This is a genomic window from Paenibacillus sp. FSL E2-0178, assembly GCF_038593005.1.
GTDB classification, from domain to species: Bacteria; Bacillota; Bacilli; order Paenibacillales; family Paenibacillaceae; genus Paenibacillus_AQ; species Paenibacillus_AQ phytohabitans.
This window is the reverse complement of sequence record NZ_CP151953.1, coordinates 6,854,531-6,912,201: the sequence shown is the minus strand read 5'-3', so window position 1 is coordinate 6,912,201 and position 57,671 is coordinate 6,854,531. Positions and strand designations below refer to the sequence as shown.

The following is a 57,671-nucleotide window of genomic DNA, read 5'->3' as shown; positions in this document are numbered from 1 at the left end:
ACAACGTAACCCGCCCCCACTGCAAGCAACGCAGTCGGAATAAATACGATGAATGCGTATAAAATGATGACCTTTTTTCTAATATTCATCGATTGGGTTATTCTGATAACGAAATTTTCAACTCGACGCGGTAGACTCAACAGGACCCCCCATTTCCGACTCCCCGGGCCTTAGCAACAAGAAGGGGAGCACCCCTTGTTCAAGAATGCTCCTTCATTATACTAAAACTCTCCATTCACTTGAATTTCAGCCTGATAGGTTTCATGCCATTCGGCTTTCATTTCGTTCCACTGCCCTCGCTTTTCAAGCGCCCCTCGGAACTCATTCCAAACCTTCTCGAAAGCTCCATCGTCCTGTGCCATCAATAACTTTGCCCGGTACTCTTTACGGAGGTTCTCGACAGTCGGCGCACTTTTCTCCCAAACTCCGCCTGTCTTCATCTTCACCATATCATAAGAGTGCACGGAGCGCACCGCACCCATTTTGCCGACAGCTTCCGTAAACTCAGTTGTCTTCTTATAACCCGCATGCGGATGATTGCCGACATTCCACCACGGGTACCATTCATTACTAAAGGAAGATGTCATGTACAATTCAGGCGTAACTTTGGATTTTAGAGCCACATCCCCCGAGTTACGAGCCTTGTCATATTCCGGATCGGTGAAATTCCATTTGCCGAGTGGTTGGTCAACCCAGTCCCAATACAGTCCGGCTGGTCCTTCATTAACAACATGCTGCTGCTCGGGATTCGGTTGCAAGGTGTAATCGAAGAATTTTAAGATGGCAGCCAGATTCTTAGTATCTTTATTGACAAAGACATCATAACCCGGATAAGGATTCACGACTTGATTGATGCCGACCTGATCCACATCTGGAACCTTAGGGATCGGAATAACCTGATAATACCACCCGGGAGCCGTAGGTCCATCTAGAGCCTCCCAAGCTGAAGACGGAATATTAAAGAACGATCCGACATTCATTGCTACGCGTCCGGATTGGTTTCTTTCCTGGTATTGTTCTTTCTTGCTGGTGACGACTTCGGGATCGATTAACTTTTCCCGGTACATCTTATTCATCCATTGGTATGCTTTCTTAAAATTCGGGTTGTCATAGGCGAATATAAATTCTTCGCCCTTTTTCTCAATACCCGCTCCGCCTGTAGACACGCCAAAGGCATTAAGTACGGCATTCTCATCGCTATAACCTAAATTATCATTCTGATCCATCAGGAACGAAAGCGGGAGTAAGGGTTTGCCAGAATCATCCTTGATCTTGGCAGCTTCACGAAGAAACTCCTCCACACCTTCGATTGTGCTTAAATCGTCCAGGGTCATTCCTGCCTTTTCAACAACATCCGTCCGAACCACCCATGAGTTTGAAGACCAGCCTGGCCATGGGTTATCGGGATTTTGGTCGAACCATGTAGGAATGGACCAAATATGACCATCCTTATCTTTCAAACGGTCAATATACACTTTGGGGATGGATGCCAATCCCGGATATTTGTCAGGCATATCGAAATATTGTTCAAGAGGCATAACCATTCCAGACCGGGTCATTGCGGTTACTACCGTATCATTGTGACTGAACATGGCTGCATCTTTAAAACCGCCGGCATTCAGTTTCAAATTGAGCGCTGTCATCGCATCCCCTTGAGTTGCTTCCAACTTCACCGCGACCCCTGGTTCTTTATCTCTCCAATATTGTTGAACCAGACTGTCGTTATTGATCGTTGCCGCCCAACCTAGCCAAAGATCGAACGCGGACGATCCACTATCAGACGTCGACGTCCCGGAATTGGCTGCGTTTTCAGAAATTCCGGAACTGTTATTCCCCTTTCCCGTGCTTGAACAGCCGACGAGAGTGACGAGCAGTACTGCCAACACTAAAGCAATTGAACGCCGGTTCCTTTTGTTAATACCCATGAGATGACCCTCCCTATAATTATCAAATATTGTAATTCAATTATTTCCCAACACTTAGGTTCATGGATTATCCTTTGACAGAACCAATGAGTACGCCCTTCACGAAATACTTCTGCAGAAAAGGATAGACACATAGAATCGGAAGTGCACTGACCATAACGACAGTCATCTTGATGGACATAAGCGTCGTGCTCTGCGTCATGGAGTTTCTTGCTATTGCTTCCTGATTGATGTTCGAGCCAAAGATGGCAGACAAATCAGAAGCGGATAGTAACTGCTGCAAGAAGGTCTGCACCGGGATGAGCGATTGGTCGGTTACGTAAAAAGCGCCAGAGAACCAATCATTCCAGTGACCTACAGCCGTAAACAAACCAAGGGCAGCAAGCATCGGCTTTGAGAGAGGAATGATGATTTGCAATAGGGTCCGTAGCGGACCGGCTCCGTCCAGCTCTGCCGATTCAATGAGTGCTTCGGGTATACCCTGTATAAATTTGAGCATAACGAACATATTCCAGACCGAGAACATACCCGGTAAAATATAGACCCAAAATGTGTTCACCAGCCCCAAATTGTTCAATTGGATATAGAAGGGGACCAGCCCCCCGCTAAACAACATCGTAATTAAAATGTAAGTCATAATGATACGCCTCATCGGAAGTCCCTTATAGGACAAACCGAAGGCAACTAACAACGTTACAATGAGACCGGTTATCGTACCAATGACTGTTCGAGCGATGGTAATCAAATACGAATGGCGGATGACCTCGTTGCCAAGTACGATTTCGTAATTAATTAGTGTAAAAGAGCGCGGGAATAAATATACGCCCCCTTTGGCCGCATCCGATCCTTCGTTAAGCGATATAGCCATCATATAGAGAAACGGATAAATAACGGAGACACATAACAAGACAAGCATAACAACAATGATGATTTGGCCGATTTTTTCGGACTTGGATAATCTCATCTTCACCACAACCCTTCGCCGTTAATTTTCCGCGAAAATTGATTCGATGAGATAACCAGTAACAAACTAATCACCGAAGATAGCAGGCCGACGGCAGTCGCCATTCCAAAGTACCCTTGTTGCAGGCCGCTTCGCAATACATAAGTATCCAACACATCCGCGACTCCCATATTTGCGGAATTCATCAATGGATAAATCTGATCCATTCCAATTGTGATTAATCCGGGTATGCTCAAAATCAAAATAATTGTTATGGTCGGAATCATGCCCGGCAGCGTGATGTGCCGAATTTGGGCCAGTCTGCCTGCCCCCTCTACCTTCGCCGCCTCGTAAAGCTGAGGATCGATCGTGGTAATCGCGGCTAAAAAGAGAATTGTGTTCCACCCCGTCTCTTTCCATAGACCGCTTACGATAACCATAGGTCTAAACCAATCATCCGACCCAAGAAAGAAGATCGGCTCCCCTCCGGTCCACGTAATGAACTGGTTGATGAGTCCATCATCCAGCGATAAGAACGAATGAAGAATGTAAGCGACTACAATCCAAGAGAAGAAATGGGGTAAATAACTGACGGATTGCACAAATCGTTTGAACCTAGAACTTCTAATTTCATTAATGAGAAGAGCGAGTATGATCGGAGCCGGAAAACCAAATATAAATTTCAGAACAGAAATAAAGAGTGTATTTTCTACAATGGTTAAAAACTGCGGATCCTGCAAGAACTCAAAATTACTAAATCCAACCCATGGGCTATTCCATATTGAGCCGCCAATCCGGAAGTCACGAAAAGCAACCTGGATACCAGCCATAGGAATGTAATTAAAAACAAATAATAACACTACGCCCGGCAAAATCATGAGATACTGCCAACGATACTTATGAAATTTTGAGTACATAACCATCCTCCTCGTAAAGTTATTATAGAACGGCTTGTAAGCAAAGACGAGATAACAACGATTGGATTTCTATCACTTTAATTGGATGTATATTATTTACATATTTACATTTATAGGTTTTATTGCATTTTCCTTATATCAATATATATCTAAACCTTTTTAAATTATTTTATGTTCGACGACAAAATAAGCCTTACTTAGACACCGCGTTCAGACTAATATTAGCCTTAGAAACAAAGGAGGATTTCCATACTGTAAAGTATTTATCAGATGAGGAGGGATACTACGCGTGAACTAGTAGAGTATAGAGAAATAAAACTGCATCTGCCCAGCAGAATGTAAGCGGTTAATTAAATGGCAACCAAAAGGAGATTTGATCAATATGCAGCTGATCTACAAAATGAGGAGCCATAAAATTGTTATTCTGACTATTGTATTTGCTTTATTGACAGTGATCGTAGGTAGCGGTAGTATTTTCGGGGCAGCAGGTTCATCCACTACCTCTAACACCACAAGAGTATCTGTGCATGACCCTTCGATTTCCTATGATGCTTCTACGAATAAGTATTATATATTTGGCTCACACCTGGCGCAGGCCTCAAGCACAGATCTGAGGAACTGGTCCTACATGGGGACACAGGGCTACACGAACACCAGCCTGTATGCCCCTTCAACTTTTGAAGGCTATTATTATATCAAGAACAAGAACAGCGGATTATATCTGGATGTAGTCAACGGCTCGGCGACTGACGGCACCAATATTCAGCAATGGTCGTATAATGGCTCGGATGCGCAAAAGTTCAGAATTATGTATTACGGAAACGGGGATTATTACATCCTTACAGGCAATACCGCTTATGCAAGCGGTATTGACGTCTTCGAAGGATCTTCCGCCGACGGTGCCAACATTGATCAATGGACGTACTGGGGCGGCACTATGCAGCTATTTAGAATCCAGCAAAATGCCGACGGAACGGTCGCGTTCTTAACCAAGGCATCCAACTATACTGCCGCAATGGATGTGGCGGACGGCAGCACAGCGAATGGTGCGAACATCCAGCAATGGAATTACTGGGGCGGCGATATGCAGAAATGGGAGCTGGTCAAGGCAGGGGGAACCGGCAACTCCGCCAGAAGCGCCGGAGCAGCATTAAATTCTGCGCTCGCGGTGCCTTTTGCCTGGGCCGGGTATAATGATCAGGACAGTTCAGGCGGACAATCCGTATGGGCGCCGGGACCGGTATATAATTCTTCATACGTGTGGGCAGACGGATCGACGGGAGCTTATATGCTCTACTATTGCACCTCCTCGACTTATATCCGTTCAGCTATCGCCTACAGTGTATCCAAGTCGGTCTCCGGACCTTATGAATATGTCGATACCATTATCTATTCCGGCTTCACTAGTGGAAGCAACCCAATTACAACAACCTCGTCGTTAGGGACCAAAACGGTGGATATATGGTACAAGAACACCAATATCCCCGAGCTGATCGACAACGGCACCTTATCTGGAACCAGAAGCGGCTGGTTTAACAACAGTGGCGGATTCAACAACAGCAATTTCCCGAATGCGATAGATCCGGCGCTGGTGTATGACAACAGCGGCAAGCTGTGGATGAGTTACGGCTCCTGGTCTGGAGGGATTTATATTCTGCAGATTAACCCAGCCACCGGCAAGCCGTACTACCCAGGCTCCGACAATGGCAATGTCGACCGTTATTTTGGCAAGCGGATTGCCGGAGGGTACGGTAAGACGGGCGAAGCTCCGTACATCGTGTATGATTCCTCATCAGGCTATTACTACCTTTACGTCACTTATGGCGGTTTGGCCAATGCGGGAGGGTATCATATCCGTCTGTACCGCTCGACCACCATCGACGGAACCTACACCGATGCCGCCGGCAATTCGGCTGTCTATTCCTCCGCTTCCGTAGACCAGTCGGGTTACGGCATCAAGCTATTTGGGAATTATAACTTATCGGGAGCTAGTCAGGGGTATAAATCGGGTGGCCACAATTCTGCACTGATCGATACGGACGGCAGGAGATATCTGGTGTACCACACCCGGTTCAATAACGGCACCGAGGCGCACGAGGTTCGCGTGCATCAGCAATTTATGAATCAGGACAAGTGGCCGGTAACTGCGGTTTATGAATTTCTGGGCAGCAGTATCGCCTCCACCGGGTATAGTTCCAGTGAAATGGCTGGGACCTATCAATTCATCAACATGGGATTGGATGCTTCTACGGCTAATGTTGGCATGCTGACCACCCAGAGTGTGACCCTGAACAGCAATGGAACCATTTCCGGTTCTGCGACAGGTACATGGTCCAATACGTCAGGAACCTACTACTGTACGATGGTCATTGACAGTATAACTTATAAAGGAGTGTTCTTTAAACAGCGCAATGAACTGTCCAGCCACAATGAAGTGATGACCTTCTCCTTGATCGGTACCAACAACAAGTCGATTTGGGGTTCGAAGTAAAATGTAACCAGAATTTTGAAGGAACACAGAAAGCAGGGCCTGAAATCTCATGATTTCAAGCCCTGCTTGTTAATTATCTGTCCCCTTTTGATTTTGCCACCTGTCTTTAACGCGAGGAGTAAACCCCCGTCCTGAATTTCTATAGTATGTCAGATGAAGATCGTATATATGCTACGACTTCTGGTAGGTGCGGCGGAAGGCGCCGGGTGTATGCCGTTCCAGCTTCTTGAAGATTGCGCCATAATAGCTGGCAGATTCAAAGCCGACTTGATGAGCAATATGCTGCATCCCGCACTGCACATTGTCGAGCAGCAGTTCCTTGCTCTTATTGATCCTTACCTGATTGACATAGCTGATTGGACGAATGCCTGTCGTCTTCTTGAACATATGGCAGAAATGTTCCGGTGTGACGCCCATCAGTCCGGCAAGCGTCTGCAAAGTAATCTCTTCGGCATAATACTGGTCAATATAATCCAGGACCGGCTTTAACCGTTCATACTGCCGCCCGACGGTATCGCTGCCCTCGACAGAGACACGCTGAATAATCTCCGTCAATAAGGTATAGAGGATGGCGGAGCAGGCGTAATTGTTTAACGTTTGTGCTTGCGGCGTAAGTGCCGCTTGCAGCAGCTCCCTTATTCGGGATAGAAGGTATTCGGGCGATGCGAGCGTAAATACGCTTGTGTCTACAATGCCGACGGTTTCAAACAACCCCGCTGATCCACTGCCGTCGAAGATGATCCAGTCAACTTTCCAGCTCCCCGATAAAGCATAGTATTCGTGCTGCTGGCCGGGGAACAGCAGCATGCCCATGCCTTGCTTGACGACATGCTCCGTTCCACTCAGCTTGAGTTTGCCCTCGCCACTGCGGCATTGAATCCACTGATAATCCTGAATGCCCCTGTCTCGGCGTATATGCTCCTGTTCATGATGCAGACCAATGCCAAGCAAATAAAAAGGGAGCAGCTTGTCCCGGGCGGATAGTACCGGAAAAGTGCGATTGGGATGAGGCATGCGACCCACTCTCCTGATATCTTAATATTGTTATATCGTATTAATTATTTAAGATATTAACTCCAATTAATATAGCATATAATCGCAATATATTGATGAACAAAGGAGATTACAGGATGACGATTAAGATTGGAATTGATTATTATCCAGAGCAATGGACTCCTGAGCTATGGGAGAAGGATGCAGCGCTTATGCAAGAGACGGGTGTTGCTATTGTACGAATGGCGGAATTCGCCTGGAGCCGCATGGAACCGACCGAAGGTGATTATCGCTTTGAATGGTTGGATTCGGCTATAGAAGTATTCGCCGCGCGCGGCATGAAGATTGTGTTATGCACCCCTACCAATACCCCGCCGAATTGGATGACAACCCGTTATCCGGATGTGCTGCCAATGGATGAGCAACGTCAAATCATCCGGCCGGGTGTGCGTGGACATCGTTGCAACAACAGCTATTCCTTGAGAATGCTGGGCTCCAAATTTGTGGAAGCGATGTCACAGCGCTACGCGAAGCATCCCGCGGTCATTGGCTGGCAAATCGATAACGAGATGCACTACCAGGAATGCCATTGCGATACGTGCAATCGTGCATTTGTCGCCTGGCTGCAGAAGCGTTATTCCAGTCTGGAAGAGTTGAACCGGGAGTGGGGCACAGTCGTCTGGAGCGGGGAGTACAGCAGCTGGGCCGAGGTAACGACGCCGCTCGGCGGCAGCAAGCCGATGAATCCTTCCTATCTTCTCGAATACAAGCGGTTCTGCTCGGATAGCGTAGGCTATCTGCTGGGATGGCAGCTTGAAATTCTGCGCAGCAACTGTCCGGGCCATTTCGTGACGCATAACATGTGGCAATACCCGAATAGTCTGGACTATTATGATCTCTACAAAGAGCTGGACTTCGCTTCTGTGGATTATTATCCGAATGAGCTGTACCGCGATTATGGCGACCGGTTTCCGAGGAACGGAGCGCTGTCACTGGACTTGGTTCGCGGCATCAAGCGCCGCAATTTCTGGGTCATGGAGCAGCTGAGCGGAGCGCAGGGCGCCTGGATGCCAATTCAGCGCACCCCTTATCCCGGACTGATCCGAGCCCGATCCTGGCAGACAATCGCCCGCGGTGCCGACATGGTCGTTCATTTCCGCTGGCGGAGTGCTGCTGCCGGGGCCGAACAGTTCTGGCATGGGCTTATCGACCATAGCAATGTTCCTGGACGGAGGTTCAGGGAGTTCGCAGAGCTTACTCGCGAGGTGAACCAGCTGGGAGAACTGCTGGCCGGTTCAACAATCGTTACCCAGGTTGCGATTCTGCATTCGCATGATCAACATACGGCGCTTTCCCTCCAGCCGCAAGCAGAGGGGGGAATGCATTATATGGACAACTTGTCCTCTATGCACAATGCATTTTTGAAAATGGGCGTCGGTACGGACGTTATCAACTGGACCGAGGAGCTCGATGGCTACAAGCTGGTCATTGTCCCTTCACTCTTTCTGTTAAATGAAACAATAGTGCAGCGGCTCGAGCGATTCGCAGCCGGGGGCGGCACGGTTGTCCTCACCAATCGGACAGGTGTGAAGAACATGAGGAATGTATGTGAGATGCTGCCTCTGCCGGGGCTGCTGGCGGAAGCAGCGGGGGTTGTCGTTAGTGAGTATGATGCGATTGGCAGCAGCGAGCATCGGATTCGGAACGCGGCGGGCCAGACATTCGCTGCGAAGCAATGGTGCGATCTGCTGGAACTGCGAGGAGCAGAACCGATTGCCTGGTATGACAACGACTTTTACGAGGGGGTGCCGGCGGTTACTGTCAATAAGCTTGGTGAAGGTGAAGTGTATTATGTCGGCACTTGGCCGGAGCCATCATATTTCTATCAGCTGTTCGAAGGCATATTGAAGGAAAAGGACCTGGCGCCCAAGCTCCAGCTGCCGGAAGGTGTCGAGCTGTCGATTCGATCGAAGGGTAAGGAAAGCTTCCTGTTCCTGATCAATTTGACGAATGAGCAACGAGAGGTTACGCTTGACGTTCCCTATCGCAGCTTGTTGACGAGCAAGAGATCGGAGCAGAAGGTGATGCTGCCAGCTATGGGAGTAGATATTCTAACTTTATAGGAACAGCAGCTTACTTCATTGCAAAGAGCCGTCTCACAAGGCGGAATACCTTGAGGGACAGCTCTTTATTGCTGTTCAACAGAAGTGTCGATGGATGTATGTTAAAACGAGCGAATTTTGTATTTTAGAATCTCATCAAGCCTTCCAACGGCCATTACTGGAATATCCAGAGTGATTCATACTTAGATTCTTTTCATTCGGCGGATTTCTCCGCCAGTCCGGCCACGATCTGATCTATCGGATTCGTGAACAGGGCATACAGAATGGCAGCATTCTCCTGTTTGCTCAGGGCTTCTCTGGACTTGAAGTCAACAGCCCCCTTGGCATCCGCCTGGATGTCCGGTCCGTATAAACCAAGAGCCACGGCCATCTTCACAGCCGGAATAGCCCATTTATCCGTATTACCGGCCAGCTTCACATCCTGGAACAGCTTATCCGGGTATTGTGCACTGAGCAGTCTCCATACCATGACCGCTGCCTCCTGGCGGGAGATGACCCGGTCAGGCTGGAATTCTCCGCCTGCTGTTCCCTCTACCATTCCGAGTTCTACAGCCATTTGTATATAGCCAGCATCCGGATGTCCCTGCAGATCAGGGAACGCCAGCTTCGTGGTCTTGCTCTCTTTGACACTGCTGCTCTCCAGCATCAGCCGCACATACTCGGCACGCGTAATTCCCGCCTCAGGCTCGAAGCGGAGCGCCGCATCATTCGGCAGATAGCCCAGCGACTGCAGCATCATAACCGGAACCGCATAAGGATGGCTCGCAGAGACATCGGCATAACCGGCGCCATCCGGCCCTTTCTGCGCATAGCTGTAAGGATTGAGATAAGGCTCTTTCAGATAAGCTCCTTGTCCGCCCGGCGTCAATTCAAAACCGGTAAATTTCTTGGTAAGCTCATCAATGAACAGATTATCGTCTACCTGGCGCAGCTGGCGGGTGCCCAGCAAGGCATCGCTAATGGTAAGCGCACCCTCATGCACAGCAACTGTGGAGACCAGGCTCTTGAGACGGAGATCCGCATAGTATCCGGTGAACGCATCCAGAGCTTCTGCACTCAACGGCTGGAAGGTGTCCAGCTTCGCCGGTGCGGCGTATTGCGGGAAGAACGCCTGGATGAACGCCGGATAGAACATTTCCCGCAGTGCGCTCTGCTGATTATAGGCAATGAATACCCCGGTGTTCTGCTCCGGGATCAGGAACATATAAGTGCTGAAGCCGATTAAATCGCCTGCTTTGGTGATAATCTTGGGGCTGCTGCCGGCACCGGGAAGCTGAATCGGCGCTTCGAAGCCGTAGGTGGTATTCGGCAGCAACGGGTGGATGGAGGAACGGTATTCCTCCATGGCATCTACGGTACTTGCAGCCAGAATACGGCTATTCCCGGAAGCGCCCCCATTCAGAAAAGCCGTCATGAACTTGCCGATATCATCTGCAGTAGACAGCATACCTCCGTGTGGCATAACAGTGGGAGTTACTGTATACAGATCAAGCGCCTTGCCGGTGGCATCATAGGCGGTAGCCAGCTCTTCTTTCAGCTTGCCTTCCAGCAGGTAGCCGCTTGAATCCATATTCAGCGGGGAGAACACATACTTCTCCATATAATCCTCATAAGGCATGCCGCTGGCCTTCTCTACCACCAGACCCAGCAGCAGTGAAGCGAAGTTGTCATACATATAGGAAGTCCCCGGCTCACGGACAACCGGCGGCATATTCCGCAGCACATAATCCTCAATCGATACCTTGGTTTCGAAGTTATCGTTGATATCTTCCGGCTGCGGGTCCTGAATCCGGAACCCGGTGGTGTGGGTCAGCAGATCCTCCACCGTTACCGGAACGCCGAAGGGATTGTCGAAGACAATCGGTCCGGTATAGACTTGAAAATCCGCTTTCAAATCGATTTTGCCTTGCTCTACCAGCTGCATGGCGGCAGCGGCAGTGAAGGTTTTGGATACCGAGGCCATGCGGAAGACCGTTTCATCCGGGTCTACCGCTGTTTTGGCAGCCTTATCCGCGTAGCCAAAGCCCTCTTCTATCACCGTCTTGCCATCCTTGACCACAATAACAACCGCACCGGCAAGCTGCGCTTTCACCTCATCCGCACTGAAGAATTGCTTGAGGAATGCTGCCGCATTCTCCGTTGTTAACGGTTTGGCCTGTCCGGTTACAGACGCCGGAGGTGCAGATGCCGCAGGAGCGGCAGATGCTTGTACCGCCGGGGCAGCCAGAGTCAGAATCAGGGCAGCAGCAAGCACTGTCCTCGTCCAAATGGCAGAACGGTTACACAATAATGACAACTTCATTCACTTCACTCCATTCCATGAAATAGTAGATATAGTTGTTTCTACGGCATTTCATGGAAATGGGTTCAGATAAATATCAATCCGGAAGCAAAATATCAATATGCGCAAACTGTGAGAGATCCTCTACGAAGCCTGGATACGAAATATTGATACAGCTGCAGTTACGGATGATCGAAGGCTCCTCCAGGCTGCTGGCCAATACAGCGGCGGTCATGGCGATCCGGTGATCGCCACAGCTGTCTACAATGGCAGGCGATAGACGCTGGCCGCCATGAATGACCATTTCATCCTCACTGCAGGTAGTTTCCACGCCAAAGGCTCTTAGCACCCCTGCAGTGGTCTGAATCCGGTTCGTATCCTTGTCTTTCAATTCCCGGCAGTTCCTGATCACAGAATCCCCTTCTGCGAATACCGATACCGCAGCGAGCAGAGGAACCTCGTCTATCAAGCTCTGTATTCGCCCGTTGCCTTCAGCACAGACAGGGGACAACCGGGTTCCCGGTGTGCAATAGATATCTGCGATTGGCTCCCCGGATATCAGCTCCTCTTCCGCTTGCAGCGTCAAAGGAAGCCCCATCTCTGTGAGCAGACGGATGAATCCGCTCCGGGTTGGATTAACACCTACCCGCTTAATCAACAAGCTGCCCTTGCGCTCCATTCCCCGGATAGCATATGCAGCCAGCAGAAAAGCCGCTGAGGACAGATCCCCCGGAACCATTACATCCCTGGCGGAAAAGGCACTTCCTCCTTTCAGGAAAGTAACATCATGATCAGAATGAATATCTATGCCGAAATACTGCATCAGGCGTTCGGTATGATCCCGGCTTTGACAGTTTTGCCGATAACATGTGATTCCGTCCGCATATAATCCCGCGAACAGCAGGGCGGACTTTTCCTGTGCACTGAATACGGTGGCTTCCATTTCTATGGGGGACAATGGTGATGCCCCCTGAATCCGCAGAGGCAGACAGTCCTTCACCCCAAGATATTCAATCACAGCCCCCATGTCTGTAAGCGGCTGAACAACCCAGTCCATCGGTCTTGCCGAGAGCAGTGGGTTCCCTCCGAGTTCCGAAGCAAAGGACTGTCCTGCCAGGACAGACAACATCAACCGGGCTGAGGTGGCCGTATTCCCGACCTCAAGTCTGCCCGCCGGTGCCTGTAAGCCCCGCAGCCCTCTTCCATTCACAGACAGGTCATCCCCATTCCATGCAAACGTTACACCTAATTGGCGGAGAATGGCGATACAGCTCTCAGTGTCACGGGAACGCAGCACATTGTACACCGTGCCTTGGCCTTCGGCGATAGCGTTCAGGACAATGGCCCGCTGGGAAATTGATTTGTCTCCGGGAACCGAATCGAATTTGAAGGAACACAACTCCCGCTTCGCCTTAATCCGCAAATCACATTTGGCCGGTAGCCCGGCCCTGCTTCGTACCAATTCCAATTCTGATCACCTCGTCATCGGAGAGTATTTGCGAGTAATCCATATCTCTTCCGGGAGCCAGCGGAATCCTCCGGTCGCCCATTGCTGCATAGCTGCGGTACCGCTGCCGTTTCCGCTCCAGTCCGAGGTTATTCTCAAAGGTGTAATCGAACAGCTTAACCGCGTTCCGGCGCACCGCAAGCTCAAGCAGGTTAGCTCCTGTCTTCGTTCGCACCATTACCGTGGATGAGGCTTTGGCAGATATCCCTTCCCTGCTGGAATCAAAAATATTGGGATCTCCATCCGAAATCGAAATATCAGCAATGCCTGACCACCAATCCGGACAAGCAAGACAGCGAAAGGTTTTAAACTTTTTGAATTCCTCCACCAGCCGGTAAAAGGGCAGATAATGCTCCTGCCCCTGCCGGGTCCTGACCATGAACTGCCCCGGATATTCCCCTTCCCGGTACTTCATCAAAACTACGTCAGCCAAGTCGATCCCCAAGATTTCCGTAATCAGATGCTCGGTACCTCCCAATGAAGTGTTGGACGCGCATCCCAGCTCAATCGTGAACGCCACTTTGTCTGCCAGTACAGTGGACGGCGAGTGTTCCGGCAGATTTAGCAGCTTATGGATACCTTGAATCTGGCAAGGTACGCCTATAATGCCGATCTTGTCATATCTGCGATCCTGCAGCAGATCCAGATTGGGAGTGATACAGTAGCTGGTCTGAGCACACTCGATAATCTTGTCCACTGAATCGGCAAGGTAGGCCTTCGGCACCCAGGGACGCTCCTTATCTCTTCCCACAACAATCACCGCGTCAGCAAGCTTCTCTTCCAGCGCGGTAACCGCCAGGATCGTCCCCGCCCCGCCAGCTGCCGCCCGGCCGAGAATCTCCGGGTCTGCCGCCGACAATTGACAGGTAGACAAGTAGATGCCGGTCCAGCGTTCAAGCTCTGAACGGTTGCGGCCGAAGATGCGCCGCTCAGATTCCATAACGCCTGTATCATAGCCCGGGCACACCTCCGAGCAGAGATTGCAGCTTCCGCAGGTGTCGGCCGCCTGGCTCTCCAGACCCTGAAAGACCGGGAGCGAGATGGAATCTCCGTTCATCGCAAGCAGACCTTGGGGACACACTGCAGCGCACAATCCGCAAGAGGCACATAGCGATAGATCTAGAATCTCTTCCTTGAGCGTTATAAAAGATGTCATACCGGCATCTTCCCTTCCTCATAATCTCACGCCGCTCAGCGCGGAATAGACTTCCCTGGTTCTGTCAGCAATGGGGTTCCAGTCATACTTCAGCAGCACCTCCCGCCGGGCTGCTTCTGCAAGCAGGCTCCCTTCATCAGGCTCACGGAGCAACTGTAGAATCCGGCCCGCAAGCATGTCAGAATCTCCGGATATGCTGGTGAGTCCAGTCCGCCCATGCTCGACAATCTCGGCCAGTCCCCCTTCTTCAGACACAATTACCGGTGTACCGCTCCCCATCGCTTCCAGTGCCACAATGCCGAAGGGCTCATATAAGCTGGGAAATACACAGACATCGGCAATCTGGAACAGATAGCTTTTCTCCAGGCTGTCCACGAAGCCGGTGAAGTGTATGCTTGTACCCAGCTCAGCCGCACTGGCTTCAAGCTCGGCGAACATCGGTCCCCGGCCTGCGATAATACAGGTGCAGTGCGGGAATTCCCGCACTACCTCATGCATGCTTTGCAGCAGCACCTGTACCCCTTTTTCCTTCACTAGTCTTCCAATGAACAAAATAATCTCTCCGCCATTGCGCGCATAATGCTCTCTTCTGAAGGGATGTGCGGGAATCAGCTCCAGTGAACGGAGATCAATGCCGTTCGGAATAATCTCCGTCCTTGACTCCTCAAGACCATGCACAGTGCAGAGCTCCCGCTGCATATGCAGGCTGCATACAATAACCTTGTCCGATGTAGAGACCAGTTCATTCTCAATGGCATGAATCGTATGCTGTTGAGGCGTGAATACTCCCTGGTTCCTCCCGAACTCTGTAGCATGGATTGTTGTAACAAGCGGTAACGACAGCCGTTGACGGAGAAGAAGGGCTGCGTAGCCGACCAGCCAATCATGCGCGTGAATAAGATCGAGTCTTACGTTCCCGATTAGCCGGGATACAACGTAATCTACAATCGCCAGATTGAACTGAAGCACCCAATCCTCGAAATCGGTCAAGTTCTCATAAGAATTCACACGGTGCACGTATACGCCGTTCTCCACTTCCAGAACGGGCCGCCCGGGAGCGCTGTTGGTGATTACATGAACCTCGGTCTGCCCGCTTGCCAAATGCCTGGACAATTCATAGACATGCGGGGCCATCCCTCCGATCACCACAGGCGGATACTCCCAGGACAGGATTAAGACAGATGCGCTGGACTTCATAGGTTGTCCCCTCCTAATCTCTCAATGTGCAGAAAGTGAATATCCTGTGAAGAATTCCCACCATGTATTTTGCTCCAGCAGCGGAGGTGAAGAATGGTCTCTTTGGAAGGAAAGCCAGTCAGAATACTCGAGGCTGCCGTCATCACAAACAAATAACACATTAGATCTTAAAATTGGTACAAACGTTTGCACTTTTTTAATAATCCCTAAATCTGCATAATAGTAACGTTCTTGCGGCCTGGGAATCCGCATCTCCAGCGTTTGCCCGAGCGGCTTGTACACAGGGAAAAGGAACTGGGCAAATTTGTTATCAGAAGAGAGGGTGGTTAGCCGGACAGCCTGCTGCAGCTCAAGCCAGCCACTTTTGAAATGCCAGGCAATCAGCCGCCTTGTCTCTTCGTCCAGCACCGTTCGAAAGATCAGGCGCGTCCCGTCAAACTGCAATCTCTCATCCATACGCAGCATCTCCTCCGGACAGCTGATTAGACTCCTGGTGACATCCCTGCCACTCCACGATCATTTCCGATACACCCTCCGCAGGCGTATGGATGTAATGAACCTCCCCTTGCTCCATGCGCACAATACCAGAGTCACCCCTTAGCAGAAAATTGAACTCGATCCGGCAGTCTGCGGGCAGACTGATATCGCAATACCAGGTTGGATACCGGTAGACGATATGATTGTAAAACGGCCCTGCGGCCCTCTCTGCATTCCATTCTCCCAGCTCATACACGTTCCCCGTCACATATACCCTAGTATCATATTCGGTATACAGATTCTTGACTACCAGCCTTACCGTGACCAGCTTTCCTGTCCACACCGTCAGTTCTTCCGCCAGCTGGAACTCGCTCTCCCCGCCTGTCAGACCTTGTACAGAATGTGTTCCCGCCGGGACCGCCGGAATCCTGGCTACGATCTTCTCCGATTGCCATGAGATTACATCAGCCTCATAACCGCCAACCATCAGACGGCCGTTGTCACCTAAATGTCTGCCCCGGATAATAAGCTCACTTCCCGGCGCCGCTGCTTTGGGATAGAAGTGTAAGGCAGCCAGCTCCTCCAGATCTGCCTCATGAACATAGATATAAGCAGACTGAGGTGCCAGTATTACATTTTGTATGTCCCCTTCGGCTCCGGCAACTGCCTGACGGTCTGGATAAATGTCCTTAAGCAGGCTGGAGTAAGCGCCTTGCGGCAGGGAAGTTAGCAGAGGAGGCAGTGTATGTCCGCTTTCACCCTGATTAATTAGAATAAGTGCAACATCCTTCTTGCAGCTGCGCTCGAATACGAGCACCCCCGAATTCACATACAGCAGCTTCGTATTACCGTAACCAATCGCAAGATTACATGCTCTTAAACGATTAAGCTGAGCCACTAACCGGTAGGCCGTTGTCTCCCTGCTGAAGGAGCTCATCATGGCACGATTGCCGGGATCCTCCCCGCCGCTCATGTACTGCTCGGTTCCATAGTACACCACAGGCAGGCCTGCGGAAGTCAACAGCAGCACAAGCGCCAAATCCGTGAGCCAAGGGTCAGAATCCCGGGTGAACCGGCTCATATCATGATTATCCAGAAAAATAAGCTGGTCATACAAATGCTTATAGCTGCCGGAGGATTCACATAGCATTTCGGCAAAAGCACCGAAGCCCTGCCGCCCATGAAAGGCCCCGCGGATCGCATGGGTGAACATAAAATGCAGCAGACTCATTCCGGTCCCATTGGCAAAAGCAGCATTGTCCTGTGTGCAGCCATGTGCTTCAAGAAACCACTCCCCGAACACATAAGCCGGTTTCCTGGCATGGATGAAGCCGCTCAAGGCGGTTAACCAGCCTGGGGGAATATGTTTGGCCGCATCGATCCTCACACCGTCCACCCCCAGATCTAGCCAGAAGGCAATCCCTTCCCGCAAAAGCTCATCCACTTCCGGGTTCATCTGATCCAATCCGGCCAGGTCATACAAATTCCGGTACTGCGAATCTTCAGCATCCCGAAAAGCAGTGCCGCCATTATGCAGAAACACACGCTCCAGGTCTCCCGAGTAAGTAGCTACCAGCTGGCCCGCACGGTATATTGCGCCATTCTCCATATAATCCGGCCGCAGTTCCAGTGCCGGGGACGTATGATTCGGCGTAAAATCAATGATTACCTTAAGTCCGTGCTCATGCGCTGTGCTCAGCAGAGCTCTGAATGTATCCATAGAACCGAAATAAGGATTGGGCCTCAGGAAGTCTCTGGGCCAATAGCCATGATAGGAAGCCGTGCCTTCTTCATCGTCCGCGCACACATGAATGTTCTCTGCCGGCTGGGAAATCAGGATCGCGCTGACCCCCATACCGGTAAGATATCCGTCCTGAATCCTGGCAATAATTCCTGTCCAGTCGCCGCCGAGATATTTTCGCAGATTGCCTGTGCCAGAGCTGAAGAGCTCCGCTCGCGGCCGGCTGGCAGGGTTGCCTTCGCAGAACCGGTCGGTGACAATCTGATAGATGCATTCGCCCGGATTCAGCATGTTTACTTACCAGAAGCGGCCGGAATAGCATTCGCTTCCTCCAAGAGAAGATTCACCGCTGCTTCTGCCTGTTCGGTAAAGAGGACCTGAATATGAAATTTCTGTTCCAGTTCAAGCTTGCGGGCCAATCGTTGTTCAAGGGGATAGATCTCATAATGCCCATAAGAGGTTTCAAGCTTATCCGGCAGCAGCAGGGCAAGCGGCCGCCTGGAGTAGATTCTTAAGATTTCAATCGCATCAAGTATAGCGCTGTCATCATCATAACCGGCAATCAGCAGTATATACTCCGGATCAAATGTCCGCAGCATCGCGTATCGCAGAGAATTGAAAGCAATATTCATTGTGGGAAGAATGGAGCTTTGCCCCGCCATAACGATCCACTCGCTGCCACTCTGCTGGGCTTGATGAATAACAGTATCGATATAATACGGGTACTGCTCCAACGGACGGTGCGCCAGGAATTTGAAGATATCCCCTTCAGGCTGCCCGAACAGAAATCCGGTTGGCTCTGTGATAAAGGCTGTAGCCGGAATGCCCAGCGCTCCGAACTGCCGATAGAGATTCATCTGCACGGTAAATTTGCCAATGCACCCCCGCGTAGCAAAAACACCAACTCTCTTAATCGTTCTGGGGCGGGCAAACATCATGGCTTCCTTCTCGAACTGTCCCAGATAGCACTCAATATCTGTTCCGCCCGTGCTGTAACGCTCATCCATCTTCTGAAAAAGCTGCTCCTGAGGACTGTGAACCACATCGATTTTTAATTGCTGCTCTGCCATCCAGTTCAGGGTATCCCTGTCATAAATTTCATGAACACTGACTACCCTTAAGCCCCGGGCTGAAGCATACAAGATCAATTTTCGCCATAATTCCGCCAGATCGTGTTCAGCGAATACACCTTTGTTACCCCCAAAAGTAGTGCCGGGATCATTGAGAATCAGAGTGTCCGCATCCTTCAGACCAGCTTCCATAGACGAATGAATAAGAATTCCAGAATGCTTCCCGTCCACCTGCTCTCCGGCATCTTGTCCGTCTTCCTGCACGAAGTCGATTACCGACACAATCTCCACACTCAACAGGTCACGAAAGCGAAGCAGACCCTGCGTGATTTTATTGAAGGGATACAGGACAACCCTTTCCATATTCACCGCCTCCGCCCGGATCATAATTTGACAGTCCGCTTATAGCCAGCCAGCTTGGCAGCCAATCTGCCAATGTCCAGCACCGATTCAACATTCTCGGCTGCAAACCGGCTGCGGATCTCTTCCTTGCGCTGTTCTATTTCTTCCGGGGTCTTCGAGATGTATTCTCCGAAATCAACTTCGTATTTATCCGGAATCAGAATGGCAAACGGCCGGCTGCCGTTGCCGTAAACGCGAAGAATATCGAGGCTGTCTCTAATCTGCTCATCATCATCGTAGCCTGCGATCAGGATCGTCAAATCGGGCTGTAAAGCGCGCAAATAGGAGACCTTGGTCGCTGCAATCACGAAATTCTCATTCGGAAGCAAGGAGCCTTGACCTGACAGCAGGACATAATCACAGCCTTCGCTCTCTGCTTCCCGGACTGCCGCGTGAATGTAATACGGATATTGGCTCAGCGGCTTATTGGCAATAAATTTCATTATATCGCCGCCCGGTTGATTGAAGAGTGCGGCTGTGGGCTCGGTTATAATCGCCTGGACCTTCTCTCCTGCCTGCTTAAGCGCCCGGAATAATGACATTTGGGCAGTGAATTTCCCGAGGCATCCTCTTGTTGCGAATATCCCTACCTTGCATATATTGCGGTTATAAGCGGTTATTTGTGCGTCCATATCAAAATAAGATAAGTAAGTGGCTATTTCATCTCCAGGGGATGGAAAAACATATTCTGTATGAAGCCGGCGCTGCAGACTTGCGGGGATTTGCGGTAGAATTTCAATCGTGATTCCATTCTCGAGCAGCCATTCCAAGGTCGGAAGGTCAATAATTTCGTGCACACTGATGATCCGCAGCTTGTGCTCATGGGCAGAGACAACCAGCATTCTCCACAGCTGGCTGAGCTTATGCTCGCCATACACACCCTCGTTATTTCCGAAGGAGGTTCCTGGATCATTCAGAATAAGAGTATCCGCTAAGCCAAATACCTCTTCAAAATTGTCCGTGACCGGAATGCCCGCCGCACGCCCTTCCACCAGCTCTGCTGCATCTTTGCCCTTATGCAGGACAAAATCAACAACCGCCCTTACTGTAAAATCCGTTAGATCCCTGAACCTGATGATCCCTTGCGTAATCTTATTGAAGGGATACAACACTACATTGTCCATGCATAACCGCCTCCCATAATAGAGTAAAGAATAGACAACAATCGATAGACTTAACCGATTAAGCTGATACTACAATATTTTACATATTATATCAACAACAAGAAATAAAAGGTTTATTATGACACATCACTTCCAGGATTGACGACTGATCCAGCTAATGTTAATCTTTAGGAAATCAACAGACAGGAGATTGGTGCGTTGAAAAAAACGACTATGAAGGACATCGCCATCCGTGCTAACGTATCCGTTGCCACCGTAAGCTATGTGCTGAATCGTGTGGATAATCAGACTATTCCTGAGAAGACGCGCCGCCAGATTATGGAACTGGCTAAAGAGCTCCGCTATATTCCAAACTTAGCAGCCCGCTCACTGGCAAACCAAAAAACCGGTCTGATAGGTGTATTGGTCCACAAATCCAAGTCATTGCCCTACTGGAAGCTGCATGCCCAGCTCGCCTTCATTCATGCTTTGGAGCAGCGGCTTACAGCGGCCGGTTATCATACGCTCCTCTATTCTCTGGATACCGACACCCCTTCGCTGGATATTATCGTTGAACGCAAGCTGGAAGCCGTGTTTCTCATTGATGCACAAGACCATTCCTTCTACTCGATCTCCAGACACTTTGTCGAGGGCATCCCCCTGATTCTGATCGACAGCATGATAGAGGATAAGCTGTTCAAGCAGGTGGTGTTTAATTACCGATCAGCGCTTGAAAAAGCACTTCCCGAAGATCTGTCGCAGGTCTGCTTGATTATGGAGGGCTTCAATAATTCGCTCCTCACCCGCTATATCCGCAGCAGTGTTCCTCTGGCTGATGATGCTGTCTTTGAGATCCGTGAACTTCAGGATTTGCTTCCGGCAATGGAGCATCACCGCTTCAAGCAGGCAATTGTGATCAATGAATTCATTGGCAGCTACGTGGAGAAGTCTGGAAAGTTCGAGCATCTTACGGTAATCTGCACATGTAATTCCCCGGAAATGCTGGGTGAGCATGTGAAGAAGATTCTTTTTCAAGGAGATAAAGCGGAGGTTGCTTATGAACTCATGCAAGAGCTGTTGCACCATTCGGACTACTCCGAGCAGGTGAATAACTGTTATTATGTCGACTAATTTTTTTTGAGGGTTAACTTAAGCGTTTAAGTTGAAAGGAGAGTAACTATGCCAGAACCCGTTATAGCCAGCCAGGCTGCCCCTGCGGTTCACTCCTATCCAAAACTATGGGCCAACAAAAAATTCATGCTGCTGCTCTGCTCCTTTTCCATTTCCCTGTTCGGCAACACCTTTCACAATATCGCTCTCAGTCTCTGGGTGCTTCAGACCACCGGCAGTGCCAAACTGGTGGCTGTACTGACGATCATTAATCTGTTGCTCAGCTCGCTGCTCGGATCCATTGGAGGAACGTTTGCGGATCGAACCAACCGCAGAACAATCATGCTGGTCACGGATCTGATTAGCTGCATACTGGTAGTATCGCTCGCCCTGGTCCTCTCTCTCCCTTCCGCTTCCTTCATTATCGTGGCTCTGCTTACTGCGTTGACCACTGCATCTGCCCTTTTCCAGTCCCCTGCCTACCAGTCCTCCATTATCACCGTGGTCGGCAAAGAGCATGTCCAGCAAGCCGTAGGCATGCTTAACCTGTCAGAGAATATTTGCCGGACAGTCGGCTTTTCCATGGGCGGAATCTTTGTAGCGGGCTTTGGTGCGGCGGATGCCATTTTATTCGATGGAGTCACGTTTTTGGTCTCCTTCCTGCTGGTTCTTGCGGTCCGTTCCCTTCCTATGCCGACACGCGTGAATGCTGAGCCCGGGCAGAAGAGGAATTTTATTCAGGACCTTGGGGAAGGCATACGGTATATCTGGAAATTCCCTTTTGCCAAGGCCGTCATCATTATGCTTCCGACGCTCACTCTATTCTTCATGCCCTCGCTGATGCTGACCCAGGTTATGGCCGTCAACGTCTGGAAGGCAAGCCCGTTCCAGTTCGGACTCATGGAAGCTTGTATCCCGCTCGGCTATATGATCGGCTCAGGCCTGATTATGATCCTGGGCTCCAGAATCAGACGGAGAGGATTATTTATTATGAGCGGTCTCTTCTGTCTGGGCCCGATGTACATCCTGTTATCCTTCATCACTTCTGCGGCCACAGCCATTCCTGTCGTTCTGCTGATTGGATTCATGTTCTCGTTCTGCACGCTGCTGATCAATATCATCCTCAGGCTGGAAATATCGGAAGAGATTCAGGGCCGGGTCTTCGGAGTACTTGGGTCGATTATGAGTGTCGCTCCGTCGATCGGTCTAACACTTGTCTCCTACCTCTCGGATTATTTCAGTCCGGGTCCAGTCATGGGTTCCATTGGCCTGCTGCTGTTCCTGTTCGCCTTATATGCTTCCACCAGGCTCAAGATCATTCGGGGTTATAACTAAAATTCCGCAGCACTTCTTCCATTTTCTTCAGCTTTCTGTAAATAACCGACCGGTCCACACTTAATTTTTTGGCCGCTTCTGTACCGTTTCCGTAACAATCCTTCAGCACTTTTACAATATAACGGCCCTCTGCTACTGCAGTGAAGTCTTTCAGCGCAGACAGGTGATGTTTGTTCTTGGCTATGAAGTGGTCAATTGCAAACCAGTCCGCTACTTGATCCTCTTCCTCCTGGCTAGTTCCCATATATTCCGTAACCACAAGCCGTTCGATATAATTCCTCAGCTCTCTCGCATTTCCGTGCCAGGGCTGACTCAGCATCTTCTCAAACTCTTCCGCACTTAAGACATATTTCTTCCCGTACATGTGATTGAAGCTGGCGATATAACTGGAGATTAGCCCTACAAGGTCCAGCTTGCGGTTACGGAGCGGAGGGATATGAATCGGGATCACATTAATCCGGTAATACAGATCTTCACGGAATAGCCCTTTCTTCACCATACTCCACAGATCCCGGTTCGTAGCTGAGATCACACGGCAATGGACCGGTATATTCACGATGCCGCCGACGCGTCTTACTTCATTATTCTCCAGAACCCGCAATAGCTTGGCTTGCATCTCAAGCGGCAAATCCGCAATTTCATCCAGAAAAAGAACCCCGTCATTCGCAATTTCAATCATGCCCGCCTTCACTTCCGTCTGTCCTTCCAAGACTCCTTTTTCGTATCCAAACAATTCATATTCGAATAGAGCCGGAGCAATCGCTGCACAATTAATCGCAATGAAGGGCCCCTTCCACTTTTCACTTCTTAGATGGATATATTTGGCTATAACCTCTTTACCGGTCCCGGATTCACCATAGATTAACACCTTGCTGTCGTAGGACGCGATCTGGTTGCAGACTTTAATGATCTGTTTCATGGCCAGGCTTTCGGCTACAATCCCTTTGCCTTCCCCCGCCGCTGATTCACCGAGCTGCTTGCTGATCTGCTGGGTTACAGGTACATTTGCTTCATAATAGGCGTGCTCCTGCTTGAATTCATTAGAAGTGGTGACTACCAGCTGCACCTCCCCATCCTTATCCAGAATAGGAATCGCTGTGGAGAAGATATGAAATCCTCTTGAGGTGATGACATTCTTCGAAACCTTTTGTTTACTTTGAATGGCCTCCATCGTAATCGAATGAGGATAATAGCCGGCCTTCACCAAGTCCTGGACATTCGCCTTCAGCAGCTCCTCCAATTGAACTCCGATGGTTAAAGCGGTAAATTCATTGGAGATTAATATATTTCCGTGTGGATCGGTCACAAATAAAGTGGACGGCAGCTCTTCCATAATTTCGTCTATCGTACGTTTACCTGATTTTTTATTTCTTTTAGTCATATTTATCAGTCCTATACTATTATATTAACGCTTACATCCTTATTTAGAAAAAAAGCCAAACGATATCATTACGTAAATGATACCACTTGGCTTATGATATGACACTTTATTATGCGCCTACAACGGATAATGGTCCCAGCTGTAAATGCCCCAGCTTCCCGAGGGTTTCCTGCGCCTCTTCGAACATGGTGGTAATCATCTCTTCAACCGTAGTAATCTTATTCACCATCCCGCAAATCTGTCCAGCCATTACGGAGCCCGTATCTGTATCTCCTTCAAATACGGCCCGGCGCAAAGATCCCAGGCTTAATTTCTCCAGCTCTTCACGTGAAGCCTTCTCATTCTCAAGTCTCAGGAATTCAGCAATCATACTATTCTTGATGCTTCTTACCGGACCGCCCAGGCTGCGGCCAGTCACTGTTGTGCTCGTATCATCTGCAGCAATGACGGCTTGTTTGAAGTTCTCGTGAGTAGGGCATTCCACGGTAGCCAGGAACCGGGTTCCCACCTGAACGCCCTGTGCTCCAAGTGCAAATGCAGCCGCGATGCCACGGCCATCCGCAATCCCGCCCGCTCCAATTACCGGAATCGACACTGCACTGGCCACTTGAGGCAGAAGGGCCATCGTCGTGGTTTCACCTACATGTCCGCCTGCTTCGGTTCCTTCGGCAACAATCGCATCGACACCCAACGCTTCCATTTTCTTGGCGATTTTGACTGAAGGAACTACCGGAATGACGATAATGCCATGCTCTTTGAGCGTCTTCATGTATGGAGCAGGTGTGCCTGCACCTGTGGTCACAATCTTCACGCCTTCTTCGATAATGACCTCAATAAGCTCAGGGATATTGTTCATCATCAGCATCAAATTAACAGCGAAGGGTTTATCGGTGCTTGCCTTCACCTTACGAATCTCGTCACGAAGACGGTCCGCAGTAAATCCGCCTGAACCGATAATGCCCAGCCCTCCCGCATTGGACACAGCACCTACCAGAGGAGAAACCGCGATTTGAGCCATCCCCCCCTGAAAAATCGGATATTTAATCCCTAATAGTTGTGTAATCGACATTGTGTTAACCTCCATTTATATTGTTCGTTAATGTAACTCAGTTATTCATTAATGTAACTCAGTTTCTTAAGCGGCTTGGGTAACTTCAGGCTGTGGCGGCTGTTGTTTATCCATTGCTTTGTACACAAAGGTTAGAGCAAAGCCAACCAAAGAGATCACCAGCGCGATGTAAAAAGCATTCGTGAACATTCCGTCATTGGCCGCTGCCACCTTACCGGCAATTCTCGGTCCGAAGAAGGCCGCTCCTGAATAACCGATAAAGGTAACACCATAGTTGACACCGTAATATTTCATCCCGAATTTCTCGCCGACAATCGAAGGGAAGATACCCATGGTTCCGCCGAAGCACAAGCCAATGCCTGCAATGGCTACCGCAAATCCGGCGATGGATGTCGATAATGCTATAGTCAGCATCATGGCCGCAATGACCAGGTAGATCATGAGCAGACATTTTACCCGGCCGATTTTGTCGGATACAGCGCCCCAGAATACACGGCCAATGCAGTTACTGAGTGAGTACAGGCTTACATATAGTGCTGCGGCTGCTGCGGAGAGGCCAAACATCTTCTGTCCAATGACAGATGCGTTGGCGGTTACCATCATTCCTGACAAGGCACCGATTAGGAACAGGCAGGCGATGACATAGAATAGAGGCTTCTTGATCATTTCGTGCCATTGTACATTCACGCCGCCCTTGGCAGCTCCGGCAGCCGGAGGCGCCCAGCCCTCAGGAGCATAACCGGCCGGAGCAGGTTTAACGAGCAGTCCCAGGCTCAGAATAATTACCAGGAAGACGGCACCGAGCATGATCAAGGCCGGCTGGACACCCTGACCGCTGATTAACGCGTTGGCTATAGGTGCGATAACGATGGTTCCGCCGCCGTAGCCCGCTGTAACAATTCCTGCAGCCAAGCCTCTTTTATCCGGAAAGAGCTTTACACTGTTGCCAATGGTAGAGGAATATACAATCCCCTGGCCGATCCCGGTAATAACACCGTATGTGATATACAGCATCCAAGGTGCGGTTGCCAGTCCCGACAGAATGAAGCCAATCCCGAACATGGCTCCGCCGATAAAGATAGCCTTCCTCGCTCCCCCTTTATCGACCAGCTTCCCTCCCAGGATCATTGGAATTGGAGAGATCGCTGCATTGATCGTAAAGGCCATCATAATATCAGGCATCGAAACATCAAACACTTTGGTTAATGGAAGGGCGAAAATACTGAATGCGTATATTGCACCTACACAGATATTAATGATGGCCGATGCGATCAGTATCCTCCAGCGGTTTAACTGAATATTCATGAGATCATCCCTTTTCATAGTGTATTGAAGCACGGATAGATTAATATACTTCCAATAAGACCCGGTTTTTCTCGGCAATGATAGATTTCAGCTTCCCCCAGTGTTCGTGGAACATGGCTTGATCCATTTGCTTGAGCGCAGGTGAGATCACCGGTACAAAGTCCATCTGATCCAGAATATGCGTCTGCAGGTCAACACCCGGTGCGATTTCAGTTAAGGTTACTTTCCCATCCAGCAGCTCAAATACCGCACGCTCCGTAACATATACAACCGGTTGCTCTACTTTGGCCGCATAAGAACCGCTGAACGTGATCTGCTGCACCTTCTTAATGAACTTTTTCACTTTTCCCTCTTGAAGGATGTGCAATTTCCCGTCTTCAACCTTGATCTCCAGACCACCAGCGGTGAATGTACCTGCGAATACCAGCTTTTTGGCTGCCTGAGAGATATTAATGAATCCGCCGCATCCGGCTACCCGGGTACCAAATTTGCTGACATTTACGTTCCCGGACTCATCCATTTGAGCGAGGCCAAGGACAGATAAATCGATACCGCCTCCATCATAGAAATCGAACTGCGCGTCATGATCTACGATGGCCTCAGAGTTATAGGCATGGCCGAAGTCCTTCAGACCTGCGGGAACACCCCCGATAGAACCGGCCTCCGTGGTTAGAATCAGCTGGTCACTTACTCCCTCCTCTTCTGCTATGTTGGCAACATTAACCGGAATTCCAACCCCAAGATTCAGGATCGCATTCGGCTGAAGCTCTATTGCCGTCCGGCGGGAGATGATTTTGCGCTCATCCAGCGGCAGCGATTCAATAGATTCGGTAGGTACCTTAACATGACCGGAGAATGCCGGATTATATTGGGTGTTCTCTGTCTGGTAATGATTCTCCGGCTTGGACACGACAATATAATCTACTAGAATCCCTGGAACTTTAACATCCTTAGGGTTAAGGGTGCCGCGCTTGGCAACCGTCTCTACCTGAGCAATTACGATACCTCCCGAGTTGCGGACAGCCTGGGCGATAGGCAGGACCTCCATATGCAGGCCTTCTTTTTCCAGCGTCAGATTGCCATTCTCATCAGCCACGGTTCCGCGGATCAAGCCGACATGAATAGGAAAGGATTTATAGAATAACCACTCCTCGCCCTCTAGCTCGATAACCTTTACAATGTCTTCCTTCGTGGACGGGGACATTTTGCCGCCTTCGACCCGGGGATCAACGAACGTCTCCATGCCTACTTTGGTAATCACACCCGGACGCTTGGCGGCAATTTCCCGGTAGAGCTGAGTAATTACACCCTGGGGCAAATTGTACGCTTCACATTTGTCTTCTTCGATCAGCTTCGCCATCCCGGGGGAAGCAATGGCAATTCCGCCAATCCAGCGTTTAATTAATCCTTCATGGCCTAAGTGGCTCATCCCTTTGTCGCGGCGGTTGCCGACTGCACTGGCGTGCATGACCGTCAGATTTCTCGGCAGCCCCGTCTGCACGAAGCGGTCTTCAATGGCTATCCCCATCTCTTCTGCCCAGCAGGATAATCCAAATCCGCTGGCCGCCACTGTATCTCCGTCTTTGATGAGTTCCGCTGCTTTGGCGGCTGAAATTACTTTGGTCATTTCATCTGCTCCCTTGTATGTGAATAATTTCACTTCGCTGATTAAAAAAATAAAACGCTTGATTGATACGCTTCGAAAGTATTGTGAAATATTTCTCAATGTCATCGTATTACAGAAAAAAGGACCGGTCAACCAGCCCAAAATGGCTTTAATTCAAGGTTTTTTTCTGTTGTTTTTTTGCGACTGGCACTGTTGAACGCACCCTTTTCAAGTACGTTATGTCAGCAATGCCTAATAAGCAGGCCTGAACAAACAGCTGCAATACAGGGCTGAATCCCCCCCACCCGGCTTAGAGGTATGAGTCGCAAAATAACCACACTATTTCTTCCCTCTTACTCTGGCCGTTAGTGACAACAACGCGTAGGCGGCCTTTCCTATCCGGCGGATAATACAAATGCATGCAGAATCGAAATTAAGATATTCCGTATCTGTCCAGAAAAAATAAAATATTTTTCGCATATTGCGTGAATTGCATTTTTGCAACAGCGGATTGTTGCCGAAGTACTCAAAAAATAATTCAAATCCTTTTTATGTGGACGTAACCTTCCTTTTCACTGGTGCACCAGACCGTAGTCAAAGAAAGGGCATTACCATGCGCATGTCCTAAAAATGAACGCCCGCTGATAATGCCCCCTAATATAAAAATCTGAAAACTTAATTTTTGTTGAATGATTTTGTTCATCCTAATGCATGGATCAAATCCACTTTGTATATTTTAATACATGACTTAATCCTCTAAAAAAACGACCATTTACCATCATCAAAATCCCATCCAGCATCTTCATATTCACAATTCCGCCTGTCATTCTCGCAATACCTCTGAAGGGCATATGATAAATAGACATCATGATGATATTAGCTGTGCTTCTCTTTTCGATCTTTATTAAAAACCAATGAACAAAAACTATTAAATGGTAAACAAACCTCGCACTTCTTCCCTTTGCATACTGGCACTGGGCAATCGTATCGTTGTACCCCAGAGGCTGTGACCGGTCCCATTTAGAGACAGGTATTTTATATCCAAGCAGATATTCAAATTCAGTCGAGCTGACATTGTTGGCTTTTCCCGAATAATAGGTAGGAAGCATATCCTTATCATAAGGAGGCGGTGCACCCGTCCCTTCTACAAACAGGGTGTCTGCCAATCGGATGTCTGCACTTGAAGCACCGATACTGATCTCATAGTCCGCTGCTTCGATTTCCCATTTATTTGTCTTCACGTTGAAATAGCGGAATGTTTTATCATCAAAAGGCAGCGTTACTTTCCGGGTCTCTCCCGCAGCCAGACGCACTTTGGCAAATCCTTTTAATTCTTTAACCGCTCTAAATATTTCCTGCGATTTACAGCCTACATATAGCTGAACAATCTCCATTCCGGGAACATCTCCGGTATTCGTTAATTCAAATGTTACCCCTTTACTGGAAACCTCAAGGTTGGAGTACTCATATTGGGTATAGCTTAGACCGTAACCGAACGGGAAAAGCACGTTCTTAATTGCTGTATCATAATAGCGGTAGCCCATATAAATGCTCTCTCTGTATTCTACGGTGGCTTCCTTACCCGGGAAGTGGTGATAGGAAGGCGTATCTTCATAACACAGGGGATAGGTTTCTGCCAGTTTCCCTGAAGGATTCACTTCTCCCGTTAAAACCCTCCCAATAGCCCCCGCTCCTGCTTGCCCCGATAGATAACCGTGGATTAATCCTTTAATCTTATGAATCCACGGCATCTCTACCACAGAGCCGCAAGCGAGCACTGCTACAATGTTGGGGTTAACTTTATATAATGCGTGTAATAGGTTAATCTGATTCCGGGGGATCTCCATGCTTCGTCTATCTAATCCTTCAGTTTCAGAAGCTTCGTCCAGACCCATATATAGAAGAACAACATCAGCTTTTTGGGCAAGAGCACAAGCCTTATTCAGTTTTTTCATATTATTCTTGCCTTGACGTTCAAAACCGGGCTCATATCCAATACTGATCAAATTTGATTGTTCTAGATCATCTAACAGATTACCGGTAATTGTTGGATTTACAATAGAAGATCCAGCCCCCTGGTATCTTGGATTTTCCGCAAAATTACCGATTACGGCTAACTTCATACCTTTTCTAAGGGGTAATATATTCCCTTCATTTTTAAGAAGCACCACAGACTCTTCAGCAGCTCTCTTTGCCAGCTTATGATGCTTTTCCACATCAAATTTCCCAGGTCTGCTGGAAGCTATTCTTGTTGTAAAAATAAGCTCAAGTAGTCTGTTCACACATTCATCTAATCCTTCTTCCACGATTTCTCCGCTCTGGATGGCCCGGATGATTTCAGCATTCGTCTCGCCTGCGGTTGTCGGCATCTCGAGTTCATTGCCAGCTAACAATCCTGCTAAGCGGTCATTACTGCCGCCCCAATCAGTGACAACAACCCCTTGATAACCCCATTCATCACGCAAAATATCCCTCATTAAATGGATGTTCTCATTCGTGTAACTTCCATTAAGAAGGTTATAGGAAGACATAAGCGTCTTCGGCTTGCCTTCCTGAACAGCGATTTCAAATGCAGTCAGATAGATTTCCCTAAGCGCTCTTTCATCTACACATGCATCTATTGACATCCGTCTCTCTTCTTGATTATTTACTGCGAAGTGCTTTACACATGCTGATATTCCCTGTGATTGAATGCCCCGGATGTAACCAGCAGCCATTTTACCGGCAAGATGCGGATCTTCACTGAAATACTCGAAGTTCCTTCCGCAGAGAGGGTTTCTCTTCATATTAATACCAGGCCCGAGAAGAACATTGACTTGCTGCGAAGCAGCTTCCTCTCCAAGATACTCTCCAATCCTCTCACCAAGCTCCACATTCCAGCTGTTAGCTACAGTCGCAGCGGTTGGGTAACAAGTTGCTTGAATGCTGGCATTTAGTCCAAGATGGTCTGCTGCTGCTGCCTGCCTTCTAACACCATGTGGCCCATCCGCCAGATACAGGCTGTGGATTCCCAGACGGTCGATGTTTTGAGTCGTCCAGAAATCCTTACCTGACATTAACAATGCTTTCTCTTCTACACTCATTTGGTTAATTAAAGTTTCATACTTCATCTGAATTCTTCTTTGACTAAGCTTAATGCTGCTGCAATGACTTGATGCATATCGAAATATTTATACATACCCAGTCGTCCCCCGAGCACAATATTGGGCAGATCCTCCGCTAGCTCACGGTACTTTCTATATTTCTCATTATTACCGTCATCATTTAAAGGGTAATACGGCTCGTCACCCTTTTTCCATGTTTGCGGGTATTCTCGAGTAACGATGGTCTTTGGCTGTTCGCCAAATTCAAAATGTTTATGCTCAATAATCCGCGTATATGGGGTTTCTGCATCCGTATAATTGACCACTGCATTTCCTTGATAGTTTTGCCGGTCCAAAGTAACGGATTCAAATCTTAAACTCCGGTATTCTAATTCACCGTACCTGTAATCAAACAATTGATCGATCATTCCTGTATAAACAATCTTGGGGTATTCTTCTAAGTAAGCCGCTTTATTTGCAAATAAGTCTTGATTCAACTCTAGGTCAATCAATTCACCAGACAGCATTTTTTCAATGATTTGCGTATAGCCGCCGATAGGAATTCCCTGATACCGGTCATTGAAATAATTATTATCATAGGTGAAACGGACAGGGATCCGTTTGATAATGAAGGCAGGCAGCTCTGCTGCTTTACGCCCCCATTGTTTTTCGGTATAACCCTTTACCAGTTTCTCATAGATATCGAGTCCAACTAATGAAATAGCTTGTTCTTCCAGGTTATTCGGATCCCCAATTCCAGCGGCTGATCTTTGTTCAGCGATCCTTGACTGTGCTTCGTCAGGCGTAATCGTCCCCCATAATTGATTAAAAGTATTCATATTAAAAGGCAAGCTATATATTTCACCTTTATAGTTGGCAATGGGACTGTTGGTATAGCGGTTAAATTCGGCAAACTGATTAATGTAGTCCCAAATCCCTTTGTTATTCGTATGGAAAATATGCGCCCCATATTGATGTACCTGGATACCTTCAATATTTTTGGTGTATACATTACCGCCCAGATGATCCCGCTTATCGATTACCTTTATCCGTCTTCCCCGCTTGGCTGCTTCATAGGCAAAGATACTGCCGAATAGTCCGGAGCCCACAACCAGATAGTCGTATTTCATATAGTCTCACCCTGCCTTTTATCAAAATTTGCGGCGTAAAAAAATAAACCTGCAGATGAAGGGTCCATCCACAGGTTTGCAGCTTTCAATTGAATCCCACAATCTTCTGTGAGACTTTATAGGCAGATACCGTTATACTACGGCCCAAATACCCCGGAATATTCATCATTCTTCCCATGACTCCGTATCTGATCGTATTGTATAACTCAATATCTTTTTCATTCATATACTTCCACAGCTCTTTTTTCTTCAACAGATTTTCTTTCTTACGTGAACGGATTAACAGGATTGTAGAAATAATTGTGATAATCTCAAGGTAATTGAGCATATATTGGCGAAGCTTAGGACTTTTAATCTGTTCAATGTTCATTCCATCGATCATGAGCTTATTCACTTTAAGCTGCTGGTCTATTCTTTCAATCATCACTTTCTCATTAACCGACTGATCTTCTCGTCCAATGAAATACCGGTAGAAATCGACGTTCACATAATAAATCCGCTTCACTTTTTCAAGCGGTTTAAACACAAACAGATTGTCCACGTAGAAGGTATGCTCGGGAAGTGTGAAGCGGCATTCTTTTAACAAATTCGTGCGATAGATAATGGAATGCATTAAAATATACTGGCCTTTACGGAAGGATTTAATTTCATCCCAGGTGAACACCCGTCCCTCAGGAAGGTTCCGGTCATACTTCATTACCTTCCGGTGCCGTTTACCTGTTTTCTCATATACGAAATTGCTGACAACCATATCGACGGCCTTGCCCTCAGCGACCAGCGCTTTTAGCTTCATCCGGATTTGTTGATATGCCTCCTGGTCCACCCAGTCATCACTGTCCACCACTTTAACAAACAAGCCGGCAGCAACCTTAATCCCCGTATTCACCGCACCGCCATGGCCTTTGTTTTCTTGATGCACCACTTTGACCATCGATGGATACATGCTCTCGTAGCTGTCTGCAATCATTCTAGTGCCGTCGTTGGAGCCATCATTAACAATAATGATTTCAATTTCTTCGTCATTAACTAGCAGGCTGCTAATACAGCGGTCCATATAATCCTGTGAGTTATAGCAGGGTACAATGAATGACAATAATTTCATTATTACTAACCTCTTTTTATTCTTTTTTAGGCCACCTTTTGCTGTTTATCTTCTTTGAAAATGATCTTCAGGATCGGGAAATACACCCAGAACGAGATGGCAGCATTAATAATCATCGTAATCAAATCTGCAGCCGTTTCACCGGTTCCTCCAAACCTATCAATAAAGAACTGGTAGATCGGGTCCTTGTACCACCCCTGAAGGGCACCCGCGCAAATGGTTATCAGGATATAGGCGATAAGATACCAGACAGCCGCTTTGTAAATATTGCTTTTGGATCGAAAGGTAATATTCCGTTGAGCAAAGAAGTTAATCACCTGGGCGATCCCCAGCGTCAGTTGAACAGCAAGGAAGTAGGATAGTCCACCGCCTCCACCAGAGGCGATTGACCCTGAAGGATAGTTGAAAATATAGTAGGGAGATCCATCAGTATTATGTCCAACCGGTAAAATCTGAAAATCATGAGCTTCCAAAGCAGATCCGCTAAAAACTGCCTTCAAAACCGGCATAAGGATCATCTGAAACACCGTAATGCCATTGCTTAATAACAAAAACATAATAAATTGCGCGATTTGGGGATGTTTAAGACTGTAGTTACTCCAGAACGCTTTAATACCGCTCACTAATACCACTTCCTTCTATTTTCACACTAAAGCGCAACTGGACTGGTTCTGTCTGATTGGAAGTAATCGTCAATGTCCCTTCTCCAGCTATCCCTGTTGTTTTAACATAGGTGCCGCACATGCCCCCTTCGGCAGTGACACAATCTGGACCTACGATTTCTATTGCACCTACTGCTTTTAAGAAGACCGGCAGATGTGAGTACGTGGCATTGTTGTTATTCGCATCTACAACCCGAATACGGATAGATGACACATCAAAGGTATCGGCTTCAATTAACTCCGTTCCACTAACGGTCGTTTCTAAATGAATACTCGCATTAGAGGCTTTCACTACCTCTGCAACCACCTGGCCATTCTTAATCGCTTCAAAGCGGTATACAGGTGCGGACACGCCCCAATTTTCAATGTATTTGAAGAACAGTTTGTAAAAGGTTACGGGTGAAACCAAATGACGAAGCATTACCCACAACGCTTTAAAAATGTACCTTGGAGGTAAGGCAGTACCAAACCGCTGAATAGCCAAGAGACATTCTTTAATCGCTTCGGCTTTTTGGTGTGAATACTTTTCTCCTTCTTCAATCACGTTGCCCACGGTGTCGTAGAATTCGATTGGCGGATGCGGTAAATAGCGGTATTTTTTGTTGACCGGCTTAAATTCCCGGATCATCCGTTCATTCTTGTATAGACGAACCGAATCGGCATTAGTGAAAATATAATTTTCACCGATAGCACCTCCCGGGTAATCGCCGATATGCATATCTGAACCGACTTCCAGAACCGGGGTTTCCTCTGAGAAGCTGGCATAGACTTTCGTAGCCAGTTTATGATTGCGGTACATGTCCATGATGCCGTGATAGCATATCCGGTCACCTGATCCGAAATCACCATGAGTTTGATAATCGAACATACACCACCCGAAGGCTCCTGCAATATCTTCTCTTTTATATACCTCATTTAGCACATTGGCATGGCGCATAGCGTGGGACAGCCGGTGGGTCGGCGTATCTGTTGCCTTGGTCGGAAACATATGGCCATTGAACTCGGCAATCAGGTAGCCTTTATTCTTATTAGGCGATATCAGCCACCTTGGCAGTAATCCGCCATTCTTCCCTGTATGAGAAAAATCGTTGAAGGCATAAACATCTTCTAATAAACTGCTTCTCCATAGAAAGCGGACTCCGCTTGTCTGTCTGCTATGATCCAGACGGCGGGCAATTTCATTGGTCTTGGAGTACAAGACATCATCATCTTGCGATTCGTTAACACGGACTCCCCAGAGAATGATCGAAGGATGATTACGGTACTGCAAGATCATTTCTTCAACATTATCACAGACAATTCGTTTCCATTCTTCATCGTTCTTGATATGCTGCCACCCTGGTGTTTCTGTAAATACAAGCAATCCCAAACGGTCACAAGCATTAAGGAAGTGCTTGGACTGAGGATAATGAGAGGTACGGACCGCATTCACATGCAGTTCTTCTTTTAGGATTCTGACATCTTCCACCTGCATGGAAGCAGGCATAGCATAGCCTACATAAGGATAGCTCTGATGGCGGTTTAATCCGCGAATCTTATATTTTTTTCCGTTTAAATAGAACCCGTCACTTCGAAAATCCGCCTGCCGGAAACCAAAAGATACATGGTAATTATCGATAATTTCCCCATTCCTATTTCTTAACGAGGCTATTAGTGTGTATAAATATGGTGTTTCCGGGCTCCACTCGTGGGGGCTTGTAACAGCGATGCTGCATGTACTGACTACTGCCCCTGATACCTTGAGGCTCTGTTGGCCGACTGTCTTTTGCTGTTGATCAAGTATGCTCAATTCCAGTGTGTGGGCTATATCCGGCTGACTGATGGTCACATCAATAACTGCCTGATTCATATCCGGTGTCCGTACAAACACATCTTCAACGTAACTTTGATCCGCAAGCAGTAGCCACGCTTCACGATAGAGTCCGCCATAGGTCATGTAATCAATAACATGGCCGAATGGCGGTACATTGGCATCTTCCCGTGTATTTAGACGAACGACAATTCTGTTCTCTTGCCCGTATACCAGCTTATCTGTTACTTCTACCCGAAATGCAGTATAGCCACCGTTATGAGTCATTAACTGCTCGCCATTGACAAATACCTCTGCCACATGAGCAGCACCATCGAACTGCAGGAACAGACGCCGACCTTTCCACTCCCCCGGAACCTCAAGATGACGTCTATAACCACATATCATCTGATAGGAGCCTTCCTCCATGTAGTGCACAGGCACCTCTTTACAAGTATGGGGCAGCCTTACGGCTGTCCCCTCTCCTGTGAAGTTAAAGAATTCATCAGTTATATTCTCTATAAAACCCCATCCGTCACAGATACTAATCTTTTTCATTTCCGATTCTCCATCTTGTTCATTTTGAAGTATTTACGATGTAGATTAAGCCTTCTGACCTTGATTGTTTCATGAAGCAGGAAACCAGGGAGGCAACCGTTCCGATCGCAAAGGCAATCCCGAAAATAATAACAGCCTGCGGGTTTCCTCCGATGAAATTAACCCCGTTGATAACATCAGACAGCGTTGGAAATCCTAAATACAGATGCATAGAGAGCGCTACGCCAAAACAGATCGATGGTAGAAGCGGCGCGAAACTATAGCTTTTAACCAAAACCAGCAGTTCTCCCAAGACACCTGCTATGATTAGACCAAAGGTTACAAAGGAAAAGGTCCGATCGCCATAATCAAAAATGATAAATGCAATATTTGCTGCAAGCATCAGGCAGGCAGCCAGAAAGCCAATCCAGAAACCTGACGTCCGATCTTTAAATAAGACCATTCTATTTTCCCACCTTTACCTTTACATTTCTTCTGAGACTGGATCTGATGAACAGCAATACACTGATCAGCAGTAATGCACCAAGTGTATAATTAATCACTTTCAGCAAGGTTTGCCACCATGGTGTAAACCCTTCAACTTCAGTGTCATCCGTTAATCCATTAAGCAGATTCGATTTGGCCAGTGAATAATAGAAATGTTTATTGGCCCGTCTCAACTCCTGCAGAACATAACCGTCCTTCTTACTTGCTAGGTACTTATGAACTTCGCTCGCACGGTTAGTGTCTGCATTGAACGTGTCTGTTCCCGCCACGAGCGATTCAATCGTTGGAATATTCGGATTGCCTTTGACAGAGTCCGTAATGGTTACGCCTTTGAAGCCCCATTCATTTCTGAGGACTTGTTTCAACGTTGCTGAATCTGCATAGGCCAGCCGGGCACCAATCCGGGAGAATGACATCATCGTGCCAAGCGAACCTCCTTGGGTAAAGGCGCCTTCAAAAGCTTTCAGCGGACCTTGGCGATACGCCTGTTCCGTCATAAATGTAGACAGCTCTTGTCTGTTCGTTTCCTGATCGTTGGCTACGAAATGTTTAATGGCAGCTGTTAACCCCTTGGCTTGCATCGCTTCAGTTTGATTAGCTCCCAAAAGATAAGCAAGAATACTATCCTCAGAGTAGTATTCAAAGTTACGTCCGCTAAACGGGGTCCGGTGTAAATTCCCGCCTGGTGACCATAGCTGTGAAGTGCCGCTGAATAGGCAATCCTCTGCAATAAATTTGCCTCGTTCTGCTAATAATTCTTTATTCCAGGTTGCAGCTGCCACGACTTGAACAACATGGAAGGTTGCCGGCTGATTGCCGCCATACAAATAATTAGATTGTGAGCCCGATGGGCCATCCGTATTTTTGTTGACCGGTTTATTAATCGACTTAACTGCTGGTTGGCCAAAATTCTCGCCAATTGTGGCACTTAACTCGCTTAGCGTTAACTGATCAAGGAATTTATTCCATGTTGTATCATCTTCAAATGGGACATCCTTCATATCCAGCAGCTTGAGCGTAACCTCTGCACCTTGAGTAATGCTGTCGTATGCAGGTGCATCAGCTGGTTTTACATATTTTTCGTTGTACATTACATCTTTCAGTTGATCTGTTGCCGTAATATTATTATAGGGCTCAGGATAAGTGTTCCAATCGTTGCGCGTTAAATACGTTACCGTATCCCCGGCAAAATGGTTAATATCAACCTCTGTGAATTGGTTGGACACGATTTCGTCCGTATACGCTGACTTGGCATAGGTTACATTGTCCAATGATTCCAGAGGAACAGCGACTGCCTTGTCCGGCTCTCCAGCTACAGCAGTACCGTCTGCGGCAATTAGCTTTCCTTGTACATTGGCGCTTTCCTTATTAGCCAGTATGTTATTCAGAGCATCATGACTGTCATTTCCAATGGCGAAATAATAGTCGCCCGGATCAAAAACATAAGTACCTTTCTTGCTTGGATCAGCACCATTGTCAGCATTAGCGTCATAAGTAGCAAATAAATATTCATCTACAGTGACTGTTACTTCTTCCGATTCGCCTGCGGCTAACTCACTTGTTTTTCCGAAGCCGATCAGCTGGATCGCTGATTTCTCAGCCTGACCTTCTTCGTAGGGGAGCTGAGCATATACCTGCACTACGGACTTCGACTTTCCGGTATAAGCCGATTCCTGCGGATATCCTTGATTGGTAACTTTCACAGTCGCCGTCACCGTTTTTGCTTGTCTATCCCAATTCACTGATGTTAACTCTTGGGAGAACTCGGCATAGGAGCTGCCATAACCAAAGCTATACACCATTTCATCTGCATAGCTCCAGCTGTCTTTATTAACAAATGCCCCCGCTTTGCTGTCTGCATTATGGAGTCCCAGAACAGCATCATGATATCTGGTTTCGTAATATTTATAGCCTTGATAGATGCCTTCCGCTTCAACAATATAATGACCATCGTCATTACCGTATTGGAAGTCTCCGGCGTTTCTGACCGCCGGGGCAGACAGTGAATCTGCGGCGAAGGTATCAACCAGCCGGCCTGATGGATCTGCTGCACCTGTCAGTACATTGGCGATTCCGGTGAAGCCTATTAATCCGGGATTGCCAATCCAGAGTGCGGCATCTACTCCATACTCCTCTTCTTCAATCCAGCCAAGTTCCATGGCAAACGCACTATTGATCAGCACAATCGTTTTGGCGAATTTGCCGCTGTCCTTAATCATCTTCAATAAATCTTTTTCGGTGTCATGAAGCGCCAAGTGAGAGATTCCATCCCTGTCCGATGTCGCCAAGTCTTTGCCCTCTCCGCCATCACGCGACAACATGACTATAGCCGCATCGTTGAAATCATTCTGGTATGTGGCCTGCAGCTCACTGGTGTAGAAGCTTGAATCAACCTCACCAATGAACCAGTCAGGAGCTGCTTTTACTCTGGACACCTCACTCTTTGCATAAGCATCGAATAACGGGTCATTAATCTTAAAACCCGCTGCCTCAAGTGCGCCATGCAAACTGACTTTACGTGCCTCATCCATACCCGGTCCGCCAGCATTCCCGCTGTACACAGGATCGGCTGTCGAACGGCCAAATAAGGTAACACTGCGTTCTTCTGTGCTTAATGGCAGAGCCGCCTGCTCATTTTTTAATAAAACTGTACCCTCTTCCATAGTCTGTATGTCATGTTTATCAGAATCCACTAACATTGCCTGCAAACCTGCATCCGATAGCTCGTAATCGCTCTTATAATGCATCGAGCTGGCATCCGCTTCAAGTACAGGTGCTGTGACATTAAGAAAGACATTAACTTGACCGCTCCAGCTGATTAGCAGTTGGGTCATGAGAATACTAAAGGTTAATAGGACTGCAGTAACTGCAGTAAACCCGCGCCATACATTCGATTTGCTTTTCAATGTGTTACCTCCCCCGCACAAGCGCTAGTTATCTTAATTCGCTGTTTCACCACTGGTTAATACGGTATAGTCGAAGCTCGCTTTGGCACCATCTACAATAATTGAAGCTTCAGGGAAAGCCACGGTTTCCAGATACTCTTCAGCAGTCAACGCAGGTCCTTCACCGCCAACAGCTGTACCCATTTCATCAGTCCAAGCTTTAGTATTTACATAACCAATCGGATTTGCGCCTGCTGAGTAGGAACTGTTCGCGATGACTGCTGTAGGTTTGGATAATTCCAGCGTGATTAGTCCTCCTTCATCGGTTGAAGTTAAGGTCCCATAGTATTTAGTGATGTTCGCCCCTCTGGGTACTACATCGTATTTACCATCATCAGCGAATTCCAAGGCTCCGGAGTAGAACGTTTCAGTGCTCGTTAAGCAATACGTATTATCTGCAAAGGTCTCAATATTTTGCACACCGAAAGTTGCCTGCTTGAAGGTATGCTCCGGGTAAGCACTCATAAATTCAACATTAGTTCCAGAAGCATAATACCCTGTCAGTTCACTGGATCCGGAAGACTTCTCACCATTTCCGCATGCTGTGATTCCTATCAGCAATGCCATCGCACAAATTGCAGTAAAAGCCTTTTTCACCGTTTTGTTTTTCACGAAAATTACCCCTTTAAATAAATTTTGTATACGCTTTCTAAAGCGCATGATTATTGTATAAGATCACGTTTGTCTTGTGTGGCTTTTAGCATAGGCTCATATAATTCAAGCAAATTCAGTAAGGTGGATTTTAGTTTATGCGGTATTTTTTTAGTCTGCGAGATACCAGAGTTATCTTATTGACAAAAGAGAAAACGCTTCCTATAGTAAAAAAGACCCTAGATCAACAACTGGAGAGATGAAAGATGATAATCACAATCGCCATTGTGGAAGATGATATTAATCAGGCCCGTTTGTTGGAAAGTCATCTGACAAGCTTTGGCATTGAAAAAGGAGTTTCTTTCAACATCATGCATTTCCAGCATGCTGTTGCACTGCTGGAAAATTACACTGCCAATTTTGATATTATATTTATGGATATTCAGTTACCTTATATGAACGGAATGGATGCTGCCCGAAGCATCAGAGCCCTTGATAAGGAGGTTATCCTAATTTTCATTACTAATCTCACCCAATATGCGATTCATGGCTATGAAGTGGAAGCGCTTGATTATATCGTAAAGCCCGTTGAATATTATGATTTCGCATTGAAAATGTCCCGTGCCATCCGCAGAATTGATGAGAAGCCTGGACATGATATGTTAATAGCAACAGACAAGGGCATACGAAAAATATCGCCCAAAAGCATCCGGTATATTGAGACAGAAGGACACCACGTCATTTACCACACCGCAGAAGGTGACTTACGGCAGTATGCCACAATCTCATCGATTGAGGAGAAACTGCAGGAATATGATTTTTACAGATGTAACAATTGTTATTTAGTTAATCTGGCCTATGTACAAAGAATTCAGGGTTATACTGTTGTGCTGGATGGTGTAGATTTGCGGATCAGTCAGCCGAGGAAAAAAGCGTTTGTGGAAAAACTAATGTTATATGTAAGAAAGAAAAACTCATGAGTGAACTCATCAATAATTTATTAGGTGTCTACTCTAAACAGTTTATTATTCGTTCAGCCACTCTGATTGAGTTTGTATTTTGTGTGTTTCTACTAACACTGCCTTTTCAAAAGAAAAACGACTTTGGTATTAGATTCAGTATCATCACTCCATTCACCTTGCCGCTTATTTTTTTGATGTCGGTAATTAATTCGCTCTATCCCCAACTGTTTTCCAGTATGACGAATATTTTCATGTATTTATTTGTTTTGACCGCTCTATACCTTCTTTACCGGGAAACCTTTACTGAGCTGTTGCTGTGTCTTTGCGGCGCAGTAGCGATCCAGGTGATTGTTGGGCGTTTATACGAAATTTTGATTATCATATTAGACAAAAACCCCTATGAAACTCTTTCGTTTTTTCAAGAAATGGTTCCATTGCGGGATTGGGCATTATACTATTTGATTCATTTTATTTTTTGTTCCTTACTTGCTCTTCTTTTCCGCCGAAAGAGGGTGTATGACCATGACAGGGCTAACAAGCGGTTAATCATTTCTTTTTCGTTAATCTTTATTCTTGTTACAATGATACTTACCTCGGTCAGCCGTACCTTTGAGGGCGAGAACAATGTCCTGGATTTTATCATCCGGACTTTTGCAATTCTGTATGCTTTGCTTACTCTATTACTGCGTACAAGAATACTGGAGACTAGCAAGCTTAAGCAGGATTTATTAATCATGGATGAATTGCTGTATGCGGAGAAAAAGCAGTTTGACAACATGCGCAGTGAAATTGACATTATTAACATGAAAACTCATGACCTGCGTCAGCAGCTGGCAAATATCAGCTACAAGCTGACTAATAAAGAAATTGAATCTTTGAAGGCCGCTATTGAGGTTTACGATACAACCCACAAAACTGGGAGCGATATTCTGGATGTGATTCTCTACAAGAAGCAGCTTTATTGTGAAAAAAATGGGATTAAGATGAGTTGTATGGCAGATGGCCGCTGCTTAACTTTTATCTCCTCTACTCATTTATATTCTCTGCTAAGCAATGCCATAGAAAATGCTTTGGAAGCCGTGCAAGCCGTCAATAATGACAAGAAACGGACAATTTCTATATCAATAGGTAAAGTAAACGGTTTGACCGGAATTCACGTCACCAACTATTTCAATGATGATCTTACAATTAGTGACCATTTGCCGCAAACCAGCAAGAAAGATAAGGACCGCCACGGGTTTGGGATCAAAAGCATGCGCCATATTGCTGAACAATATAACGGAACACTATCATTTCAGACAGAGGATGATATTTTTTATCTTCATATTTATTTTCCGAATTCCTGAACCAATCTTTCTTGAGAGCCTTGTCTGTCATGCTGGACGCGGCGTAACTATGTTTTCTGTTTTCGCAAGCTCCATCTTCACGACTAATGCGATGCTCAAACAGATCAGCTTCACGCAAGCCTTTGGTATTCTGATCGATGTCTTCTTCATCCGGATAACGCTCGTTCCGACCTTCCAAAACATTAAAAAACAGGGTGTGCTGATAAAATTATCTGCACGCCCTGTTTTTATATAGTCCTCAACCCGAAATTCTTAATTTTCATCAACCTTATCCATAATCAATGCTAACTTAAGCTATCAAATGGTCATCCATCTATTTGCTATAACCTTTTTATACCAGAAAAAGCTGTCTTTGGGCGTTCTTTTCAATGTGTTGAAATCCACATGAATCAGGCCGAAACGCCTGCTGTAGCCATCAGCCCACTCAAAATTATCAAGTAAAGACCAAGCGAAATAACCCTTCACAGAAACCCCCGCCTCAATCGCCCGGTTTAACTGAGTTAAATGTTTGCTTAGATATGCAATACGCTTGGTGTCCTGAACCTTTCCCTGGACAGGATTGCCATCATAACATGCTCCGTTCTCGGTGATATAGATTGGAATCGGCCCATAGCGATCTGTAATGTGGACGAGTACCTTGTACAGTCCTTCAGGGTAAATCGGCCAGTTAAAGTCGGTTCTTTCATAGCCTTCATCAATATCCTCAAGATCAAATAATCCATTATCCTTCTGATATCGTCCTAATGAGCCCGTATAATAGTTGATTCCAAGAAAATCGATGGGTTGATTAATATCTTCCATATCCCCATGCTGAATTTCAACCTTCGCTCCCGCGGCCTCAAAAGCTGCGGCCATGAACTCAGGATACTCTCCCTTGAAAAGCGGGTCCATAAACCATTCTACCATCCAGCCTATTCTACGGCGGCATGCATCGACATCCTCCTGCTTAGGACTAAATGGTGTGCGCCAGCTTACATTCGGTGCATAGCCGATTTGCCCGGGAACTCCCAGCTTCCGGAACAGCTTGACGGTCCTGCCGTGGGCGATCATCAGATGATGGGCAACATCAAGCGCACTTTGCAGGTTCTTCTCTCCGGGAGCCAAATCTCCTATGTAGTGGGCTTTGAAAGAGACACACCATGGCTCATTGAAGGTAGTCCAGTATTTAATTTTCCCTTGGAATGACTGGAACATTATCTCGGAGTACTGGGTAAAGGCCTCGATAGTCTCACGATTCTTCCAGCCTCCTATATCCTGTAGTGTCTGCGGAAGATCCCAGTGATATAAGGTACAGAAAGGTTCAATTCCATTCTCAAGTAGCTTGTCCACCAGACGGTGATAGTAGGCAAGTCCTTCCTTGTTAAGCTCTCCCGTACCATTGGGGAAAACTCTGGACCAGGATATTGAGAACCGATAGGTACGAAGCCCGAGCTCCTTCATATAAGCAATATCCTCTTCATAACGGTGATAGCTGTCACAAGCGATATCCCCGTTGTCACCATTACGGATATTCCCGGGAGCATGCGCGTAAGTATCCCAAATTGACTGGCCACGTCCCCCCTCATTCCACGCTCCTTCTATCTGATAAGCTGCCGTGGCTGCTCCCCAATAAAAATCTTCTGGAAACTGTATTATAGACAATCCGATCACTCACTTTCCTTATAAATAAAGTAATCAAAATCAGCATGCTGCCTGTTGCCTCCCAAATCCTGCACACACATTCCTACGAATGTACCGGTAAAACGCAATGGCTCCGAAGCTTCGTCCGAAAGATGCAGAATATTGATCTCCCCGCCAATAGAACACCAACTCCCAGCTTCAATTGCATAGTAGAACTGCAGACTATCCCGATTGACAACAGCCTTTAATCGGACCGGACTGGAATTCGGCAACTGCAGATCAGCCACTAGCAGCTCATCGTACACTCCATGTTTCGATTGGATAATCCCAATCACTCTGCCTTGCTGCTCAAGATGAGTAATCCTTAAGTACACATAATCTTCTGTGTTATAATAAAGGATCAGGCCGCCCATTTGCTGAAAGCTCTCAGGATCAAATTCGATTACCGTCTCCGCTACCATACAAAATGACTGCTGCCGGCGGGCAACCAAACTCTGCCTGTGGCAGGAGCTTAATGATTCCATTCCCTTTAGCCGCAGAAAGCCTTGCCGCTCACTAAGCGAGATCCAACCCTGGTCCGGAGGTATCCGCAGGGTGTTCCACTGGTTACCCAGCATGGGTGCGTCAAAATCATCCCGCTCCAGCTCCGGTTCAAACGGATGAAGCGGCAAGACTGGTGCCTGTACCGTAGCAGAAGGAGAATTTCCTCCCCCTTCCAGACGAAGCCAGCCTTTGTCGTCCCAGTAACATTTCTGTAGAGCTGTTTCCCTGCCCAACGTACAATGATGGCCGTCCGCCGGCCTTGCACATAAGTGGGCCATATACCATTCACCATTTTGAGTTTCAACCAGGGAAGCATGCCCTGCTTTTTGCAGTTCCAGCCCTGCATTACCGCTGCTAGTCAGCATCGGATTGAGCGGATCAACCTCGTACGGTCCGAGAAGCGAAGTGGATCGCGCAACAGTAACGGCATGCTGATAACGGGTTCCGCCTTCCGCCATAACCAGATAGTAATAGCTGTCCCGCTTATATACATGCGGACCTTCCGTAAATCCTATATCTGTTCCAACAAAGATTGTAGTAGCCGAACCAACCAGTCTTTCTTCGGCCTGCGAATATTCCTGAATGACAATGCCGCCGAACTTGTTCTTCCCCTTGCGGAAATCCCACAACATATTGAGCAACCATTTCCGGCCGTCGTCATCATGAAATAAAGACGGGTCGAATCCACTACTGTTCAAATATACCGGTTCCGACCATGGACCTTCTATATCTGCTGCTGTCACCAGATAGTTATGGGTGTCCTTAAAGGCACCTTTATGAGATTTAACATCTGTATAAATTAAATAGAAAAGACCGTTATCATACGTCAGGCAAGGTGCCCAGACACCATCGGAATCCCCGTTCCCCTGCATGTTCAGTTGTGATATCCGGTCCAATGGCCGATTCAGTAATCTCCAATGAGTCAGATCCTTGGAATGATGAATCTGAACTCCCGGGAACCACTCAAAAGTAGAGGTGGCAATATAATAATTGTCTCCTACGCGTACAATAGACGGATCAGGATTGAATCCCCGCAGTATGGGATTAGTAATGGTGTTCATCTAAATACCTCCTCATCAGGTCTAGTTAGTAGCTCAGCTGCCAGTCACCGGTGTAATTGTCACAGGACCAATAAGGCCGCTAGGCTCTTGCTGGGAGAAGGAAGACAAGAAGTCCCGCTGGTCTTTAACAAGCGTATTTGTAACCTCAATCACTAGGCTGTTGGTCCCTTGGCGAATCTGACCAGCTATCTCCAACCGATACGGTGGGCAAAGGTTCATACCTACATGCTCACCATTAATCCATACTTCTGCCGTTTCATAGACTTCTCCTAGTGCAAGCAATGCGCTGTTACAAGAATTGTTCCACTCAAATTCCGTCTCGTAACGGAACGTGCCAGAAAAGCTGGGCAGGTCTCCACGACCGCTCATATTCTTCAATACTGTTAATGTCTCCCACTCCTTGAACTGCGGGTAATGATCTGCATCGGCAATGGAGACTGTCCACTCTTCTTTTAATTCAAAGGTTGAGCCTGTTGCCCTCTGCAGCGGAGCGGCAGGGTAATCTTTTAGGGAAGGGCCATGCAGCAGGACAATCGATTCATACGGATGCAAAACAAGCTCTACAGTTCTTGCACCTGACAGCCCAACTACCTCTAACCTTCTTATCTGATTAAGAAAAGCATTATAAGCATAAACATCTCCTCGAACCGGTAGAACAATCTTCGTGGATATCACCTGATTCGGGCTTTCGTTAAAAAACATAAAAACATCTAAATCATCATGAGTATAATGATAATTCCGGAGATAGGGCTCGTATTGCTGAGCTCTGACCTCATAATAACCGTCTGCAATAAGCCCTTGCGCAAGCTTGCCTAATTCGCAAGTCTTAACATTCGGATGAGCCGATAGTGATGACAGTTCACCGGATACATCTATACCCTCACTCGAGCGTTCCGGGAATCCGTCAACAAAACAGACGGGTAAGCCTTGTTCGGCAAACTGGAGCAGACGCTCTAACATCGCTGCCGGGAGTGCTTCCGCATAAGGTATAATAAGGCAGCTATAATCCTCGCGGTTCACCACTAATTTATGGTCCTTCACACTAGCTGCCTCCAGAAGAACATCAACAGGAATCACTTCACAATCGATTTGATGCTGCATCAAAGCCTTAACCGGCTTATGAAAGTACATCGCGTTCCCTGACCATTCAGCTTCAGCATGATAGACGACGGCCGCAGACGCTACATGTGTCCCCCCTGAAATCAGGTGGCTAATCCGGTTAATGTAACGGTTAAGATAGCCATAATAGCGGTACTGTGGATTCTGTCCGCCTGCATACATATGCGGCGGGCAATCCGGTTCCGGAAAAGCTTTTTGGGTAAACGCATGCGGAACAAAATGGTTTACGCCGCGGACGAGCATGTGATCTGTCAGCCATTTCATCAGCTTTAAGCCTTCTGTCCAGCCATATGCCCCATATACTTCACACATTGTCCGGCCTTGTTTCTTAGGATCAATATGCCCGAGCGACACACCAAGCTTAGCGAGGCCATAGTGGAAGAATTCACTATCCGTCTCTCCCCCCATTGGCTGGCGGAAAGACAATTGATCAAAGCCGGGAACAATTTGCCACAGCACCACATCAAGGCCAGACATATCTTGTCCCCAGAGTGAACGGAAGAAATGTCCGGTGCCCGGTCCAAGTCTTGCATGCACATTGTTGTCTTCAAGAACATGCCCAATGTATTCTACCCCGCGGCCTCTACACCAATCTCCGATTTGATTGCAGAAATTCTCTGCATAAAGCTTGCTGACAATGTTCATATACGTGTAGCGGACAATATGTGATTGTCCCCCCGTATCATGCCAGAGAAGATGCAGTTGCCTGCGGTAATCCTCACCGAGCGCCTGCTCAAGCAAGGCTGGCATTTCACTGCTCCAGGGAAGCGACACCCCTTGTTTTCCTGGTTTCGAATTAAAGTCGAAGGTAGTCTTATCGTTATAAAATCCGGGTTCGTCTGAAAAGAATCCGGCAAAGGTTTTGCCAAAATCTGCTTTATAGCGTTCATAGACAGGCTCATAGACCGTATCCAGCAGAATGCGGACTGAATCCCGGACAAGCGGGTTCAAATAATCTTCCTGCTGCTTGCTGCCGCCATCCTTATTTTCTGAAATAATAAAGATCCGCCAATAACCCTCAGGGATGTCCCAGTAAAGGGTTCCATCATGCTCGAATTCAGTAATGTCTACGCAGTCCCCAACTAATGCTCCATTAGATGGGTCACGGCGGACCGCAACTACTGAGATCAGCTTATTTGTGCCACTGGCGTTGCTGCGCAGGGAGAATGTCGGCCGGAGTCCGGTCATCAGCAAGGTATCGAGCAGCAGCGAAGCACCCTTTGCAGGACCAAGGGTATCAATATAGTGTTCACCCAAAAATTTACGCTGAAGCTCTTCCGGAGCTTCCTTCACCTTGCCTGCCGCATGTCCAGTAGGAAAATGATCGTCATCCAGCAACCATACCTTCATGCCTCGCATTCGGGACTCATCCATGATAATATCCATGTCCTGCCACCACTTTGGTCCGAGAAAATCAGGATGAGGCCGCGCCTCAACACAGATTGCCCCGATCCCCGATTCATGGACACGGGCAATCTCTTCCCGGATTACCAGTTCCTCTTCACCATGCTGCCAGAGAAAAGGAAGAATGTAATTATCCTCATGGCCTTGCAGCACTTCCGTTAAACGCTTGCTCATGTTTACCTCCTGCATAATCTAGTTTTGTCTTATGTGCTCCTTGCAGCAAAGTCCGGATTAGAATTTCCGCCCGGCCTGTAAATGGCCGAGCGGAAATTTATCGCATTTGAGTTTACTGCTGTACTTTGGCGTACCATTCTCTAGCACGTTTCGTAACCTCTTCGCCGCCAGATTTGTTCCAGTTCTCTATAAACTCGTCAAATTTGCTTATCGGATACTGTCCAATTATAATTTTGGCTGCATATTCAGTGTAAAGCGTGCGATTATTAATGTCCGGGAAGCCATCATATACACTGACTGGCATACCATCACCGGCAATGACTTTGGTATATCTCTGAGCCTCCTGCATATTCCGGGTGACCTGATCAATGGCCCACTTAGAATCTTCTGATACCGTGCTATTGAAGAGGTCTATTGTAAGATCCAGTGTCGATATGCTTGTAGCCGGATTCAGAATCTGATTCTGCTGTGTGCTCTTGTCATCTGGAAGCTTAATGGCTTTGCCGTCTTTCATTGTATAGTGCATTCCTTCTACACCAAGGAACAGGTCTTTCCAGTTTTTCTTGTCGTACATATTGTTAAGCAGTTTTAGCGTAGCCATAAGCTTTTCCTCATCCTTGTTATTCTTAACGACCCACAGAGGAGAGGCAAACTTCTTCATCGTATAAAAGCCTTTATAGCCTTCCACCTCAGGTACAGGAAGTACAGAGAACTCTGCCTGCACACCAGTGTTCTTATACAGGTTCTCGAACACCAAATTCCCCTGCTCAACCCAGTGGAAATAAACCCCTACCTTATCCGATTGGATTTTACCTTCCCACTTGTCTTTACTATTTAGAAGCGACTCCTTATCAATCAAGCCTTCCTTATATAGCTTGGCTATGAATTCTAATGCGGCTCTCATGTTTGGTGTAACCGCAGAATATGTCAGCTCACCATTGTAAATATCCCAGTCTGGATAACCCTCGAACATTGCCACGCCATACATAGCAAACAATTGATCCATCCAGCGCACCTGCTCCCGGCCACCGGTTGGAATTTCATCCCTTTGGCCGTTGCCGTTAGGGTCATTATCCCGGAAAGCCTCCAGCACCTTTACATATTCATCCTGAGTCTTTGGCATCTCCAGCCCCAAATTATCGAGCCAATCCTGTCGGATCAGAGCAGCGTATCTGCCGTACTCAACCACATTGGGAATATAATAGATCCCCCCTTGGCCAGTAGGGTCATTTGCCTTTACTACTTTCCAAATATCCTCCGGAATAGCCTCCCACACGTTCGGAGCATATCTAGGCAGCAATTCAGTCAGATTGGCAATCGCTCCGTTCTTAGCGAGACTGTCCTCGAGTCCTTGTTGAGGTACGAACAAATCAGGCATTTCATTAGCAGCGATCTTAAGGTTCAGCTGATTGAGGTAATTGGTCCCTCCATTCCATTCTACATACGGATTAAGAACGCCTACACCCAGCTTTTCCTTATAAAGCTCGTACAGTTTACTGCCTTTGGTAACCGGTTGATAGCCGATGTTGGTACCCCATACCTCAATATCAACAATGTCATCTCCGTTGGAATCCTGGTTCTGGTTAGGAACGTTGGAACCAGCAGAATTGTTAGCATTTCCACTACAAGCGGTTATAGAAGTAAAGGCAAAAACACTTGCTATTAGTAATAAACCAACCCTTTTGAGACTCATATTTCTCCCCCTCAAAAGCTCTTTGTTTCGGATTGCATCCTGATTAGTTTGTGTAAAAGAATCATCCTTTAACAGAACCGATCATGGCTCCCTTAACAAAATACTTCTGCAGGAAAGGATATACTGCAATAATCGGAGCAATTGCAAAGATAACAGTCGCTGCTCTTAAGGTTCGCGTATTATAGTTAAGGTCCATTGTCGATGCGGCACCCGACATGATGACACTATCGTCGGTAATAAATTGGCGGATTTTGATTTGCAGAGGAAACCAGTTTGTATCCTGCAGGAATAATAACGGATGCTGGAACTGATTCCATAGTACCACCCCATAAAACAAAGCAAGGGTAGCCAGTACAGCCTTTGATAGCGGAAGTACGAATTGGAACAACATCCGGAAATATCCACAGCCTTCTAGAAAGGCCGCTTCCTCCAATTCCTTGGAAAATTGCTTAAAAAAGGTTCTCATGATAATCAGATTAAATGGATTCAGAATATGCGGTATAATCAGAACCAGTGGATTATCATAAAGACCGATACCACGCACCGTCAAAAAATAGGGTATTATGGGGGCCTTGAAAATCATTGCGATTACAACAGCCATCATGATGACAGAGCCCCAGCGAAATTCCGGCTTCGACAATGGGTAAGCGAACAGAGCCGTCATTAGAAGTGCCAGCACGGTCCCAATTAAAGTAGTACTTAGCGTCAAAAAGAACGATCTCCATAAATCAGGACGGTCAATAATGTACTTCCATGAGTCAAAAGTAAATTCCTTCGGCCACAATGTGACCAGATTCATGTCTACAGCACTTTTAGAGCTTAAAGAAGTAGCGATTACGGACACAAGCGGTACGAGCGCTATGATAGAGAACAGAATGAGCAGACCTGTAATGATTCCTACGAATGTTTTTTCTCCCTTTGATGCAAGCATATCTACCAGAGCCCCCCATCTGAAATCTTGTTAGACAACTTATTGAAGGTGTAAACCATAATAAATCCAATTACCGATTGAAACAACCCAACTGCAGTTGCGAAACTATACTGTCCCTGCTGAACACCCGTCCGGAACACATAAGTATCCAAAATATCGCCCACATTGTATGTCATCGGAGTCAGTAAATTAAATACCTGATCGAAGCCGAGATCCAAGAAGTTTCCGATATCGAGCAAGAACAGCACAAGCACAGTAGGAAGCAAAATCGGGAATGTAATATGTCGGATCTGTCTGAATCTGGACGCACCATCGATCATTGCTGATTCATAGAGTTGAGGGTCAATTGCACTGATAGCGGCCATGTAGACCACCGTTCCCCAACCCGCATCCTTCCATATGGAGGCCAGCACGTAAATAGGTCTGAAGTATGCACTTTCCTGCATGGCTAGAACAGGCTCAGCACCGAACCATCCAAGAATAATGTTGAACATTCCGCTTAACGAAAAGAAATCGAACAGAATACCGCCCACGATTACCCAAGACAAGAAGTGCGGAATATACAGTGCAGTCTGGACTCCCTTCTTCAATGCGGACTTTCGAATCTCGTTGATCATCATTGCCAATAAAACAGGCACTGGGAAAACGATTACAAGCTTGAAAAATCCCAGCATCAGTGTGTTGCTAAAAACATTGGCGAAATCAGGATGGTGAAGCAGAGTTTTAAAATGTTTGAGACCTACCCAAGGACTATCGATAAATCCCTGGAAAACAGAATAATCTTTGAATGCGATTACAGCACCGGCCAGCGGAATGAATTTGAACACGATGAGAAATATAATCCCTGGAACTGCCATCACATAGAGCGGCCAATATACCTTCATTTGATGAGATGCAATAGATTTCAAAGTTTCCCCCCCAATATTTCGTTGTTGAATTCGTTTACAATATAACTATATATTTTGTAGTTCCATCGCTCAATCGGGCGTTTTTAAGTTCCTACCCGGTCATTTTTAGGATCATAGGACAAAAATACAATCCTATGCCTACTGGTTTTTCTATGCTAGACCGCTTTGTATACTTCTCCTTCGGTAATCCCTTTCTCATTAAATGTATCGACTCTAACATATACCGGTTGACCTTCAATTAGCGCTTTAATCGTTACTTGATTACAGTCGAACAACATATGGCTGTGATATAACTTGTCCGGTGCAAATCCCCAGAGCACATTGTTTCCCACAGTCTCATCCCTATTCCACTTTACTGAAAGGTCCAGCTTGCCCAGCAAATGCGTTTTGATTCCACTTGCCTGCTTCGGCAATACTCCTTTACCAATTCCGAATACTCTGAGTCCGGAAATACAGGCTGGCTGGTTGAACGGCAGTTCCATGACTGTACATTTGATGAATCTGGCTGTTGTCCCTTCCTCCTGCACGATGAGATCATGTGGCAAATCCGTATTTACTGTCGTTTTATCCTTAATTACAAAATATTCACAACCATCCACAGAGCCTTCCAGGAGCCATCTGGTGACATGTTGACGCTCATCTATTAGTCGGTCTCCCTGCAACAATGTTCCAGAAGGAAGGTCTGCATGCATTTGATCATCTGCAAAATTAATTTGTACGGCATACACGCTACATTCATATCCTAGGTCGACTTCAAGCCATTCTCCCGGAGTATTAGAGTGTGCCTTCCACCACGTCTGCACATTTTCGTTCGTCGCCTTAGAAGCTTCTTTTCCTTTCTCCGATGAAGAAGCTCTAGCAGGTTTCCCATAAGAGAGTAACATCCATTGCGGATTGCTCCATGGATTCATCAGAGACTGCACGATGGAGTACGGCCAGTCTCCGTACCGCTGATTGCAGAATAATTCGCCGTCCTGATCAAAACCGGCCGGCCACAGCCCTAACCGTCTTTCGAATATATGGCTCATACTGATTCTCATAGATGAAGCGTGCCAAAGATTCCCGTGATTATCGTTCATTGTTGATCCGTGTCCGGCTCCCGGTATAAACCCGCCCGGCTTGTAAGAGAATGGATTATTGTTCGCCAGTGTGAACGGGCCTAGTGGGTTATCGGATATGTAGACTCCGTCTGAATAAATATTATGCTCCGTTCCTGGGCTGGCATATTGAAGATAGTATTTACCGTTATGCCTCTCCATCCAAGCTCCCTCAATGTACGGATCGTTTCCGACAGAGCCTTTGAATTTTTTTATAATTTCTTCCGAAGCCCCTGGATTGATGCTGGTGAACTTTTGAACGATAGCATCAATCTGTTCTGGTGATCGGAGATTATGATCTTCACCTTTTCTTTCATATCCAATCCTATCGCTGTTGCCATATATAAGTGCTATTGGTTGTTCTATAGGTATCATAGTCTCAGGGTTTAGTTCTACACCATAAATAGGCGTCTGGTTAGAACAGCCCCAGTAAAAATATACTCTACCGTCAACATCCAAGAATAAATTGGGGTCCCAGAAGGGGAACATTCCTTGGATTTCTTCAAAACTGCTGTTGATTGGATCTTTGGTCCTGTAGAAGGAGCAGCTTCTTGATTTATTCGATGCGGAAAAGTAGAGGTACTCCCCGATTACCCGCACATCGGGAGCGTAGTCATAAACCGGCACCCCCTTAAGCGGATGGAGAGTCCAGTCAGTCAGATTGCTGCTTGTAAGAAATCCCGCTGTCATCGACGGAAACAGATAGTATTGTCCATGAAATATCACCAGTGTCGGGTCTGCTGCTTCCCTGAAGGCAACCAAAGTTCCTGCTGTATCAACAAACTGATATTTGTATTCAATATTCAACGGATTACAAATATAAGTCATTTATCTTCACTTCCCTATACTCTGGTATTGGTACCTAAATTCACAAGGTTCATTATAAATCCGCCCGACTAAAATTAAGCCGAGCGGATTCATACGTAAATCCGTTTATTTTTTTACTTTTGCATACCATTCTCTGGCACGCTTAGTAACCTCTTCTCCGCCGGATTTGTTCCATTTCTCTACAAACTCATCAAATTTGCTAATTGGATATTGGCCAAGAATAATTTTGGAAGCATACTCTACATACAGCGTACGGTTGTTTATATCTGGATAGTCGTCATATACACTGGCTGGCATGCCGTCTCCAGCAATGACTTTGGCATATTTTTGGGCCTCTAACATATTTTTGTTAACCTGATCAATTGCCCACATTCTATCTTCTGAAGCTGTACTCTTGTTGAGATCCATCATGAAATCAAGTGTGGATATTTTTGCGTATGGGTCAAGAATCAAATTCTCCTGTGTGCTCTTATCATCCGGGAGTTTGGTTGCTTGACCATCTTTCATCGTATAGTGCATTCCTTCTACACCCAAATACAAATCTTTCCATACCTTTTCATCATACATATTGTTTAGAAGCTTCAGGGTAGCCATCAGCTTTTTCTCATCCTTGTTGTTTTTAACGACCCAGGCTGGAGGAGTGAATCTTTTCCAAGTGTAGAAACCTTCATACCCCTCTACTTTAGGTACAGGCAATACAGTGAATTCAGCCTTTACACCTGTATTCTTATACAAATTTTCCAAAGGTAAATAGCCAGATTCCACCCAGTGGAAGTAATTTCCCACCTTATTGGAATGGATCTTACCGTCCCACTTGTCCTTACTGTTCAGTAGCGACTCTTTGTCTATTAATCCTTCCTGGTAAAGCTTCGAAATGAATTCCAAAGCCGCCTTCATATTTGGACTCACCGCAGAGTAAGTTAGCTCACCGTCATAAATGTCCCAGTCCGGATAACCTTCGAACATTGCTACACCATACATCGCGAACAATTGGTCCATCCATCTTACCTGCTCCCGGCCTCCTGTCGGGATTTCGTCCTTCTGTCCATTACCGTTTGGATCTTTGTCCCGGAATGCCTCCAGCACCTTTACATAATCCTCTTGAGTAGTAGGCATTTGCAGATCCAGCTTGTCGAGCCAATCCTGACGAATCATGCTGGCATATCTTCCGTAGTCTACCACCCCAGGGATATAATATATTTTCCCTTGACCGTTAGGATCGTTCGCCTTAACTATATCCCACATATCTTGCGGTATGGCATTCCACACATTCGGTGCATATTTCGGCAGCAACTCTGTCAAATCGGCAATCGCTCCGTTTTTGGCCAAGCTATCTTCCAAACCTTGCTGTGGAAGGAATAGGTCTGGCATTTCATTAGCAGCAATCTTCATATTCAGCTGATTAAGATAGTTTGTTCCACCATTCCATTCTACATATGGATGAATGACACCTACGCCTAGCTTTTCTTTGTAGAATTCGTACAACTTGCTTCCTTTAGTGATCGGTTTATAACCGATATTGGTACCCCAGACTTCAACGTCGACAATTTCATCTCCTGAAGCGGTCTGATTTTGGCCTTGATTAGGATTAGCAGTTGCGGTTCCCTCGGAATTATTTTTGTTACCACCGCAACCGGTTACAGCAGTAATCGCGAGAGCGCTTGCCGCCAACAATAAACCAATCTTTTTAACTTTCATGTTTTTCCCCCTTAATAACTTTATTGAATCCGCTTACAGTTAAACTATATAACCAGCCAAAGCTACGCTCAATTGGGCATTTTTAAGTTTAAACAAGTCATTTTTAATATCCTGCTTTCTGGCTGAGATATAGATGAGTGCAACCTGAATTCTTTATTCAATCTGGAGTAGACATAAAAAAACGCGCGGTACCGCCGAAACACAGAACTGGATTTCTCAGTTCTTGTTCAATCGCGTACCGCACTAGTTGCTTGCGCATTTCAATGTTTGGTTTGAACTTAGAGCTAAAGGAAGTGATGACTTATCTATTCAGTGTGTTTTTCCTGAAATCTCTGGGTTTGCTGCCTGTTAGCTTTTCGAACATCCTTGAAAAATGCTGTGTATCCGAGTATCCAACCATCTGGCAGATTTCATACACTTTCAAATCTGTATTCTCCAACAACTCTTTTGCTTTATCTATCCGCAGCTGTGTCAAAAAATTCAAATAGTTGTCTCCTGTCTTTCGTTTGAACAACTGACTTAAATAATAGGGGCTGATGAAAAAACGAGCAGCCAAATCTGCCAGGCTGATCTGTTCATTGTAATGTTTGGATACATAAACTTTTATTTCCGAAATGATATCTTTTTTCTGGGATAGATTATGCTCCAACTTAAAATGGATAATTCCCTGGATGACTTGGATCATCCATTCCTCCAAATATTCAAGCGTCTTAAACCGTGAAATGCCTTCCAACGATAATATATGTCGGCCGACCCGTTCATTCTGCTGGAGCTGTTGAAAGGATAATTTTCGGATACTTGACAGAAGTATGTTCAAGCACCACAACTGGAGATCTGCGGGATTCATCCACGGCTCGTCGACCATTCCCCGGAAAATCTCATGGATAATTGCTACACACTCCGCTTCATTCATGTTATCCAGAGCTTCTTCCAGTCTGGATATTGTCTCTTCAGAAACCGCATGGCTATGACCCGTTATTTTAATAATTTCAGTATAGGAGATTACAGCGTCTCCTCCCTTAATGACTTTGTAGCTTAGGGCATTTCGCGCTTCTTCAAAAGACCGGCAGATTCCTGTTGCCCCCTTATTCGTTGTGCTAATACCAACGCTGATAGACAACTGTAGTTCACGTAACACTACCTGTTTCAGGCTTTGAACCGCATGAACCAGTCTACCGTAAGGAATATTACTGTTATGGGCGATGACGATAGCGATTTGCGACCCGAAGTAGCGAAACCGGTACACTTTTTGAAAGTGTGTTAAAGCCAGATCTATCTGATGAAAGAGCGGTTGAAAACCAAGTTCTTTGAGCGCATCGATGCTACCGCCGATTTCAAGCATGAGCGAATTGAACCAGAGGCCTGTTGTAGGAATTTGGGCGCTCCTCAACAGATCTTCCATCAGTTCTGTATTGTCAGTTCCAAGATCGATAATGTCTCGCAAAGTCTCTTCTTGAATGCGGCTATTAATTTCTTGTTTGAGTTCGTTCACACTCTGCAGTCTGATCCTGTCTGCACGGATCGTCTCCATGACCTGATTTACACTGTCACGTAATTCTTCCTCCTCAACTGGCTTGTTAATGTAGAACTGCACTCCCAACTTCATCCCTCTTCTGGCATACTCAAAGTCCGCATACCCGCTTAGTAGGATGAATTTGGTCGGAACATTCTCTTCTTCAAGCATCTTGATCATTTCGAGACCATCAGCCTTGGGCATCCGAATATCCGTTATTACAATATCAGGTCGCAGCCTTTGTATTGTTTCGAAACCCTCTAGCCCGTTAAATGCTGTACCGATAATCTTACAGT

The 57,671-nt window shown here is 46.8% G+C and carries 40 protein-coding genes (2 of these 40 running past the window's edge); 6 read left to right on the top strand and 34 right to left on the bottom strand.

Annotation, left to right across the window (positions count from 1 at the left end; translation table 11 throughout):
• The 4 genes from MHI42_RS29940 to MHI42_RS29925 all read right to left on the bottom strand — a co-directional run.
• A protein-coding gene (locus MHI42_RS29940) for a sensor histidine kinase (RefSeq protein ID WP_342421518.1) crosses the window boundary here: on the bottom strand, positions 1 to 89 show its start. Its footprint begins 1,675 nt before the window's first position; 89 of the gene's 1,764 nt are visible here — the first part of the coding sequence; its start codon is at positions 87 to 89; its stop codon lies beyond the left edge, outside the window.
• 132 nt (positions 90 to 221) lie between these two features.
• A complete protein-coding gene (locus MHI42_RS29935; protein ID WP_342421517.1) occupies positions 222 to 1,925 on the bottom strand; it encodes a hypothetical protein in 1,704 nt (567 codons plus the stop codon).
• Between the two features lie 67 nt (positions 1,926 to 1,992).
• Entirely contained in the window at positions 1,993 to 2,889 is an 897-nt protein-coding gene (locus MHI42_RS29930) for a carbohydrate ABC transporter permease (RefSeq protein WP_076243783.1), read from the bottom strand.
• Positions 2,890 to 2,891: 2 nt separating this feature from the next.
• Positions 2,892 to 3,785 (bottom strand): ABC transporter permease subunit, encoded by an 894-nt coding sequence (locus MHI42_RS29925; protein ID WP_340985913.1) that lies wholly within the window; start codon positions 3,783 to 3,785, stop codon positions 2,892 to 2,894.
• 382 nt (positions 3,786 to 4,167) lie between these two features.
• Between MHI42_RS29925 and MHI42_RS29920 the strand changes: the two genes are divergently transcribed.
• A complete protein-coding gene (locus MHI42_RS29920; RefSeq protein ID WP_342421516.1) occupies positions 4,168 to 6,276 on the top strand; it encodes an RICIN domain-containing protein in 2,109 nt (702 codons plus the stop codon).
• Positions 6,277 to 6,447: 171 nt separating this feature from the next.
• On the opposite strand, the gene MHI42_RS29915 is transcribed toward MHI42_RS29920, so the two are convergent.
• On the bottom strand, positions 6,448 to 7,290 hold the full coding sequence (locus MHI42_RS29915; RefSeq protein ID WP_342421515.1) for an AraC family transcriptional regulator: 843 nt from the start codon (positions 7,288 to 7,290) through the stop codon (positions 6,448 to 6,450).
• Positions 7,291 to 7,406: 116 nt separating this feature from the next.
• Between MHI42_RS29915 and MHI42_RS29910 the strand changes: the two genes are divergently transcribed.
• On the top strand, positions 7,407 to 9,392 hold the full coding sequence (locus tag MHI42_RS29910) for a beta-galactosidase (RefSeq protein WP_342421514.1): 1,986 nt from the start codon (positions 7,407 to 7,409) through the stop codon (positions 9,390 to 9,392).
• 193 nt (positions 9,393 to 9,585) lie between these two features.
• Here MHI42_RS29910 and MHI42_RS29905 read toward each other — a convergent pair whose 3' ends face one another.
• The 8 genes from MHI42_RS29905 to MHI42_RS29870 all read right to left on the bottom strand — a co-directional run bounded on the left by MHI42_RS29905 (position 9,586) and on the right by MHI42_RS29870 (position 20,347).
• Positions 9,586 to 11,694 (bottom strand): serine hydrolase, encoded by a 2,109-nt coding sequence (locus MHI42_RS29905; RefSeq protein ID WP_342421513.1) that lies wholly within the window; start codon positions 11,692 to 11,694, stop codon positions 9,586 to 9,588.
• Between the two features lie 76 nt (positions 11,695 to 11,770).
• A complete protein-coding gene (gene aroA, locus MHI42_RS29900; RefSeq protein WP_342421512.1) occupies positions 11,771 to 13,141 on the bottom strand; it encodes a 3-phosphoshikimate 1-carboxyvinyltransferase in 1,371 nt (456 codons plus the stop codon).
• Positions 13,098 to 14,336: a Coenzyme F420 hydrogenase/dehydrogenase, beta subunit C-terminal domain gene (locus MHI42_RS29895; protein ID WP_342421511.1), complete on the bottom strand. Its 1,239-nt coding sequence runs from the start codon at positions 14,334 to 14,336 to the stop codon at positions 13,098 to 13,100. Before MHI42_RS29895 ends, aroA begins: the two co-directional genes overlap by 44 nt.
• Positions 14,337 to 14,354: 18 nt before the next feature.
• Positions 14,355 to 15,533, bottom strand: coding sequence for a glycosyltransferase family 4 protein (locus MHI42_RS29890; RefSeq protein WP_342421510.1), 1,179 nt, complete (start codon positions 15,531 to 15,533; stop codon positions 14,355 to 14,357).
• Between the two features lie 21 nt (positions 15,534 to 15,554).
• Entirely contained in the window at positions 15,555 to 15,989 is a 435-nt protein-coding gene (locus tag MHI42_RS29885; protein ID WP_342421509.1) for a hypothetical protein, read from the bottom strand.
• Positions 15,982 to 18,042, bottom strand: coding sequence for an alpha-amylase family glycosyl hydrolase (locus MHI42_RS29880; protein WP_342421508.1), 2,061 nt, complete (start codon positions 18,040 to 18,042; stop codon positions 15,982 to 15,984). Before MHI42_RS29880 ends, MHI42_RS29885 begins: the two co-directional genes overlap by 8 nt.
• 2 nt (positions 18,043 to 18,044) lie before the next feature.
• Positions 18,045 to 19,184 (bottom strand): DUF1611 domain-containing protein, encoded by a 1,140-nt coding sequence (locus tag MHI42_RS29875; protein WP_342421507.1) that lies wholly within the window; start codon positions 19,182 to 19,184, stop codon positions 18,045 to 18,047.
• 20 nt (positions 19,185 to 19,204) lie between these two features.
• The gene (locus tag MHI42_RS29870) at positions 19,205 to 20,347 is read right to left on the bottom strand and encodes a DUF1611 domain-containing protein (protein ID WP_342421505.1); all 1,143 of its coding nucleotides are present in this window, start codon (positions 20,345 to 20,347) and stop codon (positions 19,205 to 19,207) included.
• 198 nt (positions 20,348 to 20,545) lie between these two features.
• Here MHI42_RS29870 and MHI42_RS29865 point away from each other — a divergent pair, with 198 nt between their 5' ends.
• Together MHI42_RS29865 and MHI42_RS29860 are read left to right on the top strand one after the other, a co-directional pair.
• Positions 20,546 to 21,457: a LacI family DNA-binding transcriptional regulator gene (locus MHI42_RS29865; RefSeq protein WP_341066208.1), complete on the top strand. Its 912-nt coding sequence runs from the start codon at positions 20,546 to 20,548 to the stop codon at positions 21,455 to 21,457.
• A 48-nt stretch (positions 21,458 to 21,505) separates the two neighbouring features.
• Positions 21,506 to 22,771 carry an MFS transporter gene (locus MHI42_RS29860; protein WP_342421503.1) on the top strand — a complete coding sequence of 422 codons (1,266 nt, stop codon included), beginning with the start codon at positions 21,506 to 21,508 and terminating at the stop codon, positions 22,769 to 22,771.
• Here the strand turns inward: MHI42_RS29860 and MHI42_RS29855 are convergent.
• The 12 genes from MHI42_RS29855 to MHI42_RS29800 all read right to left on the bottom strand — a co-directional run bounded on the left by MHI42_RS29855 (position 22,752) and on the right by MHI42_RS29800 (position 40,499).
• Complete coding sequence (locus MHI42_RS29855) at positions 22,752 to 24,152, bottom strand: sigma 54-interacting transcriptional regulator (RefSeq protein ID WP_342421502.1); 1,401 nt, start codon at positions 24,150 to 24,152, stop codon at positions 22,752 to 22,754. The two genes, MHI42_RS29860 and MHI42_RS29855, sit on opposite strands and share 20 nt — an antisense overlap.
• A 109-nt stretch (positions 24,153 to 24,261) precedes the next feature.
• Complete coding sequence (locus tag MHI42_RS29850; RefSeq protein WP_042139058.1) at positions 24,262 to 25,221, bottom strand: DUF561 domain-containing protein; 960 nt, start codon at positions 25,219 to 25,221, stop codon at positions 24,262 to 24,264.
• A gap of 66 nt (positions 25,222 to 25,287) precedes the next feature.
• Entirely contained in the window at positions 25,288 to 26,526 is a 1,239-nt protein-coding gene (locus tag MHI42_RS29845) for an OFA family MFS transporter (protein ID WP_042139059.1), read from the bottom strand.
• Between the two features lie 40 nt (positions 26,527 to 26,566).
• A complete protein-coding gene (locus tag MHI42_RS29840) occupies positions 26,567 to 28,153 on the bottom strand; it encodes an acyl CoA:acetate/3-ketoacid CoA transferase (RefSeq protein WP_342421500.1) in 1,587 nt (528 codons plus the stop codon).
• A 695-nt stretch (positions 28,154 to 28,848) separates the two neighbouring features.
• Positions 28,849 to 31,242, bottom strand: a complete 2,394-nt coding sequence (locus MHI42_RS29835) for a glycoside hydrolase family 3 C-terminal domain-containing protein (protein ID WP_340985892.1) — start codon at positions 31,240 to 31,242, stop codon at positions 28,849 to 28,851.
• A complete protein-coding gene (gene glf, locus MHI42_RS29830; protein WP_340985891.1) occupies positions 31,239 to 32,345 on the bottom strand; it encodes a UDP-galactopyranose mutase in 1,107 nt (368 codons plus the stop codon). Before glf ends, MHI42_RS29835 begins: the two co-directional genes overlap by 4 nt.
• A gap of 85 nt (positions 32,346 to 32,430) precedes the next feature.
• Positions 32,431 to 33,447, bottom strand: coding sequence for a glycosyltransferase family 2 protein (locus tag MHI42_RS29825; RefSeq protein WP_342421499.1), 1,017 nt, complete (start codon positions 33,445 to 33,447; stop codon positions 32,431 to 32,433).
• A gap of 26 nt (positions 33,448 to 33,473) precedes the next feature.
• Entirely contained in the window at positions 33,474 to 34,070 is a 597-nt protein-coding gene (locus MHI42_RS29820) for a hypothetical protein (RefSeq protein WP_042139063.1), read from the bottom strand.
• On the bottom strand, positions 34,057 to 36,456 hold the full coding sequence (locus MHI42_RS29815; protein ID WP_342421498.1) for a glycoside hydrolase family 2 TIM barrel-domain containing protein: 2,400 nt from the start codon (positions 36,454 to 36,456) through the stop codon (positions 34,057 to 34,059). The genes MHI42_RS29820 and MHI42_RS29815 overlap by 14 nt, the downstream gene beginning before the upstream one ends.
• 19 nt (positions 36,457 to 36,475) lie before the next feature.
• Positions 36,476 to 36,898 (bottom strand): hypothetical protein, encoded by a 423-nt coding sequence (locus tag MHI42_RS29810; protein ID WP_042139065.1) that lies wholly within the window; start codon positions 36,896 to 36,898, stop codon positions 36,476 to 36,478.
• 1 nt (position 36,899) lies between these two features.
• The gene (locus MHI42_RS29805; RefSeq protein WP_342421497.1) at positions 36,900 to 39,848 is read right to left on the bottom strand and encodes a glycoside hydrolase family 3 C-terminal domain-containing protein; all 2,949 of its coding nucleotides are present in this window, start codon (positions 39,846 to 39,848) and stop codon (positions 36,900 to 36,902) included.
• 33 nt (positions 39,849 to 39,881) lie between these two features.
• Positions 39,882 to 40,499 (bottom strand): hypothetical protein, encoded by a 618-nt coding sequence (locus MHI42_RS29800; RefSeq protein WP_042139067.1) that lies wholly within the window; start codon positions 40,497 to 40,499, stop codon positions 39,882 to 39,884.
• A 245-nt stretch (positions 40,500 to 40,744) separates the two neighbouring features.
• Here MHI42_RS29800 and MHI42_RS29795 point away from each other — a divergent pair, with 245 nt between their 5' ends.
• Positions 40,745 to 41,458 (top strand): LytTR family DNA-binding domain-containing protein, encoded by a 714-nt coding sequence (locus tag MHI42_RS29795; protein WP_342421496.1) that lies wholly within the window; start codon positions 40,745 to 40,747, stop codon positions 41,456 to 41,458.
• Positions 41,455 to 42,786, top strand: a complete 1,332-nt coding sequence (locus tag MHI42_RS29790; protein WP_342421495.1) for an ATP-binding protein — start codon at positions 41,455 to 41,457, stop codon at positions 42,784 to 42,786. The genes MHI42_RS29795 and MHI42_RS29790 overlap by 4 nt, the downstream gene beginning before the upstream one ends.
• A gap of 297 nt (positions 42,787 to 43,083) precedes the next feature.
• Here the strand turns inward: MHI42_RS29790 and MHI42_RS29785 are convergent, their stop codons facing one another.
• The 9 genes from MHI42_RS29785 to MHI42_RS29745 all read right to left on the bottom strand — a co-directional run.
• Positions 43,084 to 44,427 carry a GH1 family beta-glucosidase gene (locus tag MHI42_RS29785; RefSeq protein WP_042141469.1) on the bottom strand — a complete coding sequence of 448 codons (1,344 nt, stop codon included), beginning with the start codon at positions 44,425 to 44,427 and terminating at the stop codon, positions 43,084 to 43,086.
• A 5-nt stretch (positions 44,428 to 44,432) separates the two neighbouring features.
• Positions 44,433 to 46,010 (bottom strand): glycoside hydrolase family 43 protein, encoded by a 1,578-nt coding sequence (locus MHI42_RS29780; protein ID WP_042139071.1) that lies wholly within the window; start codon positions 46,008 to 46,010, stop codon positions 44,433 to 44,435.
• Between the two features lie 33 nt (positions 46,011 to 46,043).
• Complete coding sequence (locus MHI42_RS29775; RefSeq protein ID WP_042139072.1) at positions 46,044 to 48,707, bottom strand: glycosylhydrolase-like jelly roll fold domain-containing protein; 2,664 nt, start codon at positions 48,705 to 48,707, stop codon at positions 46,044 to 46,046.
• A gap of 112 nt (positions 48,708 to 48,819) precedes the next feature.
• The gene (locus MHI42_RS29770) at positions 48,820 to 50,400 is read right to left on the bottom strand and encodes an ABC transporter substrate-binding protein (RefSeq protein ID WP_342421494.1); all 1,581 of its coding nucleotides are present in this window, start codon (positions 50,398 to 50,400) and stop codon (positions 48,820 to 48,822) included.
• Between the two features lie 61 nt (positions 50,401 to 50,461).
• Positions 50,462 to 51,331, bottom strand: a complete 870-nt coding sequence (locus MHI42_RS29765) for a carbohydrate ABC transporter permease (RefSeq protein ID WP_042139075.1) — start codon at positions 51,329 to 51,331, stop codon at positions 50,462 to 50,464.
• Positions 51,332 to 51,333: 2 nt separating this feature from the next.
• A complete protein-coding gene (locus MHI42_RS29760; protein ID WP_042139076.1) occupies positions 51,334 to 52,239 on the bottom strand; it encodes an ABC transporter permease subunit in 906 nt (301 codons plus the stop codon).
• 155 nt (positions 52,240 to 52,394) lie between these two features.
• Entirely contained in the window at positions 52,395 to 54,143 is a 1,749-nt protein-coding gene (locus tag MHI42_RS29755; RefSeq protein WP_342421493.1) for a family 43 glycosylhydrolase, read from the bottom strand.
• 126 nt (positions 54,144 to 54,269) lie between these two features.
• Positions 54,270 to 55,862 carry an ABC transporter substrate-binding protein gene (locus tag MHI42_RS29750; protein ID WP_042139078.1) on the bottom strand — a complete coding sequence of 531 codons (1,593 nt, stop codon included), beginning with the start codon at positions 55,860 to 55,862 and terminating at the stop codon, positions 54,270 to 54,272.
• 301 nt (positions 55,863 to 56,163) lie between these two features.
• Positions 56,164 to 57,671, bottom strand: partial view of a helix-turn-helix domain-containing protein gene (locus MHI42_RS29745; protein WP_042139079.1) — the 3' portion only. 76 nt of this gene lie beyond the right edge of the window; the window shows 1,508 of its 1,584 coding nt (coding positions 77-1,584); its start codon lies beyond the right edge, outside the window — the gene reads right to left on this strand; the stop codon is at positions 56,164 to 56,166.

Bases quoted from the DNA above. Each gene is read 5' to 3' on its own strand.
- MHI42_RS29935 (WP_342421517.1), bottom strand. From the start codon at position 1,925: ATGGGTATTAACAAAAGGAACCGGCGTTCAATTGCTTTAGTGTTGGCA.
- MHI42_RS29930 (WP_076243783.1), bottom strand. From the start codon at position 2,889: ATGAGATTATCCAAGTCCGAAAAAATCGGCCAAATCATCATTGTTGTT.
- MHI42_RS29925 (WP_340985913.1), bottom strand. From the start codon at position 3,785: ATGTACTCAAAATTTCATAAGTATCGTTGGCAGTATCTCATGATTTTG.
- MHI42_RS29920 (WP_342421516.1), top strand. From the start codon at position 4,168: ATGCAGCTGATCTACAAAATGAGGAGCCATAAAATTGTTATTCTGACT.
- MHI42_RS29915 (WP_342421515.1), bottom strand. From the start codon at position 7,290: ATGCCTCATCCCAATCGCACTTTTCCGGTACTATCCGCCCGGGACAAG.
- MHI42_RS29910 (WP_342421514.1), top strand. From the start codon at position 7,407: ATGACGATTAAGATTGGAATTGATTATTATCCAGAGCAATGGACTCCT.
- MHI42_RS29905 (WP_342421513.1), bottom strand. From the start codon at position 11,694: ATGAAGTTGTCATTATTGTGTAACCGTTCTGCCATTTGGACGAGGACA.
- MHI42_RS29895 (WP_342421511.1), bottom strand. From the start codon at position 14,336: ATGACATCTTTTATAACGCTCAAGGAAGAGATTCTAGATCTATCGCTA.
- MHI42_RS29890 (WP_342421510.1), bottom strand. From the start codon at position 15,533: ATGAAGTCCAGCGCATCTGTCTTAATCCTGTCCTGGGAGTATCCGCCT.
- MHI42_RS29885 (WP_342421509.1), bottom strand. From the start codon at position 15,989: ATGGATGAGAGATTGCAGTTTGACGGGACGCGCCTGATCTTTCGAACG.
- MHI42_RS29880 (WP_342421508.1), bottom strand. From the start codon at position 18,042: ATGCTGAATCCGGGCGAATGCATCTATCAGATTGTCACCGACCGGTTC.
- MHI42_RS29875 (WP_342421507.1), bottom strand. From the start codon at position 19,184: ATGGAAAGGGTTGTCCTGTATCCCTTCAATAAAATCACGCAGGGTCTG.
- MHI42_RS29870 (WP_342421505.1), bottom strand. From the start codon at position 20,347: ATGGACAATGTAGTGTTGTATCCCTTCAATAAGATTACGCAAGGGATC.
- MHI42_RS29860 (WP_342421503.1), top strand. From the start codon at position 21,506: ATGCCAGAACCCGTTATAGCCAGCCAGGCTGCCCCTGCGGTTCACTCC.
- MHI42_RS29855 (WP_342421502.1), bottom strand. From the start codon at position 24,152: ATGACTAAAAGAAATAAAAAATCAGGTAAACGTACGATAGACGAAATT.
- MHI42_RS29850 (WP_042139058.1), bottom strand. From the start codon at position 25,221: ATGTCGATTACACAACTATTAGGGATTAAATATCCGATTTTTCAGGGG.
- MHI42_RS29845 (WP_042139059.1), bottom strand. From the start codon at position 26,526: ATGAATATTCAGTTAAACCGCTGGAGGATACTGATCGCATCGGCCATC.
- MHI42_RS29840 (WP_342421500.1), bottom strand. From the start codon at position 28,153: ATGACCAAAGTAATTTCAGCCGCCAAAGCAGCGGAACTCATCAAAGAC.
- MHI42_RS29835 (WP_340985892.1), bottom strand. From the start codon at position 31,242: ATGAAGTATGAAACTTTAATTAACCAAATGAGTGTAGAAGAGAAAGCA.
- glf (WP_340985891.1), bottom strand. From the start codon at position 32,345: ATGAAATACGACTATCTGGTTGTGGGCTCCGGACTATTCGGCAGTATC.
- MHI42_RS29825 (WP_342421499.1), bottom strand. From the start codon at position 33,447: ATGAAATTATTGTCATTCATTGTACCCTGCTATAACTCACAGGATTAT.
- MHI42_RS29815 (WP_342421498.1), bottom strand. From the start codon at position 36,456: ATGAAAAAGATTAGTATCTGTGACGGATGGGGTTTTATAGAGAATATA.
- MHI42_RS29810 (WP_042139065.1), bottom strand. From the start codon at position 36,898: ATGGTCTTATTTAAAGATCGGACGTCAGGTTTCTGGATTGGCTTTCTG.
- MHI42_RS29795 (WP_342421496.1), top strand. From the start codon at position 40,745: ATGATAATCACAATCGCCATTGTGGAAGATGATATTAATCAGGCCCGT.
- MHI42_RS29790 (WP_342421495.1), top strand. From the start codon at position 41,455: ATGAGTGAACTCATCAATAATTTATTAGGTGTCTACTCTAAACAGTTT.
- MHI42_RS29780 (WP_042139071.1), bottom strand. From the start codon at position 46,010: ATGAACACCATTACTAATCCCATACTGCGGGGATTCAATCCTGATCCG.
- MHI42_RS29775 (WP_042139072.1), bottom strand. From the start codon at position 48,707: ATGAGCAAGCGTTTAACGGAAGTGCTGCAAGGCCATGAGGATAATTAC.
- MHI42_RS29770 (WP_342421494.1), bottom strand. From the start codon at position 50,400: ATGAGTCTCAAAAGGGTTGGTTTATTACTAATAGCAAGTGTTTTTGCC.
- MHI42_RS29765 (WP_042139075.1), bottom strand. From the start codon at position 51,331: ATGCTTGCATCAAAGGGAGAAAAAACATTCGTAGGAATCATTACAGGT.
- MHI42_RS29750 (WP_042139078.1), bottom strand. From the start codon at position 55,862: ATGAAAGTTAAAAAGATTGGTTTATTGTTGGCGGCAAGCGCTCTCGCG.